A 57,671-nucleotide genomic window follows, 5' to 3' on the forward strand; every position below is an offset into this window, starting at 1 on the left:
CACCGTCGCGGCTCAAGATCGCGTCATTCAATCGCGGTCGCTTCAGAATTTCACTGACCACCTGAATCGTTCGGTCCAACTCCTCGTGTTGACCCGTACGTTCAGCGGCAACGCGCCGCAATGACGACCAGGTCAAACGTCCTTCGTTCAGGAATGGGTGCAGCCTGCCAAAATCTTTCTCCAGGGCCGTTGCTAATTGGCTGTCCGTGGACGCCACCCCGGGAGGCGAAAGATTGGCGCGCGTCACTGACAGGTTCTGCAGTGCTCGGTGATGCAGCACCGACAATGTACCGCGCAACGGCAATCGCCCGCGCGACGCGTTTTCCGGGTGCGCTGGGCGAGCGTCATTCCAGGTTTCAGCGTGGGTGAGCGACGCTGGCGCTGTGGGTCTCGAAACCATCCCGTCCAGTGCCAGAGGCCCACCATGAGGTAGTACACCCTCGATTTTCATGGGTTTTCTCCAACTTTTTCCCGATCCCTGCCTGTACGGTGATCGCCCCCTTGGCGGCCGAAATCATTGAATGGATTCCACTCAGGCAAGCACCTCATGTGTGGCTGGACGAATACGACAGTTCCTTACGACCAATGAATTCCAATGACAGCATGTAAAAAACCACGAGCGCGCCTTTACCGACTCCACCAGGCTGTCAGGTAATTCATCAGCCTGGAGTGTTTAAGTGGCTTGGCGTTATCACTAGAGGCGTGGTTGGACTTGAGCAGTCCCCTGCAAAAATCTTCCTCTACGGGCGCCTGGAATTTGTGCTGACCTGCGAATGTCCTCATGCGCCTGGCTTCGACAGCATGCGCAGTCTGCAGGGCCAGGGACTCTTGCGTCGCTATGTCGCCTTTGGACAGAGTTGAGTCGCCATCATGGGGATCACGAAACAACTCATGACAGCTGGGTTGAGATGAGTGAAACGAGGTTGACGTCATTTGCTAGCCCTCCACTTGGAATTTGAAAGACGGTGCATATGACCTATGTGGTAAATCGGCGTAAACAGTTCCTGACACAATTGAAGCAGACGCCGCCATTCAATAACGGCGTCTGAGTTTCGGTTAACGGGAAAGCTGGTAGAGCGCTTGCCAGCTGATGCGACCGTCGTTATCACGGCCCGCGAGATTGTCCATTTTCTTCAACACGTCACTGCGTCTGAGAATTTCCTGGGCAAGCTGGACAAGGTGATCCTTGGAAGAATCGCCCGTCTGAGACTGTGACGCCAACCGCCTGAGGTCATGGAAACTCAGTTCCCCGGCCCTGGGATTACTTTTCAACTCGTTGAAGTGCTTAAGCATTTCCCCGGCTAACTCCTTGTCGCTCTTGTATTTGAAGTAATTTTCTCCCTTGATTACAGCATTCACATTTTGCCGATTGATCAGGCCATCCAACGCACCGGTGGAGGTATTCCGGTCAAGGGCGCTCATCAGTTCTGGACGACGTAGCAACTCATTGGCCAGGCGAATGTTCGCGTTCATGACGGGATCGGGAGACCAGCCTTTTTTTGCCATCGCATGGATACTATCAACGCTTATATACCCAGGGTTATTGCGGTCCCTGAAGGCGTTGAAGTTGTCGCTCAACTGCTGCGCCAACTGTTCGTTGTTTTTCAACGAGTACTGCGGATCAGGCCTGCATGGAGGCATCGGATAGGGTCTGCAGGGGGTGGGGTTGGGTCGTGGGGGTGGATTGCTACAGCCAGGATTTGGCCTCGGCGGCGGGTTACTACAGCCTGGATTTGGCCTTGGTGGCGGATTACTACAGCCTGGATTTGGCCTCGGTGGCGGATTGCTGCAGCCTGGGTTTGGCCTCGGTGGTGGATTGCTGCAACCGGGAAAGGGTGGTCGATAGCCGGAAAAACAATGGCCTACCCAGTGTTTGAAAGAGGTCACGAAATTCGACGTGGCCGGCGCGCTGTAAGAAGGTTCCATACGTTCAAAAGGGTTCTGACGGGCCGGCAACGACTGGCGATCGCCGAATACCGGCCCGCCCTGGCTCTCCGGCGACAGGAACCTGACGTTCGCAGCCGCGTTGCCGTTCGGGGCGGGCACCTGCCGTTCGGCGTTGCCTTGAGGCGCAACATTGTCCTGCGAACGAGCAGAGGTTGATGAAGCAGCAGCGTGTGTATCGGACATCGATACCGACATAAGTTTTCTCCATTGCGGTGGGCGCGATCTTCAGCTTGTCGCTCCAACGTAACGTCGAAGCCCATCAGCTTTCCCATGCGTGGTGCTTTCGTCGGTACCGGTTCCTGTGTCAGCCGCAATATGCGCTGCATGGATGTAAGAAATAGCCAAAAAAATCAAAGCCCCTCGCTGAACTGCGACTTTTCCCAAACGATACGGGTTAGAACCCGACGCTGGCCTGTAAAAAGAACGTACACGGCTAGCCCAGGTACAACCCCGCAGTGTTGTCGCTGGAGCGGGTGTAGTGCTGCTGGTCGAACTCATAGTGGTGTTCTGAGTTCTCAGTGCGCCACACGTCGAAACGCTGGCGCTCGATGGCGTCCACATTGCGCGCGGTTTGATACGGATACGTGGATATAAGCACCCGCACAACAACCAGTGTGAGTCGGCTCAATTTCTCCCAGCTACCACACGGATGAACTTCCGTTGCGCGCCATCAGTCAGCTAATTGAACTCATGAATTAATAGGCTGGGTGGGCAATGCACATCTCGTTAGAGCAACAAGTAGCACTGGTGACGGGCGCCAGTTCCGGAATCGGTGCTGGTGCGGCCAAGGCTCTGGCTCAGGCCGGGGCTGCCGTGGTGCTGAACTACAACCGCCAAGCCGCCCCCGCCGAAGCGCTGGCGGCGCAGATCAACGCCGACGGCGGGCGGGCGATTGCCATTGGCGCCGACGTGTCCAAAGAGGCCGATGTAGAACGGCTGTTTGCCCAGACCCTCGATGCGTTTGGCCACCTGGATATCCTGGTGGCCAACTCCGGCATGCAGAAGGACGCTGCCGTGGTCGACATGACCCTCGACGATTGGAACAGCGTGATCGGCGTCAACCTCACCGGCCAGTTCCTCTGTGCCCGCGCCGCCCTGCGTATCTTCAACCGCCAGGGCATCCGTGAAGGCGTGTCCCGGGCGGCGGGCAAAATCATCCATATGAGCTCGGTGCACCAACTGATCCCTTGGGCCGGGCATGTGAATTACGCCGCGTCCAAGGGCGGCGTGGAAATGCTGATGCGCAGCCTTGCCCAAGAGGTCAGCGAGCAGCGCATCCGCATCAATGGGATTGCGCCAGGGGCGATTCGGACGGCGATCAACCGCGCAGCCACCGAAGGCGCGGCGGAAAAAGAACTGCTCAAGTTGATCCCGTATGGCCGGGTCGGCGATGTGGAAGACGTCGCCAACGCCGTGGTCTGGCTGGCCAGCGATGCCTCCGACTATGTGGTCGGCAGTACCTTGTTCATTGACGGCGGCATGAGCCTATATCCGGAGTTTCGTGACAATGGTTGATTTGAAAAAGGTTGATTTGAAAAACGAACCACAGAGCCCCATTGACGCCCACGGCATCATCGGCGACATGCGCAGCGCGGCGCTGGTTAACGATAAAGGCAGCATCGATTTTTTCTGCTGGCCGGAATTCGACAGCCCCTCGATCTTTTGCTCGCTGCTCGACACCCCCGATGCCGGTATCTTCCAACTCGTCCCGGATTTGCCCAACGCCCGCCGCGAGCAGATTTACCTGCCCGACACCAACGTGCTACAAACCCGCTGGCTCAGCGATGAAGCCGTGGTGGAAATCACGGACCTGCTGACCATCAGCGAAGAAGCCGATGACCTGCCACTGTTGATCCGCCGGGTACGCGTGGTCAGCGGCCAAGCCAACATCCACCTGCGCTGCGCCGTGCGCCATGACTACGCACGCACGCCAACCGCCGCCTCCCTCGATAACGGCACCGTGTGCTTCAGCGCCGACGGCCAGCCTGGCCTGCGTTTGTCCAGCAGCCATCCACTGCAACTCGAAGACAACACTGCCGTGGCGAGCTTTACCCTGACTCAGGAAGAAGGCGCCGAATTTGTCCTCGGCGGCCAAAACGATGAACGCGTCGACAGCAGCTGTACCGACTTGGCGCTGGCCCACACGTTGAAGTTCTGGCGTGGCTGGATCGCCCAATCGAACTACCGTGGGCGCTGGCGCGAAATGGTCAACCGCTCGGCCCTGGCGCTGAAGCTGTTGACCTCGCGCAAACACGGCGCAATTATCGCCGCCGCCACCTTCGGGCTGCCGGAAGCACCCGGCGGCGAGCGCAACTGGGACTACCGTTACACTTGGATCCGTGACGCCTCGTTTACCGTCTATGCCTTTATGCGCTTGGGCTTCATCGACGAAGCCAATGCTTACATGCGTTGGCTCAAAGGACGCGTCAGCGACTGCTGCGGCAAGCCGACCAAAATCAACATCCTCTACGGCATCGACGGTCGTCAGGAGCTGCCAGAAACCGAGCTGGACCACTTCAGCGGCCACGGTGGCGCCCGGCCGGTGCGCATCGGCAATGAGGCCGTCGACCAGATCCAGCTGGATATTTATGGCGAGTTGATGGACGCGGTGTACTTGGTCAACAAGTACGGCGAAGCCATCTCCCACGAGGGTTGGAAACACACCGTGGAAGTCGCCGATCAGGTCTGCGAAATCTGGAACCAGAAAGATGTGGGCATCTGGGAAATGCGCGGTGAGCAGCACCACTTTCTGCATTCGCGATTGATGTGCTGGGTGGCCCTGGACCGTGCGATCCGCCTGGCCTCCAAACGCTCGCTGCCGGCGCCGTTCGCACGCTGGGACCAGACGCGCCAGGCGATCTACGCCGACATCTGGAGCAACTTCTGGAACGAAGAGCGCGGGCATTTTGTACAGCACATCGGCAGCACGGCACTGGATGGCTCGATGCTGCTGATGCCGCTGGTGCGCTTCGTCGCCGCCACCGACCCGCGCTGGTTGAGCACCCTGGAAGCAATCCAGAAAAGCCTGGTGCGCGACGGCATGGTCTACCGCTATCGCAACGACGACAGCCAGATCGACGGCCTGCAAGGCACCGAAGGCGCATTCACCGCTTGCTCGTTCTGGTACGTCGAATGCCTGGCCCGCGCCGGCCAGGTGGAAAAGGCCCACCTGGAATTCGAACAACTGCTGCGCTACGCCAACCCACTGGGGTTGTATGCCGAAGAGTTCGACAGCCAGGCGCGGCATCTGGGCAATACGCCCCAAGCGTTGAGCCATTTGGCGCTGATCAGCGCGGCGACATTCCTGGACCGTAAATTGAGTGGGGAGAAAACGGTATGGCAACCCTGAGAGGTGACCGGTAAGGCACTGACTCACTGCGGTCCAAATAGCGGCCTGTGCTCTACAAAAACGCAAAGGCTGACACATACTTCTGTGGTGAGCGGGCTTGCCCCGCGCTGGGCTGCGAAGCCGACCCAGTAAAAACGCCGCATTCTGCCTGACAGAACGCGGCGTCTGATTTCAGGGCCGCTTCGCAGCCCAGCGCGGGGCAAGCCCGCTCACCACAAGGGCCTTGCTTCCCTTCAAATGTGCTAACGCTGGCCAACCACGGAGCCCAACCATGACCCTGACCGCCCCATTGCTCCACGCGCAAACCTCCATGCTCGACATCGCCTATGAAGCCCACGGCCCTGCCGACGGTGAGCCGGTGATCCTGCTGCATGGTTTCCCTTACGACCCGCGCGCTTACGACGCCATTGCTCCGGTGCTCGCCGGGCGCGGCTGCCGGGTGTTGGTGCCGTACCTGCGCGGTTATGGCCCCACGCGTTTTATCAATGCGCAGGTAATGCGTTCCGGGCAACAGGCCGCGTTAGCCAAGGATCTGCTGGAGTTCATGGATACGCTGGGTATCGCGCAAGCCACGCTGGCGGGTTATGACTGGGGTGGGCGCGCCGCGTGTATCGTCGCCGCGCTGTGGCCGCAGCGGGTGCGCGGGCTGGTGACCGGGGATGGCTACAACATCCAGAACATCGCCAAGTCGCTCAAGCCTCGGGCGCCGGTGACGGAGCATCGGTTGTGGTACCAGTATTACTTTCACACCCAGCGCGGTGTGGACGGGTTGACCGCCAACCGTCGCGAGCTCTGCCAACTGCTATGGGCGCTGTGGTCGCCGTCATGGGCCGAGGGGCCGGACCTCTATGGGCAGACGGCGCCGTCCTTCGATAACCCGGACTTTGTCGAGGTGGTGATTCACTCTTACCGCCACCGCTTCATGTATGCGCCCGGCGATCCGGCGCTGGAAGCCATCGAGCAGGCGTTGGCGATGCAACCGGCGATCTCGGTGCCGAGCATCTCGTTGTGCGGTGCCGATGACGGCGTAGGCCCACCGCCGGAAGAGGACGATGACGTGGAGCACTTCAGCGGTTTTTACCGACGTCAGGTGTTGCCCGGCGTGGGCCACAATATTCCCCAGGAAGCACCGCAGGCGACCCTGTCAGCGATCATCGAGCTACTCGATAGGGCTTAACGCACTGCGGCAATCCTGAAGCTGAACACGCTGCCATGCCCCTCCTCGCTCTCAGCCCGGAGGGTGCCGCCGTAGGCTTCGATAAAAACCCCCGCCCGCTGTGGGTGGGAGGCCAACATAGCACCTTGGTTCAACGGTGTACTTTTCGTTCAGGCCAGTGCGCAAAAGCGTTCGCGGTAGGCCTGGGGCGTGACCGACAAGGCCCGCAAAAAGCTGCGGCGCAGGGTTTCTTCACTGCCAAAACCGCACTGCACGGCAATACGTTTGATTGACGCATTGCTCTCTGCCAATTGCCGGCGGGCGGTTTCGACGCGGATCAGCTCGACGGCGCGCGCTGGGGTTTGCCCGGTTTCGGCGCGGTAGTGGCGCACAAAGCTGCGCTCGCTCATGCCGGCCTGGGCGGCCAGGGTCGGGATGTTCAATTCCAAAGTGAGGTTTTCGGCCATCCAGGCGTGGAGTTCTGCGAAGCGGCTGTCGCCCTTTTGCAGGGACAGGGTCACGCTGAACTGCGATTGGCCGCCGGGGCGCTTGAGAAACACCACCAGGTGCCGCGCCACTTCCAGCGCTACCGCGCCGCCGAGATCTTCCTCCACCAAGGCCAGGCACAAGTCGATGCCGGCGGTGACACCGGCCGACGTCCACACGGCGCCCTGCTGGATGAAGATCGGATTGGACTCCACCGTCAGCGAAGGAAACCGGCGCGCCAATTCCTCGCAGCGCGTCCAGTGAGTCGCCACGCGACAGCCATCGAGCATGCCGCTGGCGGCCAGCAAAAATGCGCCCGTGCACACCGAGGTCATGCGTCGGGTATGCCGGGCCTTTTCCCGAACCCAGTCCACCAGCGCCAAGTCTTCGGAGGCGCCATAAACGCCCCAGCCGCCAGCGATTACCAAGGTATCGCAAGGCGCATCGACGGCGGGCAGCGGTTCGGCTACCAGGGCCAGCCCGGCAGAGGTCATCACCGGCGCGCTTTGAGCAGCGATCACCGAGACCGCATAAGGCAGCGGCAGGCCGCGCTGGCGGGCCAAGTCATTGGCGGAAGCGAACACCTGCAACGGCCCGGTCACGTCAAGCACTTGGGCGTTATCGAAAGCGAGGACGTGGACAATTCTGGGCATGATTGGCGTAATTCGTGGGGTCAATGGCGTATTCGCCAAAGCCTAGGCCTCTAGAGTGAAGCCGTCCACCTCTTTATCGGAGCATCCCTGATGACCTTGCAGATCGGCTTTGTGTTGTTTCCCGGCATCCAGCAACTGGACCTGACCGGCCCCTATGACGTGCTGGGTTCGCTGCCGGACGTGAAATTGCACCTGGTGTGGAAAGACCTGGCGCCGGTCACCTCCAGCACTGGGTTGGTGTTTACACCGACCACCACCTACGCCGACTGCCCCAACCTGGATGTGCTCTGCGTGCCCGGCGGTTCCGGCGTGGGTGCGCTGATGGAAGACCCGGCCACCCTGGATTTCCTCAAGACCCAGGCCCAGACCGCACGCTATGTGACCTCGGTGTGCACCGGCTCGCTGGTACTCGGCGCGGCGGGTCTGCTGCGCGGCCGCAAGGCCACCACCCACTGGGCCTACCACGACATGCTCGCCCCCCTCGGTGCTATCCCGGTGCAGGAGCGCGTAGTGCGTGACGGCAACCTGTTTACCGGGGGTGGAATCACTGCGGGGATCGACTTCGCGCTGGTGCTGGCGGCCGAGTTATACAGCGAAGCGGCGGCGCAACTGGTGCAGTTGCAGATCGAATATGCACCGGCACCGCCGTTCGATTCGGGCAGCCCGCAGACGGCGCCTGCGCATGTGCTGGAAGAGGCGAAGAAGCGCACGCTGGAATCGCGCAGGGTGCGCGGTGAGATCACCGCACGGGCGGCGGCGCGGTTGGGCTGACATGGACGCGCGCCGCTAGCTCTGCCTGGCGTGCTCCCCGCCACCCAAGATCAGTTGGGACGAGACATCACCGCCAGGCGCACCGCCAGCAGCATCAGTACCGTCGCCAAGCCCCACTTCTGCAGCCAGGCGCTGTTTGAACGCCTGGCAAAGAATCGGCTGAGCGCCCCGCCAAAACACCCCAGCAGTACGTGAAATACACCGGCAATCACGGTCAGCACCCCGCCGAGCACCATCAGCTGCATGGCAATGGGCCCGGCCTCGGGCCTTACGAACTGCGGCAGGAATACCAGAAAAAAAAGCAACGCCTTAGGGTTGAGCAAGCTGTTGAGCATCGCCTGCCAACAGACTTGGCCCAAGGCCACGCGGTTGATGTGAGCCATGTCCAGGCCAGGGCTTTTCTGCAAGGTCTTGAACACCAGCCACAGCAGGTAGATCACTCCCGCATAGCGGATCACATCAAAGGATGGCGGCCAACTGGCAACCAGCGCCGTCACCCCGCTGGCAGTCAATACCGTCAGCAGCAGGTCCGCCACACAGATGCCCAACGCCGACGCCATTGCTCCGCGCCAGCCGTGGGTCACGCCATGGCTGATGACAAAAGCCATGTTCGGCCCCGGTGATAGCAACAACAGCACCACGGCACCGGAAAATATCGCCAGGGTCGCCACGTCGATCATGCTCAGCCCTCCACCAGGAAAGCCCGCAGACTAATCGGCGCGCTTTGGGCAAACAAAAAATTGTGCTGGATACATTGCTTGCCAGTGATTGCTCAACGCCACGACCAACGTCTAGAATGCGAAACATTATCAATTAAGACTGCTGCGCCAGGATGCCCATGTCGAGCGATCACCCACTGGACCATGCCGCCATCGGCCAGCTGTACCATGCCCATCATTCGTGGTTGCGCGGCTGGTTGAGTCGGCGCACCGGTTGCCGTGAGCATGCCGCCGACCTGGCCCAGGAAACCTTCGTGCGCCTGCTCAATGCGCGCAAGCAGCAGACGGTGCAGCAGCCGCGCGCGTACCTGAGCAGCATCGCGCGCAGCCTGATGATCGACAAGTACCGGCGCCGTGAACTGGAGCGTGCCTACCTCGAAAGCCTCGCGCATTTTCCGCAGGCTGAAGTGCCGTCGGAGGAAACCCGGCGGCTGATCCTCGACAGCCTCGAACGTATCGACCGCCTGCTCGACCAACTCAAGCCGCGCGTGCGCGAAGCGTTCCTGTTGGCCCAACTTGATGGCCTGACCTGCGCCCAGATCGCCCTGCGTCTGGGCGTGTCCAAAGCGACCGTGGAGCGCGACCTGTCCAAGGCGCTGCACGCCTGTTATCGGTTGCGTTATGCCGAGCTATGACCCGCGCCTCGTAGACCAGGCCATCCAGTGGATGATCACGCTGCGCTTCAACACAGCCGACGACGCCAGCACCGCCGCATTTGACCGCTGGCTGCACACCAGCGCCGAACACCAGCAAGTGTGGCAGCGGGTGGCGACGATGAATGACGACTTCAGCCAACTACCGGCCCAGGTCGGGCGCCATGCCCTGCGGGGTGCGCGCCAACGCATCAGCCGTCGTGATGGCTTGAAACTGCTCGGGCTGATGGCCGGCGCAGCCGGTTTGACCTGGCTTGGCCGCGACTACACGCCGCTGCCGGCCCTGATGGCCGATTACCGTACCGTCACCGGCGAACGACGCTGGGTGGCGCTGAACGATGGCAGCAACATCCAGCTCAACAGCGCCAGCGCTTTCGATACGGCGTTCAATCAAGAGCGGCGCCTGGTGCACCTGCGCCAGGGTGAAATCCTGGTCAATACCGGCGTCGACAGCCGACCTTTCTGGGTGCAGACCCGCGACGGTTACTTGCGCGCCATTGGCACCCGCTTCCTGGTACGCGAAGACGCCCAAGGCACATTGCTCGCCGTGCAACAGGGCAGCGTGGCGCTATTTGCCGACCGTCACGACACCCACGCACAGCAGTTGATAAAGCCGGGCGAACAGGTGCTGTTCGACCGCAATGGCATCCGACCTCCCCTCGCCAATGGACTCGACCCTTGGGCTTGGAGCGATGGCGTGATCAGCGCCCACAACATGCGCCTGGATGACTTCCTCGCCGAGCTGGGCCGCTATCGAAACGGCCTGCTGCGGTGCAGCGAAGCGGTCGCCGGGATGCGCGTGTCGGGCACCTATCAGTTGGACGATACCGATCAAGTGCTCAGCCTGGTGGCGCATTCACTCAAGGTCGACGTCACCTACCGCAGCCGTTATTGGGTGACTGTTTCACCCCGCGTATAACCCTTCAAAAATAAATGAGGTGAATTCGCATTACCGCTCGACCTGTTAGGAAAGGCCGATCAACAGGCCGGTTCTGTTCACTTCCTTCAGGAGCATCCCGCGGTCATGCAAGCGTTCCCCTTCCAACGTTCCCCCCTCAAGCGCGCAGCGCAGGCCGCTTTGCTCGGCGCCTGCCTGAGTGGCGCGGCTGTGCCATTGGCCGTAATGGCTCAAACCCCAGCCAGTGACATCCAGGCCCGCGACTGGCATATCGCCGCCGGCTCCCTGGCCGATGCGCTGGACCAGTTCGCCCGTCAGGCCAGTATCAGCCTGTCGTATGACGCCACTAGCGTCGCCGGCAAGGCCAGCCCAGGCCTCAACGGCCGCTTCGACCCTCAACAGGCCCTCGGCCAGTTGTTGCGAGGCCAAGGCCTGGAAGCCCAGCGCCAGGGCAACAACACGTGGTTGCTACTGCCCGAAGTGGCCGAAACCGGCGCTCTGAACCTGGGCGCCACGATGGTCACCGGCGAGCGCTTGGGCGTCATCACCGACGGCACCGGTTCGTACACCACCGGCGCAGTGACCATTGGCAAAGGCGAACACAGCCTGAGGGAAACGCCGCAATCGGTCAGTGTGCTGACCCGCCAACTCATGGATGACCAGAACCTCACCACCATCGACGATGTGATGGAACGCACGCCGGGGATCACCACCTACGAGTCGCCCATGGGCGGCAAGTACTTCTATTCCCGTGGCTTCAAGATGCTCGGCCAATACCAGTACGACGGCGTGCCGTTGGACATGGGCAAAGACTACGTACAAGCCGACAGTTTCAGCGCCAACATGGCGATCTACGACCGAGTGGAAGTGCTCAAGGGTGCGGCCGGGATGCTAAAGGGCGCCGGCACCGCCAGCGGCGCGGTGAACTTCGTGCGCAAGCGGCCCCAGGCCAATCCCACCACCAGCCTGTCGTTGTCCGCCGGCACCTGGGACAACTACCGCGCCGACGTCGACACCGGCGGCCCGTTGAATGACAGCGGTACTATTCGCGGCCGCGCAGCGATCAGCCAGCAGGAGCGCGGCTCTTACATGGACATCCAGAAGCGCCAGGACCAAGCGTTCTACGGCGCGCTGGACATCGACCTCAGCCCCGAAGCCACCCTGGGCGTCGGCGCCAGCTACGAAGACGTCGACGCCACACCGTGCTGGGGCGGCCTGCCCCGCTACGCCGATGGCAAAAGCGCCAACCTCAGCCGCTCCACCTGTCTGGGCCAGTCCTGGAACGACTGGCAAAGCCGGCGTACCACGTTCTTTGCCGACTTGACCCATCAATTCAACGATGACTGGAAACTCAAGGTGTCGGCGGTGCACAGCCGCAATCTGCAAGACACCAAGTACGCTGCCAGCGAAGGCACGATCGCCTACGGTGATCCGGCACCCACGGCCGGTTCCTATGCCGCATTGATGGACTACAACCACAAGGACTTCGGCCTCGACGCCTACGTCGATGGCACGTTCGAAGCCTTCGGCCTGGAACATGAGTTGATCCTCGGCGCCAACGGCAGCCGTGGCACTCAGGACGATGTCTACGCGATCCAGAGCCTGGCCTTGCGCCAGAGCATCTACCAACCTAATCGTCACTTCCCGGAACCGGCCGACAGCACCTTCTGGCCGAACATGTACCGTGGCGGCACGGTCAAGGAGACCGCTACCCAATACGGCACCTATGCCACATTGCGCCTGCGCCTGGCCGAGCCGCTGATGTTAATCGTCGGCAGCCGCGTCAGTTGGTACGAGAACCGTCGCCAATCCTACAACCTGGCCTGGGGCGAATGGGCTTCGCAGGATGCACGCACTCGGGAAACCGGCGAAGTCACACCGTTTGCCGCGCTGATCTACGACCTCAATGAGCACCTGTCGGTGTACGCCAGCTATGCGGATATCTTCCAGCCGCAGAGTTCCTACGCTACCGTCGACGGCGCTGCGCTCAAGCCGAAGATCGGCGACAACTACGAGTTGGGCATCAAGGGCGAATGGTTCGACGGACGCCTCAACAGCTCCCTGGCGCTGTTCCGCGCCCTTGAGAAAAACGGCGCCGAATCCGACTACACCACCCAATGCGCGACCTCCGCCGATGGCTATTGCTACACCGACAAAGGCAAGGTGCGCGCCCAGGGCATAGAGGCCGAGATCAGTGGTGAAGTGCTGGAACGCCTACAGCTGTTCGGCGGCTATACCTACACCCAGACCAAGTCCCTGAGCAACATCGAAGTCGCGAAGGAAGGTGGCGTTTCCAACACCTACGTGCCCCGCCACATGCTGCGTTTGTGGGGCGATTACCAACTCGACGGCGCGCTATCGAAATGGAGCGTCGGCACTGGGGTCAACGCCCAGAGCAGCAACTATCGTGTGCAGACCATCAAGCTCGAACAGCCCGGTTACGCCACCTGGAATGCGCGCCTGGCCTACCGCGTGGATGACACCTGGACCGTAGCGCTCAACGGCAACAATCTGTTTGATAAAACCTACTACAACACCGTGGGTACCGCCTCTTGGGGAAACTTTTATGGCGAACCGCGTAATTTTTCGGTGAGTTTGAAAGGCAACTTCTAATCCCGCGAAAGCCCCAGTGGCAAGGCACTTAGTGCGCCTTGCCACGCCCTCTTTGTCCCCCTTTCCTACCTCGCTCATAAAAAGGTTTTCCCGTTAAGCAGGAAAAATCTCACATTTATTCCTACACTCAAAAACACACCCCATCACCGAGTGTTCGGACAAGGAATGTCAATAAAATGCCGATAAAAAGACTGATTAACCCGTCTATCCTGCATGCCCCGCAACATCGTCAATCCGTTGACTAGCACTATGAAGGAAACACTCCTTAAGTCACTACCCCCGCGAAAAGCATTCAAATGGATTTATTTTTTTGAATGGATAGTTGCGTATTACCCAGCGTAGCCGTAGTTCGAAGTGCCTTTAAAGCAACCCGTTGCTTTATTGAACAAACAATCGAACAAGCGCGACTGGAGTGCAATGAGGGATGTTTTATGCGAGAAAAGTCGTCCGTCGACAGTCTGTTTTTAACGCGTGCCGGTTTTGTTGAGTTCTTTGTTGTTTTCGTCAAATTCATACATGGCCTGAGCGCCATTTTGCCCCCGTTGGTCCTGGTGATTTTCATCGACCCGATGGACCCAGAGCTACGCGGTCATTTCCTCGGCCTATTGGTATTTTTCGCGGTCCTGACGATCATTTTGTTCCAGGCCCTGGGCATCTATTCCGAAGAGTTATTCAGCAACCGGCTGCGTCTGAAAACCAAGATCAAAGCCTGGTCGGCGGCGTTTTGCATCCTGCTGTTCATGTACCAGATCCTGCAGTTTTTCCCGCTATTGACCCCGCGCAACCTGGTGGCGTGGTACGTCGCCAGCCTCTGCTTGTTCTGCCTGGAACGCCTGCTGATGCTGCGCCTGTACCGCCACCTGATGCGCAAGGGCAAATACCTTCAACGCACGGTGATCCTGGGCTTTACCGACACCGCCGTGCATGTGGCCGACCACCTGCAACGCAACGGCGATATCCGTTCCGGGCTGATCGGTTTTATCGACGACCGCACTGAACGCATCCCCAAGGAATTGAGCCGCCTGCCCTTGCTGGGAAACACCCGTGACCTGGAAAAGCTGATCCGCGCCGAGCAGGTCAACCAGGTGATGATCTGCCTGCCTTGGGCCGCAGAGCAGCGCATTCATGGGCTGGTCAATCGCCTGCGGCAGCTGTCGGTGAACGTGATGCTGGTGCCCGACATGGCCGCCTTGCGCTACGGCCACAGCAAAATCACCGACGTCGGCGGCATCCTAATGTTCAACACCTCGCAACTGCCATTGCGCGGCTGGTCGCCGGTGATTAAGCGTTTGGAGGATTGCTTCCTCGCCAGCCTGGCGCTGGTGTGTCTGTCGCCGGTGATGGTGGTCACGGCGATTGCGATCAAACTCGATTCCAAGGGCCCGGTGCTGTTCCGCCAGAACCGTTACGGCTACAACGACAACGAAATCCGCGTCTTCAAGTTCCGCTCGATGTACACCGACCAGAGCGACTTCACCGCCGAACGCCAGACCACTCGCCAGGACCCACGCATCACTCGGGTGGGTCGCATCATCCGCAAGACCAGCATCGACGAGCTGCCGCAGTTGTTCAACGTGCTGCTGGGCAACATGTCGATGGTCGGCCCGCGCCCGCACGCCACGGCGACCAAGGCCGCCGGTGTCCCGTTCGAAGTGGCGGTGAGCGAGTACAGCTCGCGCCACCGCGTGAAGCCAGGCATCACCGGCTGGGCGCAGATCAATGGCTACCGGGGTGAAACCGACACGCTGTTCAAGATCCAGAAACGCGTCGAATACGACCTGGAGTACATCTCCAAATGGTCGGTGTGGTTTGACCTGTACATCGTCTTCATGACGGTCCCCGCCGTCCTTTCCACCAAGGAAGTCTATTGATGAATACCCTCAACGGATTGATTCCCTGCATCGTTTCCGGTGGTTCGGGCACACGGCTGTGGCCGGTGTCGCGACAGAACATGCCCAAGCCCTTCATGCGCATGCGTGACGGCCAGAGCCTGCTGCAAAAAACCTTTCAGCGCGCAGCCAAATTGCCTGGGGTGGAAAGCGTGCTGACGGTGACCAATCGCGACCTGCTGTTCCGCACCCTGGATGACTACCGGCCGGTCAACAACGCCCACCTGCCCCTGGACCTGTTGCTGGAACCGTTCGGCCGCAACACAGCGGCGGCCATCGCCGTGGCAGCGTTGCATGTGCAGGAACATTTCGGCGGCGACGCGCAGTTGCTGGTGATGCCCGCCGACCATTTAATCCTCAATGAAGCCGCGTTCGCCGAGGCCGTGACTCAGGCCCGCGACCTGGCCGAAGCCGGCTATCTGGTGACCTTCGGCATCCAGCCCGACCATGCAGAAACCGGCTTCGGCTACATCGAACAGGGCGAAAAACTGAGCCACGGTAACCGCGTAAAACGCTTCGTCGAGAAACCCGACCTGGTCACCGCCCAAGGCTACCTCGACGGCGGCAAGCACCTATGGAATGCCGGCATGTTCTGCTTTAAGGCCAGCACCCTGGTAGACGAACTGGCCACCCATGCCCCGGACGTGCTGGACGCCGCACGCGCCGCGCTGGAGCGCAGCCAGAGCCTGCAAAACAAAACCTCGCGCCAGCGTGAATTGGACGCCGATGGCTTTGCCAGTGCGCCGGATATTTCCATCGATGTGGCACTGATGGAAAAGTCCAACCAAGTGGCCGTGGTGCCCTGTGACATTGGCTGGAGCGATATCGGCTCGTGGGAAGCCCTGCGCCAGCTCACCCCCAGCGACGCCCAGGGCAACCAGGTCAATGGCGAAGCAATTTTGCATGACGTACACAACTGCTACATCGACTCACCCAAGCGCGTATTGGGCGCCGTGGGCGTGCGCGACCTGATCATCGTCGACACCCCCGACGCCTTGCTGATCGCCGACGCCCACCGCAGCCAGGACGTGCGCTACATCGTCGCCGAGCTCAAGCGCCAGAACCATCCGGCGTACAGCCTGCACCGCACCGTCACCCGGCCGTGGGGCACCTACACCGTGTTGGAGGAAAGCAGCCGCTTCAAGATCAAGCGCATCGTGGTCAAGCCCCAGGCGTCGTTGTCGCTGCAGATGCACCACCACCGCAGCGAGCACTGGGTGGTGGTCAGCGGCGCGGCGCAGATCACCAACGGCGAGCGGGAGTTCCTGATCAACGCCAACGAGTCCACCTACATTCCGGCCGGGCACAAACACCGGCTGACCAACCCCGGCATCATCGACCTGGTGATGATCGAGGTGCAGAGCGGCGAGTACCTGGGCGAAGACGACATCGTGCGCTTCGACGACATCTACGGCCGTGCGCCTGCCGACGTGAAAAAATGACATGCGCACCTCCTTGATCATCCCGACCCGTAACGCATCCAGCCACCTGGCACGCCTGCTGCCGGCGCTGAAGATGCAAACCCTGCAACCGGACGAAATGCTGGTGGTGGACAGCGCCTCCAGCGATGACACCGTGGCGCGTTTTCGAGAGTTCGGAGCACGGGTCGAAGTGATCGACGCCCGTGACTTCAACCACGGCGGCACCCGCCGTTGGGCCAGCGAGCAAGTTGGCGGCGACGCGTTGTTCGTGATGACCCAGGACGCTATTCCCGCCACGCCCGAGACGTTCGCCAACCTGCTCGCCGAGCTGCAGGAGGACCCGCTCAATGGCGTCGCCTATGGGCGCCAACTCCCCCACCCTGACGCGGGTGTACTGGGCGCGCAATCGCGACACTTCAACTACCCGGAGCACAGCCGCAGCAAAAGCCTGGCCGACGCGCCCACGCTTGGGATCAAGACCTGCTTCAGCTCCGACTCATTCTCCGTGTACCGACGCAGTGCACTGCACGCGGTGGGTGGTTTCCCCGCCGACGTGATCGGCAGCGAAGACGCCTACGTCGCCGCGCGCATGCTTCTCGACGGCTATAAGGTGCGCTACGCCGCCACGGCGCTGGTGCATCACTCCCACGATTACAAACTCATGGACGAGTTTCACCGCTACTTCGATATCGGCGTGTTCTACGGCCGCGAGCCGTGGATCAAGCAGGCCTTTGGCGACGCGGGTGGCGAAGGCAAACGCTATGTAATGGCTGAACTCGCAGCCTTGCGCAAAGCCGGCGCCTTGCACCGCGTGCCGGAGGTGCTGGTGCGCAGCGCGTTCAAATTGCTCGGTTACCGCCTGGGCCATCTTGAGCGTCGTCTGCCTCTCGCCCTCAAGCGGCGCATCAGCATGTTTCCCGGTTATTGGAGGTGAGCATCATGACCCACAGGAAGTCCCCCTTGATGAAACGAACCCTGCTCGTCGTGGCCATGATGGCTCTGGCCGCCTGTAATACACCGGCGCGCATCGTGCCGCCCGACAGCCAGACCGTCGAGGACGGCAAGCGCGCCCTCGACCAACTGGCCCAGTTGCCACCGGCGGTGGAACGCATCCGCATCGGCGACCAGTTGCGCATCGTGCGTGATGCCGGCGAGATGCCAACGCTGTCGGCGTTCAACGTCAGCACGATCTACGAGTTGACGCTGTACACCGTGCAGACCGACGGCAAGATCAACTACCCGTTCCTGGGGCCAATCCAGGTTGCAGGGCGACAGCCTTCGGAGCTGGCGACAGAGCTGACCGGCAAGCTCGCGCAGACATACCGCGAGCCGCGTGTGACGGTGAACATCAATCAGGCGCCGGGCAGCTCGGTCATTGTCGGCGGCGCGGTGAATAACCCGACGGCGGTGCAGATCGCCACGGCCAACACGCTGGAACAGGCGATTATCGGCGCCGGCGGGGTGAGTCCGGCGGGCAATGCCAGCATGGTTGCGCTGCTGCGCGAAGATGCCCAGGGCGCCTATCGCGCCTATTTCCTGGACTTCAGCCAACTGCTCAAGACCGGCCCCAACGGGCGCAAACCGGTGCACCTGCAACGCGGCGATGTGGTGTTCGTGCCCAAATCCAACGTGGGCGAGCGCATCCAGGGAGTGGATACCTACATGAACCAACTGATCCCGTTCACCAAGTCCATTGGGGTTGGCTACAACTACACACGCACCAGCGGCGGCAATAACTAAAGGAGCGACATCCTATGATCGAGATCCGTTCTTTTCGTGATCTGCTGCGCCTGTTCTTCATCTTCCGGCGCGAGTTCAAACTGGCCGCCATTGCCGCGTTGGTGATCATACTGCTGGGGGCGTTCCTGCTGCCGGCCAAGTACGAATCCACCGCTCGACTGCTGGTGAAACCGGGCCGCGATTCGACCCTGCCCATCGAGATCAGTAATCGTCAGGCGCTGGTGATGCCCAGCACCCAGCGCGACCCGATTGTCGACGAAGAACGCCTGCTGACCGGGCGCCCTATCGTGCGTGCAGTGGCCGAGCACTACCTGGAAGTCATCAACAATGCACCGCCGCCGGAGGGTTTCTGGAAGCGCACCAAGCACGCCGTCAAGGAGGGCGTCGGTGCGGTGTTCGACGGTATTCGCGTGGTGCTGGAAAGCGTCGGTGTGATCGAAAAAACCACGCCGGTGGAACGCCTTGCCGCCAACCTGGAAAAGAGCTTTGAAGTGAGCCACGCCGCCGGTTCCACGGTGATGGACATCAGCTTCACCTGGGGTGATCCGCAAATCGCCCGGGCGGTGGTCAAGGATTGGGTCGAGACCTACATCAACGAACGTACCCAGGCTCTGGGGCGCAAGAGTTTGTATGTGTTCTATGAAGGTCAGGTGTCCACCAGCGCCACGGAGATCAAGGGCTACAAGCAGCAGATCCTCACACACCTGAATGAGATCGGTGCGGCCAGCATCACTGATCGCCTGGAAGACTTGTCCGAGCGCATCAACGTATTGCGCGGCGAGACGTTCAACACCACGCGCCTGATCGCCTCCTCCGACAGCGCCATCGCGAGCACTCGCACGCAGCTCAAGACCCAACCCAAGGAAGTGACCACGGTTCGCCAGATCGCACTGAACCCGCAGCAGCAGGACTTGCGTCGCCTGCTCAACCAGAAGCTGCTGGAAAAGGCTGACATGATGCGCACCTACACGGATAACGCGCCGCCGGTCAAAGCCCTGGATGCGTCGATCCGCGCGATGCAGGCCCACGTCTCCAGCGAAAGCAACACCGTGCAGAGCTCGGAAAACCGTGCGCCCAACACGCTGGAAATCCACTTGCAGCGCGTGCTGCTGGATGAAACGAGCAACAACCTGGCGCTGCGCACTCAACTGGTCCAGCAGCAAAAGCAATTGGTCAACCTTGAAGCTCAACGCAAGCAAGCCCTGGAGATCGAACCGGAGTTGACCCGCCTGGGCCGCGAGCTGAGCACCGCCGAACGCAACTACGCGTTGTACGTGGACAACCTGGAAAAATCGCGTATCGACCGTGAGCTGGATAACAGCCAGATCAGCAACATCGCGGTGATCGAAGAAGCCACCCTGAACCCCGGCCGCATCTTCCCGAAAACCCTGGTGATGCTGCTGTTGGCGATTCCGTTTGCGATCGTCGTCGGCCTGCTTGTGATCTACCTTTGCTACCTGCTCGACCAGCGCATCCACGACGGTGGTTTGGTGGAACGCAAGTTCGGCCTGCCACTGTGGACGACCCTGCCGGAGTTGGACACCAGCACCGCCCAAGGCACCAACGCGTTCAATGCAAGCATCTACCGCCTGTACGGTTTGCTGCAGTTGGAGCGGATTGCCGAGCAAGGCATGACGCTGGGGCTGACCTCAGCGCGCCATGGCGAGGGGGTGACCTTTGTGGTGGAACACCTGCGTCAGTTGCTCCAGGAAAACGGCATCAACGTGCGGGTCGGCGGGGCTGAACCTGCCAAGCCGGGCGAAGTGGTGCTGCTGGACGCGTCGGCGCTGCTGGATAACCGCGATGCGTTTATCAACCTGCGCCGCGCCGACCTGATCGCCCTGGTGGTGGAAGCGAATACCAGCACGGTGCCCGTGGTCGAGCACGCGCTGTCGATCCTCAACACGGCATTCGGCAAGGTGGACGGCATCATCATCAACCGGCGTAAGTTCGAAGTGCCGGCCAAGGTGCTTAAATTCATCGCCAAGTACCGGGGAGCGTTCTGATGCGCATCGCCCTGCTCGCCCCATTGCCGCCGGAAAAAAACGGGATCGCCGACTACGCGAACCATTTCCGCACGGCATTGGAACACCTGGGCGTAACGGTGCTGACGCCGTTGACCGGTGTGGCGAGCAACAGCGAGGCCATCAAGCAGGCTATCGCTGCATTCGACTGGCAGAGTGTGGACCTGGTCCACGCCGAACTGGGCGGCGGGCGGCTGGGGGAGTTTCTGGCCCTGCGTGAACTGCGCAAGACCTTCCCGGCATTGCCCTTGACCGCCACCGTGCATGACCCGGAACGGATCGTGTGGCGGCGCGAGCAGTTGCCATTTCCGTTGAACCTGCTGGACCGCTTGCCGAGCCCGCTGCCCCAGGCGGCGGTCGTGCTGGCCGACCCACTGACCCTGCGTGAAGAGCGTCAGGTCGCTAAAGGCCTGACGCGGCTGATCACCCTCACTCGCCTGGGCGCCCAATGCCTGAGCCAGCGCATGCAACTGCCGGCGGGCAAAGTCGCGGTGATCAACCACGCCAACCTGGCCATCCCACCCGTGCCGCTGCCGCCGCTGGAAACGCTGCACCTGCTGTACTTCGGTTTTATCTACCGGGGCAAAGGCATCGAGGACCTGCTGCAGGCACTGGCTGCCGTGTTCGAACAAGCCCCTGAATTGCGTGACCGTGTGCGCCTGACCCTGGCCGGAGGCACAGCCGCCGAAATGGCGTTTGGCGCAGGCAGCAATTACCTGGAGCAGTTGAATAGCCAAATCGCCGACCTCGGCCTGACGGACGCTATCGATTGGCGGCTGAACTTGCCGGCCGACGACATCGCCCAGACCATTCAGGCGCACCATGTGATGGTGCTGCCGTACCGTGAATCGAAAAAACTCGGCCTGCTCGGGCGCCAGCGCGGCACCAGCGGCGCGTTGTCCTGGGCGGCGGCGTGCGGGCGCGGAGCGATTACCTCGGATGCCCGGGCGTTTGCTGAAGAAGTCGCCAGCGGCAACGGCGCCATCTACCCCGAAGGCGACGTGGCCGCGCTCAGCGAGCAACTGCTGCGTCTGGCGCGCACACCGCTGTTGGCCCGGGACTGGGCCGAACGCGCCGGCGAAATCGGCCGTGAGCGCTTGTGGCCGTTAACCGCGCAGAAGTTCGCCGCACTGTTTGGCGACGCCATTTCAGGAGCTCGCCATGGCGCGTAAACGCACCTACTTCGCCACCCTGGCCGTGGTCGCTGCCTTGGGCCTGACTGCGTTTTTTTGGGGGCGCCAGGCGGATGCAGAAAGCCATGTGCTCAAGGGCAACAAAGAGGTGGTATGGAAGGATTTCCTGGGGGTGAACGCGCAATTCCTATGGTTCAGCCCCGAGCGTTATCAGAAGCAGATCGACCGTCTCAAGGCGCTGGGTTTGGAGTGGGTGCGCCTGGACCTGCATTGGGATCAATTGGAACCCGTAGAGGGCCAGTACCAGGTGGCAACCCTGGACCAACTGGTGGGCAAGCTGCAGGACAACCAGCTCAAGTCGGTGTTTTACCTGGTCGGCTCGGCGCCGTTTGCCACCACTGCACCGGCGGGTGCGCCCTATCAGGACCAGTACCCGCCGAAGGACCCGAACGTGTTCGCCAACCGCATGGCGTTGCTCGCCCAGCGCTACCCCAGCGTGGACGCCTGGCAAGTGTGGAATGAACCTAACCTGCTGGGCTTCTGGCGTCCGGTGGCCGATCCGGCCGGCTACGCCACGCTGCTGACCACCTCAGCCGCCGCGCTGCGAGCGATGAGCCCGAGCAAACCGGTGGTCGCAGCCGGTATGGCGTTCTTCAGCGAAATGCCTAACGGCCAGACCATGTTCGACGCCCTCGGCGCACTCGGTGTGGCCAGCCTGAATACCGTCATCTCCTACCACCCCTACACCCAATTGCCCGAAGGCAACGACCCCGCCAACCTGGACTTTATCGCCAAGACCACCGCACTCAACCAAGCCTTGCGCACCGGCGGTGTGCAGACCCTGTGGAGCACCGAATGGGGTTGGTCGACCTACACCGGCCCCAAAGACGCCCAGGACATCATCACCCCACAGGCCCAGGCCGATTACGTAGTACGCCGCCTGGCGCTGATGAGCGCGATGGATTACGACAAGATTTTCCTGTTTACCTTGAGCGATCTGGACCAGCGCGCCAGCGTGCGTGACCAGTCCTACGGTTTGCTGGACATCGACACTAACCCCAAGCCGGTCTACACCGCGCTGAAAAACTTTCTCGACGTCAGCGGGCCGAAGCTAATCCCCGGCGACCCACCCACCGCCGACCAATTGCCCGATGGCCTGTTCAGCATCGGCTGGACCCGCACGGACGGTCGCAAGTTATGGTTTTTTTGGTCGGCACAGGGCGGTGACGCTCACTTGCCAGGATTGGCCAGCGCGACCCTGTATGACCCGCTGCGCGGCACGCAAACCCCGGTGAGCGGCACCAACGGACTGACCATCACGGTCAAGCCAAACCTGCAAATACTGTTATGGGAGTGAGGCCTGCGATGCGCATTTTATGGATCCTGCCCTACTCGCCCTGGCCCGCCACCAGCGGCGGCAAGACGCGTCAGTTCCATTTGCTGCGCAGCCTTGCGGCGCGTGGGCACCAGATCACCTTGCTGCTGCATGACAAGCACCCGGTGTCGCTCACCGACCGCCAGGTGATGGAGGCGTTTGTCGAACAGTTGATCATCCTGCCGCGCCGCCCGTTGCGCAGTTTCAAGACCCTGGTGGCCGGGCTGTTTGCGCCCTACCCGCTGCTGGCCAGCGTGAATGGTTTGGCGGGCGAGTTGCAGGACACTTTCAATTGGTTGCTGGGTGAGCAGTGGGACGTGGTGCAGATTGAGCACAGCTACAGCTTCCAGCCTTACGAAGATGCACTGGCGCGCAAGTCACAGCCGTTTGTGCTGACCGAACACAATGTGGAGTCGGCCCTGGGCGCAGCCACTTACGACCGTTTGCCGCGTTGGGCGCTGCCGTTCATTCGCTACGATCAATGGCGCTATACCCGCTGGGAACGCCGAGTGATGCGCCAGGCCGCGCAGGTGGTGGCCGTCACCGACAGCGACGCGCAGGTCCTGGAAAAAATCGCCGGAAAACCGGTACCGGTGGTGGTCAACGGCGTGGACTGCGATCACTTCGCCGCCGCCCGTCCCGACCCGTCGACCCGACGCGTGCTGTTCCTGGGCAACTATGAATACGCGCCGAACGTGGACGCCATCGAATGGGCGCTGGATGAAATCCTGCCCAAGGTCTGGGCGCGCTGCCCGGATGCGCGCATGAGCGTGTGCGGTTTCGGCATGCCGGGCAGTTGGCGCGAGCGCTGGAAGGACCCGCGCATCGAGTGGCAAGGTTTCGTGCCCGACCTGCTGAATCTGCAATCAAGCTGCTCGGTCTTTCTGGCGCCGTTGCGCCACGGCGGCGGGTCGAAACTCAAGGTGCTAGAAGCCCTGGCCGCCGGCCTGCCGTTGGCCAGCACCGAGCAAGGTGTATCCGGGCTGGACTTGGTGGAAGGCCTGGACTACCTCGGCGGACAAAGCGCCACCAAGCTGGCCGATGCGGTGGTACGCCTGCTGCAATTCCCCGACGCCGCCGCGCCCATGGGTGAAGCTGGCCGCGCCTACGTGCGTCGGGCCCATGACTGGAGCGTCGCCGCCAGCCAGTTGGAGCAGGTGTACGCCACCCTCGCGCCGCAGAACCAAAAGGAGCCGGCATGCGTGTAGGCCTGGATTACCGCACCGTCGGCACCTCGCCGCAATCGGGCATCAGCCGCCAGGTGTATGCGCTGGAGAGTGCGCTGCACACGCTGTCGAACATCGAGGTCGAGCGCTTTACCGTGGCCCCCCTGGGCGATGAAACCCGGTTGTGGGCCCATTGCCCGGCTTGGGGCTGCGCCAAGACTGCCATGCACCAGCCACAGAATCGCCTGCGTTTCGAGGCGGGTTTCTTGTCGCGGGCCTTGCGCGAACACCATGTCGATCTGTACATCAGCACCTTCAATATGGGCCTGCCGTTGCCACCCAAGCCTCAAGGACTGCGCACCGTCGTGCTGTTGCATGATCTGTTTCAGATCACCCTGAACAACTACCACGCCAACCGCTTGAAGGCGTTGATCTACAAGACCAGCGATCGCCTGTCGATTGCCTACGCGGTGCACAGCGCCGACCGCGTGTGGACGCCGTCGCAGTACAGCGCCGATGAAACCGCGCGGCTGTTCCCCAAGGCGGCGGGCAAGATTCGCGTGTTGCCCAACCAGGTCGATGGGTTCTCCGAGCTGGCCGCCGACCTCAGCGCGCGCCAGTTGCCTGCGCGTTACTGGTTGTTGGTGGGCACCCGCGAGTTGCGCAAAAACGTGCCATTTCTGGTGGACGCCTGGCAGCAAGCGCGACGCCAATCGCCCTCAGTGCCGGAACTCGTATTGGTAGGCAGCCTCGATCATTTGCCCGAAGCCCAGCGCACACTGCCAGGTATTCGCGCCTTGAGCGGTGTGTCGGACGCTGAGTTGCACGCGTTGTACCGCCGGGCCTCGCGCCTGTGGCAGCCGTCGTATGCCGAAGGGTTTGGCCTGCCGGTGATCGAAGCCTTGAGCGTCGGCACACCCGTGGCGGTGGCCAGCGGTACATCACTGGATGAAATCACGCCACCGTCAGCCCCCCGCTTTTCGCCCACCGATGGCCCGGCGCTGACGCAATTGATGATAGGCCTGGGCGAGCAGCCCGACGAAGAATCCCCCGAGCAACGCCGCCAGTGGGCGCAACGCTTCAACCACCACGCTTATCGCCGGCGCCTGGCCGAACTGATCGAGGAACTGACGTGAGAGTGAATCTGGCAAGCCTCGTCGCGATACTCTTCGGCCTGCTGTTTGGCGCCCTGGCTTTGCTGCTGTCGCCGGCCAAGGCGTTTCTGGCTGTGGTCGGTCTGGCGGCTGCGGTGACCATCCTGCGCTTTCCGTTCTGGGGCCTGTTGCTGTTTGCGGCCGTGGCGACGTTCATGCCGTATTCCACGGTTAACCTGGGCATTCGCACCACGGTGAGCGAGGCGATTCTGGCCCTCACCTGGGGCGCGATCCTGTGGCACAGCTTCCTGTCGCGCCTGCCGCAAGCGCCCAGCCTGACCCGACGGCCCACCGACCAAATGCTGTTGTGGCTGATGCTGTTCAGTGCGTTCCCCTTCATGGTCGGTCAGGTTATCACCCACGCCGACAGCAGCGGCTTGGCCAACTGGCTGCGCTGGTTGCTGAACCTGTCGGGGGTGTTCCTCGCGGCCAAATTGCTGGTAGATCAAAAGCACCGCGAATCCCTGGTGATCGCACTGTTGCTCGGCACCCTGGCGATGCTGGTGTTGTCCATTGGGGTGTTTGTGCGCACACGCTCAGGGGCCGGGATCGCGCCGATTCTTGGCCTGTTCAACTACGCCAATTTCGACATGCTCAAATTTGGTCTGGAGGCCATGTCTTCGCGCATGGGCTCGCCGTGGACGCACCCGAATGCCATCGGTGGGATCATGGCGTTGCTGCTGCCTTTAGCCTTCTGCTTCGGCATGACCGAACAAGGCTGGAAACGCGCACTCGGTTTGGGCGTGGCCTGTTTGGGAGCGGCGGCATTGCTGCTGGCCAGCAGCCGTGGCGCGATGGTCAGCCTGGCGCTGGTGCTGATATGGATGGCCTCACGGCGCGTGCCGTACACCGGTCGCCTATTGATGATCGGTGCGGCGCTGACGATAGCGCTGGTGATGGCTTATCCACCGTTGCAGGATCGCCTGGCGACGATTTTTTCTTCGAACAACGCCAGTACCGAAGTGCGTTTCGATGAATACCGCATGTTCCCGCAGGCCGTGGCGGCCTATCCGCTGGGCATCGGCTTCAAGGTCGACCCGCCAGTGCCGGGCACTGGTCTGCTGGGCATCTCCAACCTGTGGCTGAACTACATCTACAAGATAGGCCTCGTCGGCATGCTGCTGTTTGTGGCGGTGACCGTCCGCTGGTGGCGTGAAGCCCGTCCAGAGAAAGGTCCGATCCGCCTGACCAAGGACAACGCCCTGTGGCTGGGTACCACGGCGGGGATTCTGTCCGCGCTGGTCAGTGGCTTGTTTGACCACTACTTCAGTTTTGCGGTGGTGATGGTGGCGCTGTTCTGGCTGATGGTGGGCATCAATGTGCTGGAGGCGCGGCGCTTGTTTCCGGCGCGCCTGCCGCAGGTCAAGACGGTGACCTACCGTAAACCACTGTTCAACGGCGCACGGCCCTGATGCTGGGCTCCGCCGCATGGCTAACCCTGGCGACTCTGCTTGGCCTGTGCCTGGGGTTCGCCCGTGAGTGGTTGCTGGTCGCGGCGTGGGGCGCGGGGGAGCGCAGTGATGCGTTCCTGATTGCGCTGTTCTTGCCCGAGGCGCTGCGCATGTCTTTGGCCGGCGGCGTGCTCAGTGCGGCGGCGTTGCCGTTGTACCTGGCACGCAAGGATGGCGAGCGGCTGGACTGGCTGGCGGTACTGTTTCCGGCCTTGATGCTGATCGCCTTGGTGACCAGTCTGCTGCTGACGCTGTTGGCGCCGTGGCTGGTGCAAGTGCTCGGCCCAGGGTTGGCCGACACCGCGACGGCGTTGGCCAGCAGCAACCTGCAGGTCGTCGCCTGGTGCGTACCGGGGCTGATGCTGCATGCGCTGTTCAGCATTCCATTGCAGGCCAGCGAGCGTTTTGTGCTGGCCGGCTTGGGCTCGCTGCTGTTCAACCTGCCACCGGTGACGTACCTCGCCCTCGCCGGCACCGCGACTCAACCTCACTCACTGGCCCTGGCGTGCCTCGCCGGGAGCTTGCTGATGCCATTGGCGCTGCTGCCGTCGATGTGGCGCCAAGGCTGGCGGCCGTGGCGCTGGCAGCTGACCTTCGCGCCGTTACGCGAGCTGGGCCAACGCATCGGTCCCTTATTGATAAGCAACGGAGCCAGCCAGGGCCTGGCGCTGATCGAAAGACTCGTGGCATCGCTGCTCGGCGAAGGCGCAGTCACCTGGGTCAACCTGGCCCGCAAGCTGATGAACCTGCCGCTGATTGCGTTGATGAGCCTCAATCAGGTGCTGCTGGGCATGATGAGCCGACGTCAGGGCGATGCGCGCCTGGCCCTGCTCAAGCGCGGCCTGGAAACCGCCAGCGTGCTGACGCTGCCCGCCGGCGTCGGGCTGGTAGCCGCCGCACCAAGCCTGGTGGCGCTGCTGTTGCCCCAGCAATCGTCTGACTCACCATTGCCGCTGCTGCTGGCGTGGTTTGCCGTGCCGTTGGTGTTCGGCGCCTGGAACGCCTTGCTCGCGCGTTACGCCTACGCCGCCGGCGATACGCGCCAGCCGCTGCGCTGCGAATTGCTCGGCAGCCTGGTCAACGTGTTGCTGCTATGCGTCTTGCCATTTGTGTTCGGCCTGGCAGGAATTCCACTGGCCGCGCTGGCGGGAGTGATCTGCACCGCGTTGCTGCTGATGCAACGCCAAACACTGCTCGGCGCCCTGCCCTGGGCCCGGCACTGGCTACTCAGTGCGCTGGTGCTGGGCGTGGCGGCGCTGGTGTTGTTTCGTCTTGAAGGCGTATGGCTGCAACTGGGGCTGAGCACCCTGGCCGGTGCCTTGGTATTGCTCGGGATGGGGCTGTGGCTGAAACCATGGCGCAAGGCATGAAGGGTTGACTGGGGAAACGCAGATGAAACATCGCTGGATCCAAATGGACATCGCCAAAGGCATCGGCATCCTGGTGATCGTGTATGCCCACAGTTGGTTTGTCGCCACGTCACCGGACCTTATGTACCTGATCCTGGCGTCGTTCGTGCTGCCTTTGTTCTTCTTTCTGTCGGGGGTCCTTTTCAAGCCTGAACAGCCCTTTCTAGAGATGGCGGTGCGTAAGGCGGATGCTCTGCTCAAGCCGTTTTTCTTCACCATGCTGGTGTACGTGATCGTGCGAGATCTGCTGCGCGGCCAGCCGCTGCTGCCGGATATCGGCGGCGTGTTGTATGCCTCGGTGGACACCATCCCATGGCAGGCTCTGTGGTTTTTGCCGCACTTTTGGGTGGCGATTCTGTTTGGTTGGGTGCTGCTACGGTTGATCCAGCGTCTTTCGCTGGCCGTGAGTTGTGTACTGATGCTGGTGCCGCTGCTGATCGGCATCTGGATGCTGCCCTGGTTCTGGCAATTGCCGGTGACGGTCGGCGGGCAAACCTGGGTACTGCCCGGCTTGCCGTTCAGCCTGGACATCACGCTGATCAGCAGCGCGTGTTTCGTCTACGGCTATCTGCTGCGGGACTGGCTGCGTACCCATGCGGGGTCAGTGCTGACCCTGTTGCTTTCGGTGGCGCTGTTCGCGGTTGTGTTCATCTACAGCCACGACACCATGGACCTGGCGCAACGGCGCTACGACCACTGGCTGTGGACCAGCCTGCTGGCGGTGATTGGTGTTTACGTGTGCTGGGCGCTGGCACGGGTGCTGATGGTGTCGGCCCTGATTACCCGGGCGATGACCTATATCGGCCAATCGACGCTGATTTTGTTGATCTTCCATGGCGAGATCCAGCACAAGACGTTTGACCTGATGGAGCGGCTGGGGCTGCATGCGTTTGTCGCGGCGTGTATCGGTTTTGTCGTGGCTGTGGTGGTGCCGTTGTTGATCGGGGAAGTGATCAAGCGGGTGGCGTTTTTGCGGTTTTTCTACTTTCCGTTTCCGGTGCGTAAGCCACAAAAAACCCTGTAGGCGGCGGGGCCTACAGGGTTTCGGGTTCAGTCATCCAGTTGTTGAGGGGCTGGCTTGCTGCCCGGCTTTGCGGGCTTGGCGCCCTTGGCTGGCGCTGGTGGGGCGGGTTCAGGTTCTGCGGCGGCAGCGGCTTCTTTCTCCGCCATGGGCATCTGGTCGATGGTGCTGAAGAATTCCTTCAAGTCGAGGGTATCCGGTGGCACGGTCTTCTCAAGTTTCTTATCGCCATCCTTGCCGATCAGGATCACCTTAGTGCCGCTGCCAGCGCCAAGTTTGAGTGCGCGGATCAGTGCATTGGTTTCGGGCGGCGTTAGCTTTTTATTGTCCTTTGGGTCCTTGGCGAACTTCTCGCCTTCGGCGCCAATGCTGCCGAACTTCACGGTGTAGAACACCATGGCGCGCTCTTCAAAGGACTGCTTGATGGCGGGCTCGTCCAGTTGTTTCTTAAGGGTCGCCAGCGTGGAGTTGCCTGAATCAAGCTCAACCACCACCAACGGCCGGGCTTTGCCCAGATCCTGCTTGAGCGGGTTGATATCATCAGCAGCCAACAGCGGCCCCGTAAAAGCCATCAAGGTAGCCAGGGTCAGCGACCGGATGAGCATGCGCACCTCCTTTGAATTCCATGCAGGGTTCTTGAGTTTCATGTCTGCGACAGTCAAATTCAAGGATGATTCCTACAGCGCTTTAAGAAAGCGTAGGTCAGGACGCCCGCTACGCAAGGGTTTGGCGCGGACATCCGTGATTGTTTCCGTTGATTGCGGAAACATTACGAGACCTTCCACTCCGGCCAATGCCGCGCAAAAACCGGGGCCACGACAGGATCGGCATCCACCTGCGCCAACGTCTGGGCAAAGCCGGGTGCCAAGCCGCCCAACGCCTCACGGGCGTCATCCCAGCGCGACACTGCTGCCGCCATAATGCCCAGTGCATTCGGCTCACCGTTCGGCGCAAACAGCTGCTGTTCGAACTGATCGGCGAACACTACCCAGGCCTGATGCAGATAGCGGCGAGTGCCGGTCGCCAGTTGCACTTGGGCCGCTTCATTGGCGTTGCCCAACCAACGTTGCGGGTAGTCAATGATGCCGATCGCCGAATAACAGTTGGCGGCGATATACACCAGGCCTCTGATGATCTGCGCCCGGTCGCCGTTCAGCAGGTGCGAGTCGGGAAATTCGAGCCCCAAGTGAATGAGGATCGCGGCGCTTTCCGTCAGCACCTGCCCGCCGGGAGTGACCAGCGTGGGGATTTGCTTGAGCGGGTTGATGCGTGCCAAGGCTTCGCTGCCCTCGCTCTCCTGCCAGGAGCTGGCGTCCACTCGGTGCCACGGCACCGCACAGCGCTGCAGGGCGATTTCGATCATGCAAGAGCCGGATTCGTCGGTGCCGTAGAGCGTGTACATGAGCGTTTTCTCCTATCGATGGAGGCGTAACCTCCCACACTTTTAAGGGGCGTTGATCGTTAGAACAGCCCCATTTGCCCACCGACCAAGGTGCCGAAATCGTCATTCACAAAGGGCAGAATCGCATCGGCCACCGGCTGCAATTGCCGGGTAACGTAGTGATCGTAGTCGATGGGCGCTTGGCGTACTTCCAACGGCTCAGGGCCGTTGACGCTGATCACGTAGCTGATCCAACCGCCGCGCTGGTACTGGCGCGGCCGCCCCAGGCGGTCATTGTAGTCATCGGCCAGGCGCGCGGCGCGCACGTGGGGCGGTACGTTGCGTTCGTAGTCATCCAACCGGCGGCGCAGGCGCTTGCGGTAAATCAGCAGTTCGTCGAATTCGCCGCTCAGGGTTCGGCGAACGTAGTCGCGAATGTAGTCCTGATGGGGCTGGCGGTGAAAGATACGCTGGTAGAGTTCCTGCTGGAATTGCCGAGCCAGGGGCGACCAGTCGCTGCGCACGGTTTCCAGGCCTTTGTAGACCATGTCTTCGCTGCCATCAGCACGCGTGACCAAGCCGGCGTAGCGTTTTTTGCTGCCCTCCTCTGCACCGCGAATGGTGGGCATGAGAAAGCGCGTGAAGTGGGTTTCGTATTGCAACTCCAAAGCGCTTTGCAGGCCAAATGCGCTGTGCAGATGCTCGCGCCACCACGCATTGACGTGCTGCACCAGCGCCTGTCCGATACGGCTGGCAGCTTCCTGGGAATGGGCCTTGCCGAGCCAGACGAAGGTTGAATCGGTGTCGCCGTAGATCACCTCATAGCCCTGAGCTTCGACCAGCTCGCGGGTCTGACGCATGATCTGGTGGCCGCGCATCGTGATCGAGGACGCCAGTCGTGTGTCAAAGAAGCGGCATCCGCTGGAACCGAGCACGCCATAAAACGCATTCATGATGATTTTCAGAGCTTGGGACAGCGGCGCGTTGTGTTCGCGCTTGGCCACTTCACGGCCCTCGGAGACGCGGGCGACGATAGACGGCAGGCAATGACGCGTACGGGAAAAACGCGCACCGCGAAAGCCTTCCACTGACTCGCTGTCGTCCGGGTGTTTGAGGCCTTCGATCAAGCCCACGGGGTCGATCAAAAAGCTGCGGATGATCGACGGGTAGAGGCTTTTGTAATCGAGTACCAGCACGGATTCGTAGAGACCGGGACGTGAGTCCATGACAAATCCGCCGGGGCTGGCCTGGGGCGGTTTGTCGCCCAGATTGGGCGCGACAAAACCCTGGCGGTGCATCAGCGGCATGTACAGGTGGGTGAATGCTGCGACCGATCCGCCATTGCGGTCGGCTGGCAACCCGGTGACGCTGGCTCGTTCGAGCAGGAACTTGAGCAGTTCGGTCTTCTCGAAAATCCGCGTGACCAGCTCGCAGTCCTTGAGGTTGTAGCGCGCCAGTGCGGGCTTGTCCTCGGCGAACATGCGGTTGATTTCGTCCATGCGCTGGTAGGGCGTGGAGATATCCTTGCCCTCGCCCAGCAAGGTCTGCGCAACGTTTTCCAGACTGAAGGATTCAAAGCTCCAGGTGGCCGACCGCAGGGCTTCGATACCGTCGATGATCAGTCGCCCCGCCGCTGCGGCGAAATAATGGTTGCGACTGCCATGTTCGCGCCAGGCCATGGGTTCGTCGCCACGGCCAAGCATGAGCGGCACCTTGAGGCGTTGGGCGTGTTCGTGGAGCACGCGCAGGTCGAACTGCACGACATTCCAGCCGATGATGGCGTCGGGATCAAAGGTGGCGAGCCATTGGTTGAGGCGCTCCAGCAGTTGGGCGCGGGTGTCGCAGTAGTCGAGCTTGAAGTTCACTGCGTCGGTTTTGTTCGGTGGCCCGAGCATGTAGACCTGGCGCTCACCGCAGCCTTCAAGGGCGATGGAGTACAGATCGCCCTGAGCGGTGGTCTCTATGTCCAGGGACACCAGTTTGAGCGGTGGGCGGTAGTCGGCGGAAGGTTTCATCTGCGCGTCGCACAGAGCGCCAGAGACGTCGGGTGTGCCACCGAACCAGACCGGGGCGGTGATAAAGCGCTCCATCATGTAGCGCTCAGGTGGACGTACATCGGCTTCGTAGACGTCGACGCCGGCAGCGCGCAGGCGTTTTTCTACATCCATCAATTGGCGGTGCTGGCGGGTGTACAGGCCCAGGACCGGGCGGTGATGAAAATCGCACAACTGCAAGGTGCGCAATTCAATATCACGCTCGCCCTTGAGCAACCAATCCAGCGGCTTGCGATGGGCCTCTGGGATGAACATCACCGAGGTCTGCATGGGTAGGCGGATGAACTGTGGGCCCTGGTCCGTGGCCAGCCAGAAACTGACCTCCGTACCCGCCGGGGTATCGCGCCAATGCCGGGTCAGGACAAAACCCTGCTGTAAATCCACCTTGCCGCACCTCAGGAATCGCTTTCAGGCGTTGATTCTACGCGGCATCCGGGCCAGCGCGGCAGATAAACGCGCGCACAGGCTGCAATCTCACAAATTTATTCTATTAGCCAACTCAGGGCTCTTGGCACATAGGAAGTCACTACAGCCATGGGAGCTGAAAGCTGTAAGCACGGGCATCAGCAATGATGCCCGCTTGGGTCATGCCCGACGGGCAGTGTTCAGATAGTTTTCGATATTACCCATCTGCTCGTCCCAGCCACGAGAGTTCATCTTGAAGGCCTTCTGGCGACGAGCCTGGGGCACTGCGTCGAAGCCGGACTCCACAACCCGAAGCAGAATGCCCGGAGCACGATCTTCAATCGTGAACTCAACCAAGGTGGGTGTCTCCTGGTCATAATCGACGCCCTTCTCAACCGCAAAGGGATGCCACCAGAAAGAGAACAATGTCTGTGGCAGGATGCGTTCGATTTTGGCTTTCCAGACCACATGCTCGTAACCTGGATAGGTAATCGGCGCCTCGATGGTTTCTCCCACCTCGAAGACTTTGCCCTTAAGGGCGACGCCAAACCAATCGCCGAATTGCTCAGCGTTGGTCAGTGCCTCCCAGACCTGTTTGCGTGAAGCGTTGAGCAGGACTTTTCGCTCGATGCGATCTAATACGTGCATAAGTCACCTCCTCCATTGACAGTAGGCGACATCAAACAATGCGCAACCTGAGGTTGTAAGCAATGATGATGACCCCATCCTTGAACCCGGCAATACGTTATGACTGAACCATTGAATGGAAGTTGCTTTTGCAAAGGTGTGCGCTATCAGGTGGACATCTTGGATATGCCCATCAGCCACTGCCATTGCAGGAGCTGCCGCAAGATACACGCGGCGGCGTTTGTCGCCACGGCTGGGGTGATGCGCGAGCATTTTCGCTGGACGTTAGGGGAGGAATTGCGCGCGGCCTTCGAGTCTTCACCGGGAAAATTCAGACATTTTTGCAAACGCTGCGGCTCACACCTGATGGCGGAGCGTAGCCAGCAGCCCCATGTAATTGTGCGAGTGGCAACGCTGGATGATGATCCGGGCGTCAGTCCCACCTCACACATATGGGCGAGCCACGATGTGCCCTGGCTCGCCTATGGGGATATGGAGCGCTGGGACGAGTGGAAGCCATGACCTAGACGCGCGGCTCACCCGGTGCCTTGGCTGGCGCTGCATATTGCGGCTTCAGGTGACCGTCCTGGTCCAGCAGCCAAGCATCCATGATCTGCCGCACGACCGGTCCTGCAACGCGACCACCGGCCTCACCGTTTTCGATCATCACCGAGATCACGATTTTCGGGTGTTCGGCGGGAGCAAAGCCGACGAACAAGGCGTTGTCGCGGTGGCGTTCCAATGTCTTCTCACGGTTATAGCGCTCGCCCTGCTTGATCGCGACCACTTGGGCCGTACCACTCTTGCCGGCGATGCGATATTGCGCACCTTGCGCAGCGGCCCGGGCGATACCGCGCGGATCGTGCATTACCAGTTGCATGCCGTGGTTGACCTGCTCCCAGTCGCGAGGGTCTTTGAGTACAACGTTCGGCATGGGGTTTTCGTCAACGGGCGGCACGCCATTGATCGTTTTGGCCAGGTGCGGTCGGTTCCATACACCTTTGTTGGCGATCAGCGCGGTGGCCTGAGCCAGTTGCAGCGGCGTGACCTGCATGTAGCCTTGGCCGATGCCGAGAATCACGGTTTCGCCTGGAAACCAGGGCTGGCGGCGGGTTGCGCGCTTCCAGGCCTGAGACGGCATCAGGCCGGCTGACTCTTCAAACATGTCTAGGGATACTTTCTGACCCAGGCCGAATTCCGCCAGATAGTCGTGTAGGCGGTCGATACCCAGCTTGTGGGCCAGGTCGTAAAAGTATGTGTCGTTAGAGCGCATGATGGCTGCGTCCATATCCACCCAACCGTCGCCGCTATGGTTCCAGTTGCGGTATTTGTGGTCGAAGTCGGGTAGTTGGTAGTAACCCGGGTCGAACACACGGGTTTGGGCGGTGACGACACCGCTGTCTAGGCCTGCGATGGCCACTTCTGGCTTGATGGTCGACCCCGGTGCGTACAGGCCTCTAAGGACACGGTTGAACAGCGGTCGGTCGATGGAGTCGTGCAGCGCGGCATATTCCTTGAAGCTGATACCGGTTACGAACAGGTTCGGATCGAAGCTGGGCTTGCTGACCATGGCCAGTACTTCACCGGTTTGCGGGTCAAGTGCCACTACCGAGCCGCGACGATCACCCAGGGCCTCCTCAGCCGCTTCCTGGAGCTTGACGTCGAGGCTCAGGACGATGTTCTTGCCGGGGATCGGGTCAGTATGCTTGAGCACGCGCAGCACGCGACCCTGGGCGTTGGTCTCAACCTCTTCATAACCGACATGACCGTGTAGCTCGGATTCGTAAAACCGCTCAATACCGGTCTTGCCGATAGACTGCGTGCCACGGTACTCCACCGAGTCGAGGGTCTTAGATTCTTTCTCGTTAATACGGCCCACATAGCCAATGGAGTGGGCGAAGTGAGCGGCGAGCGGATAGTGACGGACGAACTGTGGTTCTACATCGACCCCCGGCAGGCGGAACTCATTCACTGCCAGCAACGCAATTTGCTCTTCGGTCAACTCGTAAAACAACGTCACTGGAACGAAGGGATGGCGCGCTTGCTTCAAGGCCTTGTCGAATAACACACGGTCCTCAGGCGGCAAGTGCAGGAGATTGACGATGGCATCCAACTCTCCCTTGAGGTCGGTGGTGCGTTCTCGGGTGATGGTCAGGTTGTAGCTGGGGCGATTGTCGGCCAATACCACACCGTTGCGGTCATAGATAAGGCCACGCGTCGGTGTAATGGGTAATACGTGGACGCGGTTGTTCTCAGAAATTGTGGAGTGGTAGTCGAACTGTACGACCTGCAGGAAATACATACGCCCCACCAGAGCGCATGTGATGCCAATGACCAGTAGCGCGCAAGCGAGCAGGCGTTTATTGACAAGACGGTTTTCTTTTTCGTGATCTTTGATCGGTATCGGTTCTGGCATTTCTACAGCATCTCGTTGAAGAGGGTCGACGCCGCATCCTGCGATGAAAGATCAATCCTTGGGAAAATGTGCTGCACCATACCAAAAATGCAGAAACACTTTGCATTGAATTCCTCAACGGTACTTTGACGGATGTTTGCACATCAATGACCAAGGTGGCAGGCCCGCCGTCCCTGAGGATATTCGAGAGCTCGCCCTGACCCGCCCTCGCACTTTCCGCCCGCGCAAAACAAAACCCCATCTGCTTTCGCAAATGGGGTTTCGGAATTTAATCTTGACGATGACCTACTCTCACATGGGGAAACCCCACACTACCATCGGCGATGCATCGTTTCACTACTGAGTTCGGGATGGGATCAGGTGGTTCCAATGCTCTATGGTCGTCAAGAAATTCGGGTACTGAGTCGCGACCAGCTGGCCTCGCTTCAGCAAATTGGGTATGTGATAGCTTTCGGTGTTTGCAAGAGTCGAACTTTCGGTTCATTTCGTCTTCACACACCGCAATCTGGTGCTCTTTCGCTTTTCAGCTCGAAGCAAGCAAATTGCTTGGGTGTTATATGGTCAAGCCTCACGGGCAATTAGTATTGGTTAGCTCAACGCCTCACAGCGCTTACACACCCAACCTATCAACGTCGTAGTCTTCGACGGCCCTTTAGGGAACTCAAGGTTCCAGTGAGATCTCATCTTGAGGCTAGTTTCCCGCTTAGATGCTTTCAGCGGTTATCTATTCCGAACATAGCTACCCGGCAATGCCACTGGCGTGACAACCGGAACACCAGAGGTTCGTCCACTCCGGTCCTCTCGTACTAGGAGCAGCCCCTCTCAAATCTCAAACGTCCACGGCAGATAGGGACCGAACTGTCTCACGACGTTCTAAACCCAGCTCGCGTACCACTTTAAATGGCGAACAGCCATACCCTTGGGACCGGCTTCAGCCCCAGGATGTGATGAGCCGACATCGAGGTGCCAAACACCGCCGTCGATATGAACTCTTGGGCGGTATCAGCCTGTTATCCCCGGAGTACCTTTTATCCGTTGAGCGATGGCCCTTCCATACAGAACCACCGGATCACTAAGACCTACTTTCGTACCTGCTCGACGTGTCTGTCTCGCAGTCAAGCGCGCTTTTGCCTTTATACTCTACGACCGATTTCCGACCGGTCTGAGCGCACCTTCGTACTCCTCCGTTACTCTTTAGGAGGAGACCGCCCCAGTCAAACTACCCACCATACACTGTCCTCGATCCGGATAACGGACCTGAGTTAGAACCTCAAAGTTGCCAGGGTGGTATTTCAAGGTTGGCTCCACGCAGACTGGCGTCCACGCTTCAAAGCCTCCCACCTATCCTACACAAGCAAATTCAAAGTCCAGTGCAAAGCTATAGTAAAGGTTCACGGGGTCTTTCCGTCTAGCCGCGGATACACTGCATCTTCACAGCGATTTCAATTTCACTGAGTCTCGGGTGGAGACAGCGCCGCCATCGTTACGCCATTCGTGCAGGTCGGAACTTACCCGACAAGGAATTTCGCTACCTTAGGACCGTTATAGTTACGGCCGCCGTTTACCGGGGCTTCGATCAAGAGCTTCGCGTTAGCTAACCCCATCAATTAACCTTCCGGCACCGGGCAGGCGTCACACCCTATACGTCCACTTTCGTGTTTGCAGAGTGCTGTGTTTTTAATAAACAGTCGCAGCGGCCTGGTATCTTCGACCGGCATGAGCTTACGGAGCAAGTCCTTCACCCTCACCGGCGCACCTTCTCCCGAAGTTACGGTGCCATTTTGCCTAGTTCCTTCACCCGAGTTCTCTCAAGCGCCTTGGTATTCTCTACCCAACCACCTGTGTCGGTTTGGGGTACGGTTCCTGGTTACCTGAAGCTTAGAAGCTTTTCTTGGAAGCATGGCATCAACCACTTCGTTAACTAAAAGTTAACTCGTCATCAGCTCTCGGCCTTAAGATCCCGGATTTACCTAAGATCTCAGCCTACCACCTTAAACTTGGACAACCAACGCCAAGCTGGCCTAGCCTTCTCCGTCCCTCCATCGCAATAACCAGAAGTACAGGAATATTAACCTGTTTTCCATCGACTACGCTTTTCAGCCTCGCCTTAGGGACCGACTAACCCTGCGTCGATTAACGTTGCGCAGGAAACCTTGGTCTTTCGGCGTGGGTGTTTTTCACACCCATTGTCGTTACTCATGTCAGCATTCGCACTTCTGATACCTCCAGCAAGCTTCTCAACTCACCTTCACAGGCTTACAGAACGCTCCTCTACCGCATCACTTACGTGATACCCGTAGCTTCGGTGTATGGTTTGAGCCCCGTTACATCTTCCGCGCAGGCCGACTCGACTAGTGAGCTATTACGCTTTCTTTAAAGGGTGGCTGCTTCTAAGCCAACCTCCTAGCTGTCTAAGCCTTCCCACATCGTTTCCCACTTAACCATAACTTTGGGACCTTAGCTGACGGTCTGGGTTGTTTCCCTTTTCACGACGGACGTTAGCACCCGCCGTGTGTCTCCCATGCTCGGCACTTGTAGGTATTCGGAGTTTGCATCGGTTTGGTAAGTCGGGATGACCCCCTAGCCGAAACAGTGCTCTACCCCCTACAGTGATACATGAGGCGCTACCTAAATAGCTTTCGAGGAGAACCAGCTATCTCCGAGCTTGATTAGCCTTTCACTCCGATCCACAGGTCATCCGCTAACTTTTCAACGGTAGTCGGTTCGGTCCTCCAGTTAGTGTTACCCAACCTTCAACCTGCCCATGGATAGATCGCCCGGTTTCGGGTCTATTCCCAGCGACTAGACGCCCTATTAAGACTCGCTTTCGCTACGCCTCCCCTATTCGGTTAAGCTCGCCACTGAAAATAAGTCGCTGACCCATTATACAAAAGGTACGCAGTCACCCAACAAAGTGGGCTCCCACTGCTTGTACGCATACGGTTTCAGGATCTATTTCACTCCCCTCTCCGGGGTTCTTTTCGCCTTTCCCTCACGGTACTAGTTCACTATCGGTCAGTCAGTAGTATTTAGCCTTGGAGGATGGTCCCCCCATATTCAGACAAAGTTTCTCGTGCTCCGTCCTACTCGATTTCATGACTAAGAGATTTTCGCGTACAGGGCTATCACCCACTATGGCCGCACTTTCCAGAGCGTTCCGCTAATCTCAAAGCCACTTAAGGGCTAGTCCCCGTTCGCTCGCCACTACTAAGGGAATCTCGGTTGATTTCTTTTCCTCAGGGTACTTAGATGTTTCAGTTCCCCTGGTTCGCCTCTTACGCCTATGTATTCAGCGTAAGATAACCATCTTATGATGGCTGGGTTCCCCCATTCAGACATCTCCGGATCAAAGTCTGTTTGCCGACTCCCCGAAGCTTTTCGCAGGCTACCACGTCTTTCATCGCCTCTGACTGCCAAGGCATCCACCGTATGCGCTTCTTCACTTGACCATATAACCCCAAGCAATCTGGTTATACTGTGAAGACAACATTCGCCGAAAATTCGATTTGACTCTTTCGAGCCACTCACAAATTTTACCTTAGCCTGATCCGTTACCAGTGAAAGTAACGTTCAGTCTATCTTTCTATCACATACCCAAATTTTTAAAGAACGATCTAATCAAAGACTAGAAATCAACATTCACCATCATCACAATGGAATGCTCATTTCTAAGCTTTCAACAAACAGAAGCAGTAGTGGTGGAGCCAAACGGGATCGAACCGTTGACCTCCTGCGTGCAAGGCAGGCGCTCTCCCAGCTGAGCTATGGCCCCGTATTTCTACAGGCGTTTCCCACACAAAATTGGTGGGTCTGGGCAGATTCGAACTGCCGACCTCACCCTTATCAGGGGTGCGCTCTAACCAACTGAGCTACAGACCCAATTTCGGGCTGCTTCTTTATCGTCTTCTTCAATGAATCAAGCAATTCGTGTGGGAACTTATGGAGCAGCTGATGTCGTCGATTAAGGAGGTGATCCAGCCGCAGGTTCCCCTACGGCTACCTTGTTACGACTTCACCCCAGTCATGAATCACACCGTGGTAACCGTCCTCCCGAAGGTTAGACTAGCTACTTCTGGTGCAACCCACTCCCATGGTGTGACGGGCGGTGTGTACAAGGCCCGGGAACGTATTCACCGCGACATTCTGATTCGCGATTACTAGCGATTCCGACTTCACGCAGTCGAGTTGCAGACTGCGATCCGGACTACGATCGGTTTTATGGGATTAGCTCCACCTCGCGGCTTGGCAACCCTCTGTACCGACCATTGTAGCACGTGTGTAGCCCAGGCCGTAAGGGCCATGATGACTTGACGTCATCCCCACCTTCCTCCGGTTTGTCACCGGCAGTCTCCTTAGAGTGCCCACCATTACGTGCTGGTAACTAAGGACAAGGGTTGCGCTCGTTACGGGACTTAACCCAACATCTCACGACACGAGCTGACGACAGCCATGCAGCACCTGTCTCAATGTTCCCGAAGGCACCAATCTATCTCTAGAAAGTTCATTGGATGTCAAGGCCTGGTAAGGTTCTTCGCGTTGCTTCGAATTAAACCACATGCTCCACCGCTTGTGCGGGCCCCCGTCAATTCATTTGAGTTTTAACCTTGCGGCCGTACTCCCCAGGCGGTCAACTTAATGCGTTAGCTGCGCCACTAAGAGCTCAAGGCTCCCAACGGCTAGTTGACATCGTTTACGGCGTGGACTACCAGGGTATCTAATCCTGTTTGCTCCCCACGCTTTCGCACCTCAGTGTCAGTATCAGTCCAGGTGGTCGCCTTCGCCACTGGTGTTCCTTCCTATATCTACGCATTTCACCGCTACACAGGAAATTCCACCACCCTCTACCATACTCTAGTCAGTCAGTTTTGAATGCAGTTCCCAGGTTGAGCCCGGGGATTTCACATCCAACTTAACAAACCACCTACGCGCGCTTTACGCCCAGTAATTCCGATTAACGCTTGCACCCTCTGTATTACCGCGGCTGCTGGCACAGAGTTAGCCGGTGCTTATTCTGTCGGTAACGTCAAAACAATCACGTATTAGGTAACTGCCCTTCCTCCCAACTTAAAGTGCTTTACAATCCGAAGACCTTCTTCACACACGCGGCATGGCTGGATCAGGCTTTCGCCCATTGTCCAATATTCCCCACTGCTGCCTCCCGTAGGAGTCTGGACCGTGTCTCAGTTCCAGTGTGACTGATCATCCTCTCAGACCAGTTACGGATCGTCGCCTTGGTGAGCCATTACCTCACCAACTAGCTAATCCGACCTAGGCTCATCTGATAGCGCAAGGCCCGAAGGTCCCCTGCTTTCTCCCGTAGGACGTATGCGGTATTAGCGTCCGTTTCCGAACGTTATCCCCCACTACCAGGCAGATTCCTAGGCATTACTCACCCGTCCGCCGCTCTCAAGAGAAGCAAGCTTCTCTCTACCGCTCGACTTGCATGTGTTAGGCCTGCCGCCAGCGTTCAATCTGAGCCATGATCAAACTCTTCAGTTCAAACATCTTTGGGTTTTTAAGAAACCCTAAACTTGGCTCAGCAATCGTTGGTTACATCTTTGATTTCTCGCGGAGTAACTTGTGATGCTGATAATCTTGTTGACTATCAGTCTGACTCCACAAGCACCCACACGAATTGCTTGATTCAGTTGTTAAAGAGCGGTTGGTTAAGATCTTTCGTCTCAACCGAGGCGCGCATTCTACAGCAGCCTCATTTGCTGTCAAGTGATTATTTTCAGAAGCTTTCGAAGATTTCTTCAACAACTTCAACCACTTGCGCTTCTGATCTCTCATCAGCGGGAGGCGAATTCTACAGCGTTACACGCTGCTGTCAACACCTCTTTTTCAACTTCCTTTTGGCTTCGATGAACTGAAGCAACTCACTGCCGAAAACTGCGTAACTCATTGTTTACCAAGGAGTTTTCCGTTTCGACTGCGCCGGAAGTGGGGCGAATTATAGGCTCCCAGAATTTTACGTCAACCTTTAATTTGGTTTTTCTATCAAGTCGCCCACCAACCTTCATGTCCTTCTATATATAGACAGCCACCCGCACAACACTGAGCAATATATTGCTCAATTCCAAGTAGTTAAGCATCATAGCAGCCTCTGCTACTCAAATATGACATCGGACGTACATCCCAATGACCACCTCTCCCCGCAGCCTGGCCTCGGCATTCTTTCCTGTCGGCCTGCTGATGATCGCCATGGCTTCCATCCAGTCAGGAGCCTCGTTGGCCAAGAGCATGTTCCCGATTGTAGGCGCACAAGGCACTACAACCCTGCGCCTAATTTTCGCCAGTGTGATTATGCTGCTCATATTGCGACCATGGCGCGCCAAGCTGACCGCCAAGTCCCTGCGCACCGTGGTCATCTACGGAATGGCCCTGGGCGGCATGAATTTCCTCTTCTATATGTCACTGCGCAGCGTGCCCCTGGGCATCGCCGTAGCCCTAGAATTCACGGGACCTCTTGCAGTGGCCATCTACGCGTCGCGCCGGGCGGTGGACTTCCTGTGGATTGCCCTCGCAATCGTCGGCCTGCTTCTATTGATCCCCATGGGAGAAGCGAGCAATGGTATCGACTTAGTTGGCGCAGCCTATGCATTAGGAGCGGGAGTCTGCTGGGCACTCTACATTCTGTTCGGACAGAAAGCAGGTAACGACAACGGCGTCCAGACCGCCGCTCTTGGGGTGATGATCGCAGCACTGTTTGTCGCGCCCATTGGCATCGTCCACGCTGGCAGTGCCTTGTTGACGCCTGCGCTGATTCCAATAGCCATCGGCGTCGCCATTCTGTCCACTGCCCTACCCTACACCCTGGAGATGGTAGCGCTGACGCGCCTCCCTGCACGAACCTTTGGCACCCTCATGAGCATCGAACCCGTATTCGGCGCGCTCTCAGGCCTGCTCTTCCTGCAAGAGTACTTATCACTGGCACAATGGCTGGCCATTACCTGCATTATCCTGGCCTCGGTAGGCGCGACGCTGACGATGCGCAATGACTCGAAACCACTGGTTCCAGCGGATTGAATCATCTTTGAATGTACCTCTGGCATTTGCCGCTCATTTAGGCCATGTTTAAGCGCTAAACGAATGTCATTCATGGAGTTTTTCGACAAGGACAGCGCGAACACTACACTCGAGAGCGAGTAGAGCCGGCTTCAAGTATTGGGAAGTGGCTATTAAGGATGGGAATGAAGCGAATTTTGATAGTGTTAATGGTCGTAGCCATTGCTGGCTGTGCCGCGACTACCAAGACAGAAGTAAAACGGGGAAAAAGAGGACTGCATATCAACTGTTCCGGCCTGTCCTCCTCTTGGGACCAGTGCTACACCAGTGCAACCAACTCTTGCGGTACCAAGGGATATCGGGTCATCGCCAAGTCCGGTGACAATTCCGAGGAACCCGGGGACTATCCCTTTGGCATCAATCCTGCCGGGTACACCAGCCGCAGCATGATCGTCATCTGTAAGTAATCGCCCCCGAGCAGTCATCCTCGACTGCTCATCGTGCCCAATCAGCTCTCGATTAACACTCATCCTTGAACGCCGCTTGCAAGCAGATCGCAGGCGGCGTTTGCTTCAGATCAGATAGCTGCCGTACGCAGTTGCAACCACTCTAGCCCCGCGCCGCTCAGCAACGAGCTCAAGCGCTCACGCACCTGCGCGTGATACGCGTTGAGCCACTCGCGCTCATCCGTGGTGAGCAGCGACGGCTCCAGACAACGCGTGTCGATCGGGCAAAGCGTCAGGGTTTCAAACGACAGAAACTCACCAAACTCGGTCTTGCCCGCTTCGCGGTTCAGCACCAGGTTCTCGATACGCACACCCCAACGCCCCGGCCGGTACGTACCCGGCTCAATGGAAGTGATCATCCCCGGCTGCATCGCCGTTTGCGGAGCGGCGGCGGCCTGATAAGCAATCACTTGTGGACCTTCATGCACATTGAGGAAATAACCTACGCCGTGCCCAGTACCGTGGCCGTAGTCCACACCTTCAGCCCATATCGGCGCACGGGCAATGGAATCCAGCAAAGGCGATAGAATCCCCCTCGGGAAATGCGCACGGGACAGCGCAATAACGCCCTTCAGCACCCGGGTGCAGTCTCGTTTCTGCTCCTCACTCGGCGTACCGATAGGCACCATGCGTGTGATATCCGTTGTGCCGCCCAAGTACTGGCCACCCGAGTCGATCAGCAGCAAGCCATCACCTTCGATCACCGCATGCTCTTCCTCGGTGGCGTGGTAATGGGGCATTGCGCCATTGGCGTTAAAGGCGGCAATAGTGTTGAAACTCAGCGACACATAGTCGGGGCGACGGGTACGGGCTGCGGTCAGGTGTTCATCAATGGTCAACTCCGTGATGCGCTCACGGCCCAGCGCACTGTCCAGCCAGGCGAAGAATTCGCACAGAGCAGCGCCATCCTGCTCCATGGCCCTGCGGATGTGCTCGGCGTCTGCCTGACTCTTGCGTGATTTGGCCAATGTGGTTGGATTCAATCCTTCGATCAACTTGACGCCAGCATCCAGGTTTTCCAGCAAGCCGGCGGTTACGCGGGCAGGGTCGACGTGCAACCCTGCACCCGACGGCACTGCACGCAAGGCATCCGCGACCTCGCTGTAATCGCGCAACGCCACGCCATCCTGTTCAAGCACAGCACGCAGATCCGCGTCGACTTTACTCAGCGCCACGAACAACGTGGCCTGCTGTTGACTGATCAGCGCAAACGATACAAACACCGGGTTAAATGAAACGTCGCCGCCACGCAGGTTGAACAACCAGGCGATGTCGTCCAGGGTCGCGATAAAGTGCCAGTCGGCGCCCTTCTCTTTCAAACTGGCGCGCAGTGCAGCGAGCTTCTCGCCACGACTAACGGTCGCTTGCGGTGGCAGATGCGCATAAATCGGCTGGTTCGGCAGGCTTGGACGGTCTGTCCAAACCGCATCGAGCACGTCGATATCGGTACGCAAGCGCGCGCCGCGTTCTGCCAGCTTGGCGCTCAAGGTGCGCGCCGAAGCGACCGCCATCACTGCACCGTCCACCGCCACCACACCGCCTTCCGGAGTTTGCTCGGCCAACCACTCCAGTGGTCCAGGTTGGCCCGGCTGCAGTTTTACTAGCTCGATGCCGCTGCCCTTGAGCTCCTTAGTCGCTTGTTCCCAGTAACGACTGTCGGCCCACACGCCGGCGAAATCTGCGGTGACAATCAGCGTCCCCACCGAGCCATGGAAACCCGATAACCATTGGCGGCCCTGCCAGTAACCCGGCAAGTATTCGGACAAATGCGGGTCAGCCGACGGCACCAACAGGGCGTGGATGCCCTCGCGGCTCATCAGTTCGCGGGTGCGCGCCAGGCGCTGGGGAACCGTTCCATGGGTCAAAGGCTGCGTGCTCATTGTGTCTCCTGCTAACCACTAATAATTGTTATGTGAAAATCAGACGGCCCAGAAGGCCGGTGCGCTGGCCAATGCGGCCTTGATCAATAGCACCGCTTGGTCAATGTCATGCTCGGTGGTGAACCTACCCAGACTCAAGCGAATGGTGCGGCTGGCCGAGCGGGCGTCATGGCCAAGGGCAAGCAACACGTGGGACGGTGCATTGCTCGCAGAATTGCAGGCCGACGTCGCGGAAAAAGCGATACCGGCGCTCAATGCCGCGGCATTGAATTCACCTTCGCCGAACGTAAGGCTCAGGGTGTGGGGAATACGTTGCGTGGCACTGCCATTGAGGCGTACACCGGCGATCGAAGCCAACTGATCCAGCAGGCGTTGCCGCAACGCAACGATCACCGCTTTCTCTTCAGTGAACGACTGCGCTGCCAGCGCAAATGCCGTGCCCATCCCTGCAATCTGGTGGGTCGCCAACGTGCCGGAGCGCAAGCCGCCCTCGTGTCCGCCGCCATGAATCTGGGCCAACACCTTCTGTTGCGCCCGAGGCCCGACGTACAGCGCGCCGATACCCTTGGGGCCGTACAACTTGTGCGCAGAAAACGACATCAAATCCACCGGCCATTGCGCCAGATCGATCGCCACCTTGCCTGCTCCCTGAGCCGCGTCCACATGCAGCAGCGCGCCGTGTTCACGCACCCGCGCGCCGATGCCGGGGATGTCATTCAGGGTGCCAAGTTCGTTATTCACCAGCATCAGCGAAACAAGGAAGGTGTCTTCGCGCAACGCCTCACTGACCGCGTCGACGCTGATCAAACCGTCGGCGTCGGGTACCAGATAGGTCACGGCTACGCCGGCTTCCTGCAACTGTCGCGCGGTGTCCAGCGTGGCCTTATGCTCGATCTGGCTGGTGATGATATGCCCACCGGCCACACCCCGCGCCTGGAACACGCCCTTGATGGCGAGGTTGTTGGATTCAGTGGCGCCGGAGGTCCAGACGATCTGCTCAGGCTGTGCGCCCACCAACTCGGCCACCTGGCGACGCGCCTGTTCAACCGTTTGCCGGGCCGCCTGGCCGTAAGCGTGGGAACTGGACGCGGGGTTACCGAAATTGGCGTTGAAGCCCAGGCACTCGACCATCACCTGGATGACCCGCTCGTCCACCGGGGTGGTGGCGGCGTAGTCGAAATACAAAGGACGTTTATTCATGACAGTTAAGACTCGCAAAGCAGGTTCCCGAGAGCGGCGTCTCAGGAGCATCGGCCGGAACAGAGGTCGTCATGTCTACCGGATCGAATGCCATTGAAGAAGGACAACTTTAAGTAAATGTGCGTAGGAACGCTCCTGAAATTCAGCTTAACAGGCTGAAGTCGCGCCATGGAAAACAAAAAGCCCGAGGTCCTTAAAGGGCGCCTCGGGCTTTTTGCTGCGCAGAACGCGATCAACTAGGACGACCATGAAGTACGACGTCGCGCTCGGCATTCATTTCACCTTGGCGATCAAAGCCGAAGGACTTCTGTGGCTGACCGGTCAGTGCCGCACGCTGCTGTTGATATTCATCGAACGACAAGCCTCGACGACTCAGCGCTTCAAGAGCCAATTGCTTGGTCTCTTCGGCCGAGTAGGGACGTAATTCTGGCGATGGATGGCTCGCACAGCCGGCGAGTACGGCGCTGACAATCAATAAGCAAACGGAGAGGAATCGGTTCATGGCGGCGGCTCTGCAAAGGAGGTTTCGAGTCAATGAACACAGGCTACTCCCGACGTCATTCGGTGAAAAATCACCGTCCGTGATAGTCGCTATCAACCGCCGAAGCCCCCTCCGATAGCCCCTCATATATTTCTTTATGATCTATAAATATGGAAATACGTTCATTTACGGAATAACAGTAACCCTCTATAACTAGCTCCAATTCTGCCAGGCACTGTTCGCCAAGCAACTGTTGCCCAGGCAACAGCCATTCAACAAATCACCAGGCAGGCAACAGCAACATTTTTCAGCAGTGAGCCACAGCCCAAGCCAATCAAGGCCTGCAGCCGTTGGTACAGCTCTTGCTCAACACTTTGCACCTCACTTGCTATGAACCACTGTTGAAAAAGGAACTGTTCATGACCCGTCCACTGAATGTCGTTGCCCTCTCCGGCGGAACCTGGCGCCCGTCGCGCACCCTGGTGTTGACCCAAGCCGTTCTGGCCGAATTGGCCACCCTCCTGCCAATCCAGACCACACTGATCGAACTGGGCGACATTGCCCGGCCACTGGGCGGTGCACTGTCGCGCGATGAATTGCCCGCCGAAGTCGAAGCCCAACTGTTGGCCATCGAACAGGCCGACCTGCTGATCGTCGCCGCGCCGGTCTATCGCGGTTCCTACCCTGGCCTGCTCAAGCACCTGTTCGATCTGGTCGGTCTCAACGCCCTGGTCAACACCCCGGTGCTGCTCGCCGCCACCGGTGGTAGCGAACGCCACGCGCTGGTCCTCGATCATCAACTGCGCCCGCTGTTCGCCTTCTTCCAGGCCCTGACCCTGCCGATCGGTGTGTACGCCACCGAAGCCGACTTCACCGACTACCAAATAACCAGTGAGCCCCTGAAGGGCCGGATACGCCTTGCGGCAGAACGTGCTGCACCCTTGTTTGCAGCGCACTCCCCTTCTCTGCTGAAAATCGCTTAAGGATTGGTCATGGATGTTTTCTGGTTTCTGCCGACACATGGCGACGGTCATTACCTGGGCACCACCCAAGGTGCCCGGCCCGTCACGCTCAATTATCTGAAGCAAGTCGCCCAGGCGGCTGACAACCTGGGTTACTACGGTGTGTTGATTCCTACCGGCCGCTCGTGTGAAGACTCCTGGGTCATCGCCTCGGCGCTGGTACCGCTGACAGAACGCCTGCGTTACCTGGTGGCTATTCGTCCCGGCATCATTTCGCCGACTGTATCGGCACGCATGGCCGCCACCCTGGATCGCCTGTCCAACGGCCGCCTGCTGATCAACGTAGTGACCGGTGGCGACCCCGACGAAAACCGTGGCGACGGCAGCTTCCTCGACCACGCTGAACGTTACGAAGTCTCCGACGAATTCCTACGGATATGGCGCCGCGTATTGCAGGGTGAATCGGTGGATTTCGAAGGCAAACACCTGCGCGTGCAAAACGCCAAGGCGCTTTACCCACCAGTGCAGAAGCCTTACCCACCGCTGTACTTCGGTGGATCCTCCGACGCCGCCCACGACCTCGCCGCCGAACAGGTGGATGTGTATCTGACGTGGGGCGAGCCGCCCGCCGCCGTCGCGGAAAAACTCGCGGATGTGCGTGAGCGCGCCGCGCGCCACGGGCGTACGGTGAAGTTTGGCATTCGTCTGCATGTGATCGTGCGCGAAACCGAAGAAGACGCCTGGAAAGCCGCCGACAAACTGATCGAGCACATCAGCGACGACACCATCGCCGCCGCGCAAAAATCCTTCTCGCGCTTTGACTCCGAAGGTCAGCGCCGCATGGCCGCCCTCCACGACGGGCGCCGCGACAACCTGGAAATCGCGCCCAACCTGTGGGCCGGTGTCGGCCTGGTGCGCGGCGGTGCCGGTACCGCGTTGGTGGGCAACCCGCAACAAGTGGCCGAACGCATTAAGGAATACGCCGACCTGGGCATCGAGAGCTTCATCTTCTCCGGCTATCCGCATTTGGAAGAGGCCTATCGCTTCGCCGAACTGGTGTTCCCGCTGCTGCCGGAACCCTACGCCAGCCTCGCTGGACGCGGTATCACCAACCTCACCGGCCCGTTCGGCGAAATGATTGCCAACGATGTACTGCCGGCCAAGGCCTGATCGGCGCAGCGGCGGCACCGGCCCGGGCCGCTGCTGCCAATAAAGAGGAAAACCCGTGACAGCCAAACCCCACAGCGTCCTGCCATCTCCCCTGCAGACCGCCAAACTGCTGGCCGCCGAATTCGCCCTCAGCGCCGTCGAACGCGACGAGCGCGGCGGCACACCCAAAACTGAGCGTGACGCCCTGCGCCACAGCGGCCTGCTGGCCCTGAGCATTCCCACCCAATACGGCGGCCTCGGCGCCCGCTGGAGCGACACCTTGGGCATCGTGCGCGAATTCGCCAAGGTCGACAGCTCCATCGCCCACGTCTTCGGCTTTCATCATCTGATGCTGGCCACCGTGCGCCTGTTTTCACGCCCGGACCAATGGCAACCCTGGTTCGAACAAACCGCCCGCAAGAACTGGTTCTGGGGCAACGCCCTCAATCCATTGGACACGCGCACCGTGGTCAAGGACTTCGGCGGCTGGCGCGAATTCTCCGGCAAAAAGAGCTTCTGCTCCGGCGCCAGCGACTCGGAAATGCTGATCGCCTCGGCGGTGGATGAAAATGCCGGCGGCAAACTGCTGATTGCCGCCATCCCCAGTGGGCGCAGCGGCATCACTCTGCACAATGACTGGAACAATATCGGCCAACGCCAGACCGACAGCGGCAGCGCCAGCTTCGAACGGGTGCGCGTCGAAGAGTCGGAATTGCTGCTCGACCCAGGCCCGCTGAGCACGCCGTTCGCCTGCCTGCGCCCGCTGATCGCACAGTTGACCTTTACCCATATGTTTCTCGGCATTGCCGAAGGCGCATTCGAAGAAGCACGCACCTATACCCTCACCGAAACCCGTGCCTGGCACAAATCCTCGGCCGAGGACGTGCGCCAGGATCCTTACGTGCTCCACCACTACGGCGAGTTCTGGGTGGCCCTCCAAGGCGTGCGCCTGCTGGTGGAGCGAGCCGCCGAGCTACTGGACCAAGCCTGGGCCAAAGGGCCAAACCTCAGCGAACACGAGCGCGGCCAACTGGCAATTGCCATCGCCACCGCCAAGGTCGCCGCCACCCGCCAAGGCCTGGATCTGTGCAGCCGTCTGTTTGAAGTCACCGGCGCGCGTTCAACCCATGCCTCCCTGCGCCTGGATCGCCACTGGCGCAACCTGCGCACGCAAACCCTGCACGACCCGGTGGACTACAAGCTCCATGAACTGGGGGACTGGGCGTTGAACCAATCCCTGCCGATTCCTACGTTCTACTCATAAAAAAGAGGTGCCCATGCAGCTTCTAACCCTACCGCCCTCGCCCGCCCTTGCGACCTCGATTCGCGCCACGGCCCAGGTCTTCGAAGACCCGAAATCCCAGGCGCTGCTCGACCATATCCAGCAAGTGGCGCCCAGCGAAGCCAGCGTGCTGATCATCGGCGAAACCGGGACCGGTAAAGAGCTGGTGGCGCGCCACATTCATAACCTCAGCGCGCGGCGCAACCGCCCGTTCGTTGCAGTGAACTGCGGCGCCTTCTCTGAATCCCTGGTGGAGGCCGAACTGTTCGGCCATGAAAAAGGCGCCTTTACCGGCGCCCTCAGCGCCAAGGCTGGCTGGTTCGAAGAAGCCGATGGCGGCACGTTGTTCCTTGATGAGATCGGCGATTTACCGATGGCCATCCAAGTCAAATTGCTGCGCGTCCTACAGGAGCGCGAAGTCGTACGCTTAGGTTCGCGCAAGAGCATTCCGATTGATGTGCGCGTACTGGCTGCAACCAACGTGCAGTTGGAAAAAGCCATCAACGCCGGGCATTTCCGCGAAGACCTCTACTACCGACTCGACGTGGTGAGCCTGGAACTCAGCCCGCTGCGCGAGCGCCCCGGCGATATCCTGCCGTTGACCCGGCACTTTATCGAGGCTTACAGCCGACGCCTGGGCTACGGCCCGATCACGATCAGTCGCGAAGCCGAACAAAAACTCAAGAGCTACAGCTGGCCGGGCAATATCCGCGAACTGGAAAACGTCATCCACCACACCCTGCTGATCTGCCGTAACGGCGTGATCGAACGGGATGATTTACGCCTGTCGAACATGCGCATTGAGCGCCAGGACGACAGTCAGCACGGCACCGACAACAGCGCCGAAGCCTTGTTGGAGCGCGCCTTCCAAAAGCTCTTTGAAGAACAGGCTGGCGCCCTGCATGAAAAGGTCGAAGACGCCCTGCTTCGGGCCGCTTACCGTTTCAGCCATTACAATCAGGTGCACACCGCCAACCTGCTGGGCCTGAGCCGTAACGTCACGCGCACACGCCTGATCAAGATTGGCGAATTGGCGGTGAATAAGCGTCGGCCGGGGGAGAACGTGCAAGGTGAACGGATGCTGCATTTATCCATATAGACGGCAGTGCAACGCATTGTCATGGCTGCGCTCAAAACTGCGCAGCACCTGGAACGAACCAAAGGTCACCGCCGTGGCCTGATGGGCGCGAATCAGTGTCCAGAAGTCTTCCTCACCCTGCTCAAAACGCTTGAACGCTGCCTCACCGTGCGCTCGGGACGTCCATCGCAGGTAATTAAGCACCCGCCGGCCGTCATCGCTGACCTGCACGCTCGCACTGAGAAATCCGTCATGGCCCTGGGCCAAACGCTCGCTTTGGGTGGACAAGGCCGCCACCAGGGCAACTTGCTGCTGAGGCTCGATATGGAACTCGATCAGCTGAGTGAAGCCGAGATTCTTCTCTGATACCTGCATGAATACTCCCCTTCCACTGTAGGCAGAATCTTGCGATTCGATGCCACGCAGGGTAAAACCTCCAGTTAAGTCAAGGTCAAGCGCTTAATCGGAGTTTTCATGATTACCAAGGAACTCACCGTCGGCCAACTGGCCGCCCGTAGCGGCGTGGCCGTCACGGCCCTGCACTTCTACGAAACCAAGGGGCTGATTCAGAGCAATCGCAACGCGGGCAATCAGCGGCGCTATCCGCGGGATGTATTACGCCGCGTGGTGGTGATTAAGATCGCCCAGCGCTTGGGGATTCCCCTGGCGACGATTGGCGAGGCATTACAGACGCTGCCAAATGGCCGCACCCCGACAGCCAAAGACTGGGAACGTTTGTCGGCACTGTGGCGCGAAGACCTGGACGAGCGCATCAACAAAATGATGCTGCTGCGCGACAAGCTCAACGGCTGCATCGGCTGCGGATGCTTGTCGTTGGAAGCATGCCCGCTGCGCAATCAGGATGACCTGCTGGGTGAGCGCGGGCCTGGTGCGCAATTGCTCGAGCCCAGTTGAGCTTTCTCGTCGTAACCGCCGGAGCCCTTGATTGGCGTGGCCTATCGTGAAAGGCCGGACCTGCGCATCGACAATGCCACCGAGGGCATCGAGCGCTACAAAAAAGCCTTCGGCGGCACCCACGCGTGTTTGTCGTAAAGGGTTCTGGCAGTCATTTTGGGCGGGCCGTTCAACGGCCAAGCCCATCCTACGCAGCGCGCCGGCCCGATCAACGCCTGCTCGGTGATAGCTCGGAACATGTTTCGTGTTCGATAAACGGGTAAAAAACCACCGAATGTGAATCTGAAACATTTTCTTTCATATCCGGGTTAGGGATTTCTCATTCTCATCCGTCTTATTTAGATACAGCCTGTCGCGTCAGCAAAAGCTACGACTGGCCTTTTCCGGGCCTCCCTCGCCCCCCTCCGATCAAGACCCTCATTTACATGTCGAAGAAGTCACGCTCCAAACTCTGGTTTCTCGTACATAGCTGGCTGGCGTTGCCCATCTGGTTCTTTGTACTGATCGTCTGCGTCACCGGCACCCTGGCGGTGGTCAGCCAGGAAATCGTCTGGCTGGCCAACCCGGATATCCGCGCGAGCAAACCGTCGGATGACGCTGAACTGTTGAGCTACGACCAAGTGATCAGCGCCATCAAGCGTGCCGAGCCCGAGGTGATTGTCCAATCGCTCAGCCGCCCAGATGAGTCGCACTTCGCCCTGAGTGTCGACCTCAGCTACCCCGACGGGCGCTCGCTTGAGGTCTACGTCAACCCTTACACCGGCGCGATCCAGGGCATCAGCCCGTCGTTCAATTTCCGTCAGTTCACCCGTGCGCTGCACGGCTGGTGGCTGGTGCCGTTCACCAATGGCTACAGCTGGGGCTGGTACCTGGTGTCGTTGCTTGGTCTGCCGCTGCTGGCCTCGCTGGTTACCGGGCTGGTGGTCTACAAGCGCTTCTGGAAAGGTTTTTTCAAACCAACCCTGCGGTTTCGCCACGGTGCGCGAATCTTCTGGGGTGACTTCCACCGCCTGAGCGGTATCTGGTCTATCTGGTTTATCGCAGTCATTTCCATCACCGGCACCTGGTTCCTGATCCAGGCGATCCTGGGGGACAACCAGATTTCAATTTCCAGCGAGCCCATCGTCCCGGTGATCGCCCGTGAAAAAGTACCGTCCTCGGCAGCAGGTGTGCCGGCACCGATGATTCCCCTGGATGAAGCCATCACCATTGCGACCCAGCGCATCCCTGGCCTGGAAGCGAGCTTCGTGCGCATGCCCTTCAACGCCTACAGCCACCTGCAAATCGGCGGCCGCGGCTGGTACCCACTGATGTACCAAACCGCCCAACTCAACCCCTATAGCGGCGAAATCGCTGTCTCGCACCTCCTGTCCGACCGCACCGCACTTGAGTTCGTCACCGAATCCATGCGCCCGCTGCACACCGGCGATTTTGGCGGACTGTGGATCAAGCTGATCTGGGCGTTCTTCGGCCTGGTGCTGAGCATGATGGTCTTGAGCGGCTTGCTGATATGGACCAAGCGCACCGCCTTGGCCACCCTCAATGCCCTCAAGCGCGAGGCCAAGACCCAGCGCAAGCCTGTTTCCACCCCGGCCTTGCAGGCTGAAACTTCGGAGAGCCACTGATGAGCAAGGTCGCAGCGACACCGCCGACTCCCCTGCGGGCTTTCTGGCTGAAATGGCGATTCCATATCAATGTTCTGCTACTGCTGGTGCCCCTGGGCTTCATGCCCAAGTATTTTGCCGATGCAGCACTGTTTCGCGGTGACGCGGGTATCGGCGAGCGGGTGGCCGGAGAAATACAGGTTGGCCCCTGGAGCCTGACCCTCGCCGAGTTCCGCAATGAGGGCCCAAGCCCGGACCCGGCCGGCCCGATGAAGTTCTTCAACGCCGCCCTGTGCGACACCTGTGCCGACCAGGTCAAGGCTACTTACCTGCGCATCGGCAAGCCACGCAGCCTGCGCGCGGCCGGGGTGATCTTCTTTGGCACACCGTACCGCATGGGCGCCGCCCTGCCCGTCCCTGAACGCACACCTGCCGACGCCGAACTGTGGGTCACCATGGAAGGCTGGGACGGCACGATGCACCAGGGTTCCATCCCGCTGAGCCAGGCCTCGCCTGCCACCATTGCCTGGCTGAACAAGCAAGGAGTCAAACCATGATGATCAAGCACCTGTCCCGCGCCGCGCTGTTGCTGTGCGCGGGTTTAAGTACCGTGGCCCTGGCCCACAACCCTATGTGCGAATGCAAGGAAATCCCCGGCGAGCAGATCCAGTGCAAGGGCGGCTTCTCCGACGGCAGCGGGGCGCCCGGCGTGACCCTGGATGTGATCGGCTACGACGAAACCATCCTGGTGCCCGGCAAGCTCGGCCAGGATTCGACCCTGACCTTCAAGAAGCCATCCGCCGAGTTCTACGTGCTGTTTGACGCCGGCCCTGGCCACGTCGTTGAAATCGACCAAGCGGATATCCAGTCCCAATGAGTACGACACACGTTGTACGTCCCGCGGGCGCTGGCCACGAAACCCTCTACGTCTTGCTGCTGTGCCTGATCATCCTCGCGGTCGCCGGCACGGTGGTGGCGCTGCACGGCGAATCCCAGGAAGTGGCCGCCGTGCCCAGCCACCAGTTGGACGCCCGCCGCGACCTGAGCGCCGCCGAGCAAGGCATCTACGCCGACTTGCGGGTGACCCTGGATGAAATCCACTTGCTGCAGCAAGAGCAAAGCGCCCTGCCGACGCCTGGGCAATTGGCCGAAGAAGGCTTCGCGCCGTTCGCCCAGGATGCGAGTTCGGTCAGCCGTGGCGATCACCGCTGGCAGTTACTGGCGCCTGCGGCCTACTTCGGGTTGAGCCAGGCGCCGACCACCAGCGGTTCACTGCTGATGCGCGTAAAAGGCACCGAGCCGGATATCTGGCTCAACCGCCGCAAAGACCTGGCCGCCCCCTCCGACCTCACTGACCAGGCGCTGATCGCGGCCGGCTGGCAGCAAGTGGTCGCGCAATTCGATGCCGGCGTTACCCGCCAGCACCGTCACTGAACGAGAAGACCGATTGCCCATGTCTATTTCATCTCCCCTGTTGCGCATGGTGCTGGTCAGCCTGCTCAGCCTGATACTCGCCCCGCTGGCCAACGCCGAAGCGGCTAAACGCCTGCGTATCGGCATCACCCTGCACCCTTATTACAGCTACGTGGCCAATATCGTCGGCGACAAGGCCGACGTGGTGCCGCTGATTCCAGCCGGTTTCAACCCACACGCCTACGAGCCGCGCGCCGAAGACATCAAGCGCATCGGCACCCTGGACGTGATCGTGCTCAATGGCGTCGGCCACGACGACTTCGCCGACCGTATGATCGCCACCAGCGAGCGCCCGGACATCCCGGTGATCGAAGCCAACGCCAACGTGCCGTTGCTGGCCGCCACCGGCAATGCCGCGCGCGGTGCGGGCAAGGTGGTCAACCCGCACACCTTCCTGTCGATCAGTGCATCGATTGCCCAGGTCAACAACATCGCCCGTGAACTGGGCAAGCTCGACCCGGACAACGCCAAGACCTACACCCAGAACGCGCGTGCCTATGGCAAACGCCTGCGCCAGATGCGCGCCGACGCCCTCGCCAAGTTGACCAGCGCGCCTAACCCGGACCTGCGCGTCGCCACTGTGCATGCGGCCTACGACTACCTGCTGCGTGAATTCGGCCTGGAAGTCACCGCCGTGGTCGAGCCCGCCCACGGCATTGAGCCCAGTCCCAGCCAGTTGAAGAAGACCATCGACGAACTGCGCGCCCTGGACGTGAAGGTGATCTTCTCGGAGATGGATTTCCCCTCCACCTACGTCGACACCATCCAGCGTGAATCCGGGGTCAAGCTGTACCCGCTGTCGCATATTTCCTACGGCGAATACAGCGCTGAAAAGTACGAAGTGGAAATGACCGGCAACCTCAACACGGTGGTCCGGGCGATTCAGGAGTCGGGCGCATGACGGTGGCACAATCCCTGAAGGTCGCCAGCGTCGGCCCGACACTCGACTTCGACACGGTGTCCCTGACCCTGGGCCGCACCGTGATCCTCGACAGCGTGAGTTTCCAGGTGCAGCCGGGCAGCATCCACGCGCTGGTCGGCCCCAACGGCGGCGGCAAGAGCTCGCTGATCAAGACCCTGCTGGGACAAACGCCGCATCAGGGTCGCTTGAGCCTGCAGTGGCCGACCACGCCGGGCACAATCGGCTATGTGCCCCAAGCGCTGGAATTCGACCGGGGTTTGCCGATGACCGTGGACGATTTCATGGCCGCCATGTGCCAGCGGCGCCCGGCGTTTCTGGGCTTGTCCAAGCATTACGCCGCGGCGATTGGCGAGGCTCTGGAACGGGTCGGCATGCAGGACAAACGCAAGCGGCGCATGGGTGCACTGTCCGGAGGTGAACGCCAACGCGTGCTGCTGGCCCAGGGCTTGATCCCTGCGCCGCAATTGCTGGTGCTGGATGAACCGATGTCGGCCCTCGATGAAGCGGGCATCCAGGTGTTCGAACGCCTGCTCAGTGACTGGCGCCTCGCCGGCATGACCGTGCTGTGGATCGAGCACGACCTCGAAGCCGTAGGCCGTCTGGCCGACCGAGTTACCGGCCTTAACCGCCGCGTGCTGTTCGACGCCACACCACAGGAGGCGCTCACCCCGGATCGCCTGCTGACCCTGTTCTCCACCCACCCTCGGAGCCCGGCGCAATGAGTTATGAAGCGTTTCGCCTGATGGTCCAGGGCTGGGCCTCTGCCGGTTACCTGCCGGAGGCACTGGCCTACGGTTTTGTAGTCAATGCCCTGCTCGCCGGTTTGCTGATCGGCCCAGTGCTCGGGGGCTTGGGCACGCTGGTAGTGGTCAAGCGCTTCGCGTTTTTCTCCGAAGCCGTCGGCCATGCTGCGCTGACCGGCGTCGCCGTGGGCATTTTGCTCGGCGAACCCTACACCGGCCCCTACGGCAGTCTGTTCGGTTACTGCCTGCTGTTTGGCATCCTGCTCAATTACCTGCGTAACCGCACCGGCCTGGCGCCGGACACTTTAATCGGCGTGTTCCTGTCGGTGTCCCTGGCGCTGGGCGCAAGCCTGCTGCTGATCCTGGCGGGCAAAATCAACGTGCACATTCTGGAGAACGTGCTGTTTGGTTCGGTGTTGACGGTCAACGGTAACGATCTGCTGGTGCTCGCGATTGTCGGCTCGCTGGTGATGGCTCTGGCGCTGCCGCTGTACAACCGCATCATGCTCGCCAGTTTCAACCCGCAACTGGCGGCAGTGCGCGGAGTGGCGGTGAAG

49 protein-coding genes, 2 tRNA genes and 3 rRNA genes (2 of these 54 running past the window's edge) are annotated in these 57,671 nt (G+C 59.9%); 35 read left to right on the forward strand and 19 right to left on the reverse strand.

From position 1 onward, the window contains the following. Positions 1–451, reverse strand: partial view of a type III secretion protein gene (locus tag AB4N82_RS00545; protein ID WP_177434325.1) — the beginning only. It extends 467 nt beyond the left edge of the window; the window shows 451 of its 918 coding nt (coding positions 1–451); it begins with the start codon at positions 449–451; its stop codon lies beyond the left edge, outside the window. A 605-nt stretch (positions 452–1,056) separates the two neighbouring features. Beyond that, a complete protein-coding gene (locus AB4N82_RS00550) occupies positions 1,057–1,608 on the reverse strand; it encodes a hypothetical protein (protein ID WP_177326434.1) in 552 nt (183 codons plus the stop codon). A gap of 23 nt (positions 1,609–1,631) precedes the next feature. Here AB4N82_RS00550 and AB4N82_RS00555 point away from each other — a divergent pair, with 23 nt between their 5' ends. Further along, positions 1,632–1,877: a hypothetical protein gene (locus AB4N82_RS00555; protein ID WP_163034947.1), complete on the forward strand. Its 246-nt coding sequence runs from the start codon at positions 1,632–1,634 to the stop codon at positions 1,875–1,877. 503 nt (positions 1,878–2,380) lie between these two features. Here AB4N82_RS00555 and AB4N82_RS00560 read toward each other — a convergent pair. Continuing rightward, positions 2,381–2,575, reverse strand: coding sequence for a hypothetical protein (locus AB4N82_RS00560; RefSeq protein ID WP_181640411.1), 195 nt, complete (start codon positions 2,573–2,575; stop codon positions 2,381–2,383). Positions 2,576–2,661: 86 nt separating this feature from the next. On the opposite strand from AB4N82_RS00560, the gene AB4N82_RS00565 reads away from it, so the two are divergent. The 3 genes from AB4N82_RS00565 to AB4N82_RS00575 all read left to right on the forward strand — a co-directional run bounded on the left by AB4N82_RS00565 (position 2,662) and on the right by AB4N82_RS00575 (position 6,473). Continuing rightward, on the forward strand, positions 2,662–3,462 hold the full coding sequence (locus AB4N82_RS00565; protein ID WP_032888248.1) for a glucose 1-dehydrogenase: 801 nt from the start codon (positions 2,662–2,664) through the stop codon (positions 3,460–3,462). Then, entirely contained in the window at positions 3,455–5,296 is a 1,842-nt protein-coding gene (locus AB4N82_RS00570) for a glycoside hydrolase family 15 protein (protein WP_122765019.1), read from the forward strand. Before AB4N82_RS00565 ends, AB4N82_RS00570 begins: the two co-directional genes overlap by 8 nt. A gap of 271 nt (positions 5,297–5,567) precedes the next feature. After that, the gene (locus AB4N82_RS00575) at positions 5,568–6,473 is read left to right on the forward strand and encodes an alpha/beta fold hydrolase (protein ID WP_095186466.1); all 906 of its coding nucleotides are present in this window, start codon (positions 5,568–5,570) and stop codon (positions 6,471–6,473) included. A gap of 149 nt (positions 6,474–6,622) precedes the next feature. Here the strand turns inward: AB4N82_RS00575 and AB4N82_RS00580 are convergent, their stop codons facing one another. Continuing rightward, positions 6,623–7,591: a GlxA family transcriptional regulator gene (locus AB4N82_RS00580; protein WP_099601525.1), complete on the reverse strand. Its 969-nt coding sequence runs from the start codon at positions 7,589–7,591 to the stop codon at positions 6,623–6,625. Positions 7,592–7,681: 90 nt separating this feature from the next. On the opposite strand from AB4N82_RS00580, the gene inhA reads away from it, so the two are divergent. Beyond that, a complete protein-coding gene (inhA, locus tag AB4N82_RS00585; RefSeq protein ID WP_032888239.1) occupies positions 7,682–8,362 on the forward strand; it encodes an isonitrile hydratase in 681 nt (226 codons plus the stop codon). 50 nt (positions 8,363–8,412) lie between these two features. On the opposite strand, the gene AB4N82_RS00590 is transcribed toward inhA, so the two are convergent. Next, a complete protein-coding gene (locus tag AB4N82_RS00590) occupies positions 8,413–9,042 on the reverse strand; it encodes a LysE family translocator (protein WP_032888237.1) in 630 nt (209 codons plus the stop codon). A gap of 158 nt (positions 9,043–9,200) precedes the next feature. Between AB4N82_RS00590 and AB4N82_RS00595 the strand changes: the two genes are divergently transcribed. The 15 genes from AB4N82_RS00595 (at position 9,201) to AB4N82_RS00665 (ending at position 29,031) form a co-directional block, all read left to right on the forward strand. After that, on the forward strand, positions 9,201–9,716 hold the full coding sequence (locus AB4N82_RS00595) for a sigma-70 family RNA polymerase sigma factor (RefSeq protein WP_460104134.1): 516 nt from the start codon (positions 9,201–9,203) through the stop codon (positions 9,714–9,716). Beyond that, positions 9,703–10,653 (forward strand): FecR domain-containing protein, encoded by a 951-nt coding sequence (locus AB4N82_RS00600; protein WP_099601522.1) that lies wholly within the window; start codon positions 9,703–9,705, stop codon positions 10,651–10,653. Before AB4N82_RS00595 ends, AB4N82_RS00600 begins: the two co-directional genes overlap by 14 nt. Positions 10,654–10,758: 105 nt before the next feature. Continuing rightward, a complete protein-coding gene (locus AB4N82_RS00605) occupies positions 10,759–13,245 on the forward strand; it encodes a TonB-dependent siderophore receptor (protein WP_122765021.1) in 2,487 nt (828 codons plus the stop codon). 431 nt (positions 13,246–13,676) lie between these two features. Further along, positions 13,677–15,116 carry an undecaprenyl-phosphate glucose phosphotransferase gene (locus AB4N82_RS00610; protein WP_095186468.1) on the forward strand — a complete coding sequence of 480 codons (1,440 nt, stop codon included), beginning with the start codon at positions 13,677–13,679 and terminating at the stop codon, positions 15,114–15,116. After that, complete coding sequence (locus tag AB4N82_RS00615) at positions 15,116–16,576, forward strand: mannose-1-phosphate guanylyltransferase/mannose-6-phosphate isomerase (protein WP_122765022.1); 1,461 nt, start codon at positions 15,116–15,118, stop codon at positions 16,574–16,576. Before AB4N82_RS00610 ends, AB4N82_RS00615 begins: the two co-directional genes overlap by 1 nt. 1 nt (position 16,577) lies before the next feature. Then, entirely contained in the window at positions 16,578–17,489 is a 912-nt protein-coding gene (locus AB4N82_RS00620) for a glycosyltransferase family 2 protein (protein ID WP_032888224.1), read from the forward strand. A 29-nt stretch (positions 17,490–17,518) separates the two neighbouring features. Beyond that, positions 17,519–18,295: a polysaccharide biosynthesis/export family protein gene (locus AB4N82_RS00625; RefSeq protein ID WP_032888222.1), complete on the forward strand. Its 777-nt coding sequence runs from the start codon at positions 17,519–17,521 to the stop codon at positions 18,293–18,295. A gap of 14 nt (positions 18,296–18,309) precedes the next feature. Then, a complete protein-coding gene (locus AB4N82_RS00630; RefSeq protein ID WP_122765023.1) occupies positions 18,310–20,301 on the forward strand; it encodes a GumC family protein in 1,992 nt (663 codons plus the stop codon). After that, positions 20,301–21,491, forward strand: a complete 1,191-nt coding sequence (locus tag AB4N82_RS00635; protein WP_460104139.1) for a glycosyltransferase — start codon at positions 20,301–20,303, stop codon at positions 21,489–21,491. The genes AB4N82_RS00630 and AB4N82_RS00635 overlap by 1 nt, the downstream gene beginning before the upstream one ends. Further along, on the forward strand, positions 21,481–22,809 hold the full coding sequence (locus AB4N82_RS00640) for a GH39 family glycosyl hydrolase (protein ID WP_095186473.1): 1,329 nt from the start codon (positions 21,481–21,483) through the stop codon (positions 22,807–22,809). Before AB4N82_RS00635 ends, AB4N82_RS00640 begins: the two co-directional genes overlap by 11 nt. 8 nt (positions 22,810–22,817) lie before the next feature. After that, on the forward strand, positions 22,818–24,035 hold the full coding sequence (locus tag AB4N82_RS00645; protein WP_122681528.1) for a glycosyltransferase family 4 protein: 1,218 nt from the start codon (positions 22,818–22,820) through the stop codon (positions 24,033–24,035). Further along, positions 24,026–25,129, forward strand: a complete 1,104-nt coding sequence (locus AB4N82_RS00650; protein ID WP_122765025.1) for a glycosyltransferase family 4 protein — start codon at positions 24,026–24,028, stop codon at positions 25,127–25,129. Before AB4N82_RS00645 ends, AB4N82_RS00650 begins: the two co-directional genes overlap by 10 nt. A gap of 2 nt (positions 25,130–25,131) precedes the next feature. Continuing rightward, positions 25,132–26,559 carry an O-antigen ligase family protein gene (locus AB4N82_RS00655; protein ID WP_122765026.1) on the forward strand — a complete coding sequence of 476 codons (1,428 nt, stop codon included), beginning with the start codon at positions 25,132–25,134 and terminating at the stop codon, positions 26,557–26,559. Beyond that, positions 26,559–27,968 carry a murein biosynthesis integral membrane protein MurJ gene (gene murJ / locus AB4N82_RS00660; protein ID WP_122756034.1) on the forward strand — a complete coding sequence of 470 codons (1,410 nt, stop codon included), beginning with the start codon at positions 26,559–26,561 and terminating at the stop codon, positions 27,966–27,968. The genes AB4N82_RS00655 and murJ overlap by 1 nt, the downstream gene beginning before the upstream one ends. A 22-nt stretch (positions 27,969–27,990) precedes the next feature. Beyond that, positions 27,991–29,031 (forward strand): acyltransferase family protein, encoded by a 1,041-nt coding sequence (locus AB4N82_RS00665; RefSeq protein WP_032888206.1) that lies wholly within the window; start codon positions 27,991–27,993, stop codon positions 29,029–29,031. A gap of 26 nt (positions 29,032–29,057) precedes the next feature. On the opposite strand, the gene AB4N82_RS00670 is transcribed toward AB4N82_RS00665, so the two are convergent. The 4 genes from AB4N82_RS00670 to AB4N82_RS00685 form a co-directional block, all read right to left on the reverse strand. Next, complete coding sequence (locus AB4N82_RS00670; protein WP_032888204.1) at positions 29,058–29,633, reverse strand: DUF4174 domain-containing protein; 576 nt, start codon at positions 29,631–29,633, stop codon at positions 29,058–29,060. A gap of 164 nt (positions 29,634–29,797) precedes the next feature. Continuing rightward, positions 29,798–30,430, reverse strand: a complete 633-nt coding sequence (locus AB4N82_RS00675) for a glutathione S-transferase N-terminal domain-containing protein (RefSeq protein ID WP_032888202.1) — start codon at positions 30,428–30,430, stop codon at positions 29,798–29,800. A gap of 59 nt (positions 30,431–30,489) precedes the next feature. Further along, positions 30,490–32,847: a DNA polymerase II gene (locus AB4N82_RS00680; RefSeq protein ID WP_122765027.1), complete on the reverse strand. Its 2,358-nt coding sequence runs from the start codon at positions 32,845–32,847 to the stop codon at positions 30,490–30,492. A gap of 201 nt (positions 32,848–33,048) precedes the next feature. Continuing rightward, positions 33,049–33,516 carry an SRPBCC family protein gene (locus AB4N82_RS00685; protein ID WP_095186480.1) on the reverse strand — a complete coding sequence of 156 codons (468 nt, stop codon included), beginning with the start codon at positions 33,514–33,516 and terminating at the stop codon, positions 33,049–33,051. A gap of 99 nt (positions 33,517–33,615) precedes the next feature. On the opposite strand from AB4N82_RS00685, the gene AB4N82_RS00690 reads away from it, so the two are divergent. Next, entirely contained in the window at positions 33,616–34,017 is a 402-nt protein-coding gene (locus tag AB4N82_RS00690; protein ID WP_099601510.1) for a GFA family protein, read from the forward strand. Position 34,018: 1 nt separating this feature from the next. On the opposite strand, the gene mrdA is transcribed toward AB4N82_RS00690, so the two are convergent. The 6 genes from mrdA to AB4N82_RS00720 all read right to left on the reverse strand — a co-directional run bounded on the left by mrdA (position 34,019) and on the right by AB4N82_RS00720 (position 41,410). After that, positions 34,019–35,911, reverse strand: a complete 1,893-nt coding sequence (gene mrdA, locus AB4N82_RS00695; RefSeq protein WP_122765028.1) for a penicillin-binding protein 2 — start codon at positions 35,909–35,911, stop codon at positions 34,019–34,021. Positions 35,912–36,183: 272 nt separating this feature from the next. Then, positions 36,184–36,299 (reverse strand): 5S ribosomal RNA (gene rrf, locus AB4N82_RS00700). Positions 36,300–36,468: 169 nt separating this feature from the next. Beyond that, a 23S ribosomal RNA gene (locus AB4N82_RS00705) occupies positions 36,469–39,360 on the reverse strand. A 247-nt stretch (positions 39,361–39,607) separates the two neighbouring features. Beyond that, positions 39,608–39,683: transfer RNA gene (locus tag AB4N82_RS00710), tRNA-Ala, on the reverse strand. Positions 39,684–39,713: 30 nt separating this feature from the next. Further along, positions 39,714–39,790: transfer RNA gene (locus AB4N82_RS00715), tRNA-Ile, on the reverse strand. Between the two features lie 83 nt (positions 39,791–39,873). Continuing rightward, positions 39,874–41,410, reverse strand: a 16S ribosomal RNA gene (locus tag AB4N82_RS00720). The 16S, 23S and 5S rRNA genes sit together here with 2 tRNA genes alongside, the layout of an rRNA operon. A 642-nt stretch (positions 41,411–42,052) precedes the next feature. Here AB4N82_RS00720 and rhtA point away from each other — a divergent pair. Together rhtA and AB4N82_RS00730 are read left to right on the forward strand one after the other, a co-directional pair. Continuing rightward, the gene (gene rhtA / locus AB4N82_RS00725) at positions 42,053–42,940 is read left to right on the forward strand and encodes a threonine/homoserine exporter RhtA (protein ID WP_122764327.1); all 888 of its coding nucleotides are present in this window, start codon (positions 42,053–42,055) and stop codon (positions 42,938–42,940) included. 164 nt (positions 42,941–43,104) lie between these two features. Beyond that, positions 43,105–43,386: a hypothetical protein gene (locus AB4N82_RS00730; protein WP_032886026.1), complete on the forward strand. Its 282-nt coding sequence runs from the start codon at positions 43,105–43,107 to the stop codon at positions 43,384–43,386. Between the two features lie 110 nt (positions 43,387–43,496). Here the strand turns inward: AB4N82_RS00730 and AB4N82_RS00735 are convergent, their stop codons facing one another. The 3 genes from AB4N82_RS00735 to AB4N82_RS00745 all read right to left on the reverse strand — a co-directional run bounded on the left by AB4N82_RS00735 (position 43,497) and on the right by AB4N82_RS00745 (position 47,007). Next, positions 43,497–45,305 (reverse strand): aminopeptidase P family protein, encoded by a 1,809-nt coding sequence (locus AB4N82_RS00735; RefSeq protein WP_122764328.1) that lies wholly within the window; start codon positions 45,303–45,305, stop codon positions 43,497–43,499. Positions 45,306–45,344: 39 nt separating this feature from the next. Continuing rightward, positions 45,345–46,505, reverse strand: a complete 1,161-nt coding sequence (locus AB4N82_RS00740; RefSeq protein WP_122764329.1) for a cysteine desulfurase family protein — start codon at positions 46,503–46,505, stop codon at positions 45,345–45,347. A gap of 232 nt (positions 46,506–46,737) precedes the next feature. Beyond that, positions 46,738–47,007: a hypothetical protein gene (locus AB4N82_RS00745; RefSeq protein WP_081797672.1), complete on the reverse strand. Its 270-nt coding sequence runs from the start codon at positions 47,005–47,007 to the stop codon at positions 46,738–46,740. Between the two features lie 398 nt (positions 47,008–47,405). On the opposite strand from AB4N82_RS00745, the gene msuE reads away from it, so the two are divergent. Genes msuE through AB4N82_RS00765 form a run of 4 tightly spaced genes read left to right on the forward strand, consistent with a single transcriptional unit; the run spans position 47,406 to position 51,478 of the window. Next, positions 47,406–47,969 carry an FMN reductase gene (gene msuE / locus AB4N82_RS00750; RefSeq protein WP_122752774.1) on the forward strand — a complete coding sequence of 188 codons (564 nt, stop codon included), beginning with the start codon at positions 47,406–47,408 and terminating at the stop codon, positions 47,967–47,969. 9 nt (positions 47,970–47,978) lie between these two features. Beyond that, positions 47,979–49,118 (forward strand): FMNH2-dependent alkanesulfonate monooxygenase, encoded by a 1,140-nt coding sequence (gene ssuD / locus AB4N82_RS00755; RefSeq protein WP_032886023.1) that lies wholly within the window; start codon positions 47,979–47,981, stop codon positions 49,116–49,118. 55 nt (positions 49,119–49,173) lie between these two features. Next, a complete protein-coding gene (locus AB4N82_RS00760; RefSeq protein WP_032886022.1) occupies positions 49,174–50,361 on the forward strand; it encodes an acyl-CoA dehydrogenase family protein in 1,188 nt (395 codons plus the stop codon). Between the two features lie 13 nt (positions 50,362–50,374). Beyond that, positions 50,375–51,478, forward strand: coding sequence for a sigma-54 interaction domain-containing protein (locus tag AB4N82_RS00765; RefSeq protein ID WP_032886021.1), 1,104 nt, complete (start codon positions 50,375–50,377; stop codon positions 51,476–51,478). Here the strand turns inward: AB4N82_RS00765 and AB4N82_RS00770 are convergent. Then, positions 51,467–51,832: an antibiotic biosynthesis monooxygenase gene (locus AB4N82_RS00770; RefSeq protein ID WP_122764330.1), complete on the reverse strand. Its 366-nt coding sequence runs from the start codon at positions 51,830–51,832 to the stop codon at positions 51,467–51,469. The genes AB4N82_RS00765 and AB4N82_RS00770 overlap by 12 nt on opposite strands. A gap of 99 nt (positions 51,833–51,931) precedes the next feature. On the opposite strand from AB4N82_RS00770, the gene soxR reads away from it, so the two are divergent. The 8 genes from soxR to AB4N82_RS00810 form a co-directional block, all read left to right on the forward strand. After that, entirely contained in the window at positions 51,932–52,372 is a 441-nt protein-coding gene (soxR, locus tag AB4N82_RS00775) for a redox-sensitive transcriptional activator SoxR (protein ID WP_032886019.1), read from the forward strand. 425 nt (positions 52,373–52,797) lie between these two features. Continuing rightward, positions 52,798–53,997 carry a PepSY-associated TM helix domain-containing protein gene (locus AB4N82_RS00780; RefSeq protein ID WP_099603147.1) on the forward strand — a complete coding sequence of 400 codons (1,200 nt, stop codon included), beginning with the start codon at positions 52,798–52,800 and terminating at the stop codon, positions 53,995–53,997. Further along, entirely contained in the window at positions 53,997–54,533 is a 537-nt protein-coding gene (locus AB4N82_RS00785) for a hypothetical protein (RefSeq protein WP_032886017.1), read from the forward strand. Before AB4N82_RS00780 ends, AB4N82_RS00785 begins: the two co-directional genes overlap by 1 nt. Next, a complete protein-coding gene (locus tag AB4N82_RS00790) occupies positions 54,530–54,853 on the forward strand; it encodes a hypothetical protein (RefSeq protein WP_032886016.1) in 324 nt (107 codons plus the stop codon). Before AB4N82_RS00785 ends, AB4N82_RS00790 begins: the two co-directional genes overlap by 4 nt. Then, positions 54,850–55,410, forward strand: coding sequence for a DUF6162 family protein (locus AB4N82_RS00795; RefSeq protein ID WP_122755844.1), 561 nt, complete (start codon positions 54,850–54,852; stop codon positions 55,408–55,410). The genes AB4N82_RS00790 and AB4N82_RS00795 overlap by 4 nt, the downstream gene beginning before the upstream one ends. Positions 55,411–55,429: 19 nt before the next feature. Next, the gene (locus AB4N82_RS00800) at positions 55,430–56,350 is read left to right on the forward strand and encodes a metal ABC transporter substrate-binding protein (protein ID WP_460104158.1); all 921 of its coding nucleotides are present in this window, start codon (positions 55,430–55,432) and stop codon (positions 56,348–56,350) included. Continuing rightward, the gene (locus AB4N82_RS00805) at positions 56,347–57,093 is read left to right on the forward strand and encodes a metal ABC transporter ATP-binding protein (RefSeq protein WP_122764332.1); all 747 of its coding nucleotides are present in this window, start codon (positions 56,347–56,349) and stop codon (positions 57,091–57,093) included. Before AB4N82_RS00800 ends, AB4N82_RS00805 begins: the two co-directional genes overlap by 4 nt. Then, positions 57,090–57,671, forward strand: partial view of a metal ABC transporter permease gene (locus tag AB4N82_RS00810; protein WP_032886010.1) — the 5' portion only. It continues 318 nt past the right edge of the window; 582 of the gene's 900 nt are visible here — the first part of the coding sequence; the start codon lies at positions 57,090–57,092; its stop codon lies beyond the right edge, outside the window. The genes AB4N82_RS00805 and AB4N82_RS00810 overlap by 4 nt, the downstream gene beginning before the upstream one ends.

The sequence above is a fragment of the Pseudomonas sp. H1_D04 genome, from assembly GCF_054683855.1.

What these genes read in the sequence shown, in the direction of transcription:
- AB4N82_RS00640 (WP_095186473.1), top strand. Translation starts at nt 21,481, where the DNA reads ATGGCGCGTAAACGCACCTACTTCGCCACCCTGGCCGTGGTCGCTGCC.
- AB4N82_RS00630 (WP_122765023.1), top strand. Translation starts at nt 18,310, where the DNA reads ATGATCGAGATCCGTTCTTTTCGTGATCTGCTGCGCCTGTTCTTCATC.
- AB4N82_RS00605 (WP_122765021.1), top strand. Translation starts at nt 10,759, where the DNA reads ATGCAAGCGTTCCCCTTCCAACGTTCCCCCCTCAAGCGCGCAGCGCAG.
- AB4N82_RS00590 (WP_032888237.1), bottom strand. Translation starts at nt 9,042, where the DNA reads ATGATCGACGTGGCGACCCTGGCGATATTTTCCGGTGCCGTGGTGCTG.
- AB4N82_RS00635 (WP_460104139.1), top strand. Translation starts at nt 20,301, where the DNA reads ATGCGCATCGCCCTGCTCGCCCCATTGCCGCCGGAAAAAAACGGGATC.
- AB4N82_RS00610 (WP_095186468.1), top strand. Translation starts at nt 13,677, where the DNA reads ATGCGAGAAAAGTCGTCCGTCGACAGTCTGTTTTTAACGCGTGCCGGT.
- AB4N82_RS00735 (WP_122764328.1), bottom strand. Translation starts at nt 45,305, where the DNA reads ATGAGCACGCAGCCTTTGACCCATGGAACGGTTCCCCAGCGCCTGGCG.
- AB4N82_RS00800 (WP_460104158.1), top strand. Translation starts at nt 55,430, where the DNA reads ATGTCTATTTCATCTCCCCTGTTGCGCATGGTGCTGGTCAGCCTGCTC.
- AB4N82_RS00675 (WP_032888202.1), bottom strand. Translation starts at nt 30,430, where the DNA reads ATGTACACGCTCTACGGCACCGACGAATCCGGCTCTTGCATGATCGAA.
- AB4N82_RS00580 (WP_099601525.1), bottom strand. Translation starts at nt 7,591, where the DNA reads ATGCCCAGAATTGTCCACGTCCTCGCTTTCGATAACGCCCAAGTGCTT.
- AB4N82_RS00555 (WP_163034947.1), top strand. Translation starts at nt 1,632, where the DNA reads ATGGAGGCATCGGATAGGGTCTGCAGGGGGTGGGGTTGGGTCGTGGGG.
- AB4N82_RS00785 (WP_032886017.1), top strand. Translation starts at nt 53,997, where the DNA reads ATGAGCAAGGTCGCAGCGACACCGCCGACTCCCCTGCGGGCTTTCTGG.
- AB4N82_RS00595 (WP_460104134.1), top strand. Translation starts at nt 9,201, where the DNA reads ATGTCGAGCGATCACCCACTGGACCATGCCGCCATCGGCCAGCTGTAC.
- AB4N82_RS00795 (WP_122755844.1), top strand. Translation starts at nt 54,850, where the DNA reads ATGAGTACGACACACGTTGTACGTCCCGCGGGCGCTGGCCACGAAACC.
- AB4N82_RS00690 (WP_099601510.1), top strand. Translation starts at nt 33,616, where the DNA reads ATGACTGAACCATTGAATGGAAGTTGCTTTTGCAAAGGTGTGCGCTAT.
- ssuD (WP_032886023.1), top strand. Translation starts at nt 47,979, where the DNA reads ATGGATGTTTTCTGGTTTCTGCCGACACATGGCGACGGTCATTACCTG.
- AB4N82_RS00620 (WP_032888224.1), top strand. Translation starts at nt 16,578, where the DNA reads ATGCGCACCTCCTTGATCATCCCGACCCGTAACGCATCCAGCCACCTG.
- AB4N82_RS00790 (WP_032886016.1), top strand. Translation starts at nt 54,530, where the DNA reads ATGATGATCAAGCACCTGTCCCGCGCCGCGCTGTTGCTGTGCGCGGGT.
- AB4N82_RS00780 (WP_099603147.1), top strand. Translation starts at nt 52,798, where the DNA reads ATGTCGAAGAAGTCACGCTCCAAACTCTGGTTTCTCGTACATAGCTGG.
- rhtA (WP_122764327.1), top strand. Translation starts at nt 42,053, where the DNA reads ATGACCACCTCTCCCCGCAGCCTGGCCTCGGCATTCTTTCCTGTCGGC.
- mrdA (WP_122765028.1), bottom strand. Translation starts at nt 35,911, where the DNA reads ATGCCAGAACCGATACCGATCAAAGATCACGAAAAAGAAAACCGTCTT.
- AB4N82_RS00740 (WP_122764329.1), bottom strand. Translation starts at nt 46,505, where the DNA reads ATGAATAAACGTCCTTTGTATTTCGACTACGCCGCCACCACCCCGGTG.
- AB4N82_RS00625 (WP_032888222.1), top strand. Translation starts at nt 17,519, where the DNA reads ATGAAACGAACCCTGCTCGTCGTGGCCATGATGGCTCTGGCCGCCTGT.
- AB4N82_RS00665 (WP_032888206.1), top strand. Translation starts at nt 27,991, where the DNA reads ATGAAACATCGCTGGATCCAAATGGACATCGCCAAAGGCATCGGCATC.
- AB4N82_RS00685 (WP_095186480.1), bottom strand. Translation starts at nt 33,516, where the DNA reads ATGCACGTATTAGATCGCATCGAGCGAAAAGTCCTGCTCAACGCTTCA.
- AB4N82_RS00650 (WP_122765025.1), top strand. Translation starts at nt 24,026, where the DNA reads ATGCGTGTAGGCCTGGATTACCGCACCGTCGGCACCTCGCCGCAATCG.
- AB4N82_RS00600 (WP_099601522.1), top strand. Translation starts at nt 9,703, where the DNA reads ATGCCGAGCTATGACCCGCGCCTCGTAGACCAGGCCATCCAGTGGATG.
- AB4N82_RS00565 (WP_032888248.1), top strand. Translation starts at nt 2,662, where the DNA reads ATGCACATCTCGTTAGAGCAACAAGTAGCACTGGTGACGGGCGCCAGT.
- AB4N82_RS00730 (WP_032886026.1), top strand. Translation starts at nt 43,105, where the DNA reads ATGAAGCGAATTTTGATAGTGTTAATGGTCGTAGCCATTGCTGGCTGT.
- AB4N82_RS00805 (WP_122764332.1), top strand. Translation starts at nt 56,347, where the DNA reads ATGACGGTGGCACAATCCCTGAAGGTCGCCAGCGTCGGCCCGACACTC.
- AB4N82_RS00670 (WP_032888204.1), bottom strand. Translation starts at nt 29,633, where the DNA reads ATGCTCATCCGGTCGCTGACCCTGGCTACCTTGATGGCTTTTACGGGG.
- murJ (WP_122756034.1), top strand. Translation starts at nt 26,559, where the DNA reads ATGCTGGGCTCCGCCGCATGGCTAACCCTGGCGACTCTGCTTGGCCTG.
- AB4N82_RS00615 (WP_122765022.1), top strand. Translation starts at nt 15,116, where the DNA reads ATGAATACCCTCAACGGATTGATTCCCTGCATCGTTTCCGGTGGTTCG.
- AB4N82_RS00645 (WP_122681528.1), top strand. Translation starts at nt 22,818, where the DNA reads ATGCGCATTTTATGGATCCTGCCCTACTCGCCCTGGCCCGCCACCAGC.
- AB4N82_RS00570 (WP_122765019.1), top strand. Translation starts at nt 3,455, where the DNA reads ATGGTTGATTTGAAAAAGGTTGATTTGAAAAACGAACCACAGAGCCCC.
- AB4N82_RS00575 (WP_095186466.1), top strand. Translation starts at nt 5,568, where the DNA reads ATGACCCTGACCGCCCCATTGCTCCACGCGCAAACCTCCATGCTCGAC.
- msuE (WP_122752774.1), top strand. Translation starts at nt 47,406, where the DNA reads ATGACCCGTCCACTGAATGTCGTTGCCCTCTCCGGCGGAACCTGGCGC.
- inhA (WP_032888239.1), top strand. Translation starts at nt 7,682, where the DNA reads ATGACCTTGCAGATCGGCTTTGTGTTGTTTCCCGGCATCCAGCAACTG.
- soxR (WP_032886019.1), top strand. Translation starts at nt 51,932, where the DNA reads ATGATTACCAAGGAACTCACCGTCGGCCAACTGGCCGCCCGTAGCGGC.
- AB4N82_RS00745 (WP_081797672.1), bottom strand. Translation starts at nt 47,007, where the DNA reads ATGAACCGATTCCTCTCCGTTTGCTTATTGATTGTCAGCGCCGTACTC.
- AB4N82_RS00770 (WP_122764330.1), bottom strand. Translation starts at nt 51,832, where the DNA reads ATGCAGGTATCAGAGAAGAATCTCGGCTTCACTCAGCTGATCGAGTTC.
- AB4N82_RS00765 (WP_032886021.1), top strand. Translation starts at nt 50,375, where the DNA reads ATGCAGCTTCTAACCCTACCGCCCTCGCCCGCCCTTGCGACCTCGATT.